Source organism: Pseudomonas sp. BCA17 (assembly GCF_004519405.1).
Classification (GTDB): domain Bacteria; phylum Pseudomonadota; class Gammaproteobacteria; order Pseudomonadales; family Pseudomonadaceae; genus Aquipseudomonas.
Map to the genome: position 1 here is coordinate 173,015 of NZ_SGWI01000009.1, position 56,690 is coordinate 229,704.

Sequence of the window (56,690 nt, forward strand, 5' to 3'; positions counted from 1 at the left end):
GCCGCTTTGCGGCCCAACGGGAGCAAGCTCCCTCGCCACACATACAGCGTTCACCCTTAACTGACTGGCATTAGTCATTTGGCTGGCTATTAGTACAAACAGAAATTTCCGACAAGTCTTTGAGGTTGTCCCTAGGAAGGTAGGACTCTAGTCTCCGTACACCGCTGCAAACACAGCGGTCGGGCGTCGCGGCCCGGATTTTCTAAGAGCAAAAGCGCTATCGTCTGCTTTCCGTTGACGCTGTTTTATCGTCTACTGTGCGGCGCAATGGTGGCTGTGCGCGGGATACCTTCGGGTATGCCGGGTTGCCTTGGGACCGGTCCGCGAACCTGCGTACAGCTGCCACCCCATCGCGTCGCGGCGAATCAGTGGCAGCTCCACTTTTCCAAGGAGCTTCACAATGATTAAACCCACCCCAAATCCCCCCGTCCGGCTATTCACCGTAGCCGATGGAATCAGCACCGAAGACCTGTTGGTCAACCTCAGCGAAACACTCGCCTCGGCCAATGCGCTGAGTTGTGACATTGCCTTCAACCTGGAGGGCGCACCACGTGAAGAATTGCTGGGCGTTGCGCAGTTGATAGAACTGGCGCAGTTGCTCGCTGGCAGGGTGCTCGATGGCTTCGGGCAGGCGACAGCAGCAGGCCGCTAGCAGCACAGTACAAGTGTGGGAGGGCGGTGCGACATTAAGTTGTTGTTGCTCCGCGAGTGTGTATTGCCTGTAGCAGCGATGACACTGCCGTGAATTCTCGATCCACTGCAGCCAACACCGGCCGCTTCAACACCAGCACCGGCATACCTCGCTCCCGCGCTACTTCCAGCTTCGGCTCCGTCGCTGCGCTACCGCTGTTCTTGCTGATCAACACATCAATCGCGCGCCGTTCAAACAACGCGCGTTCGTCTTCGATTAAAAACGGCCCACGCGCACCGATTACTTCACACCGCTCATTCCCCGGATACACATCCAGCGCCCGCAGCGTCCAGAACTGGTCAGCCGGGATTTCATCGAGGTGCTGCAACGGTTCGCGGCCCAATGTGAACAGGGGGCGTTTGAAGGGTTTCAGGGCTGCGATCAAGTCGGCCCAATCGCTGACCTCACGCCAATCATCCCCGGCCTGCGGCTGCCATGCCGGACGCCGCAGCGCCCAGCAAGGGATGCCACTCAACTGTGCAGCCTCGACGGCATTGCGGCTGATCTGTGCCGCGTAGGGGTGGGTCGCGTCGAGAACCAGGCCAATCCCTTCGTCCCGAATAAACGCCGCCAGACCCTCGGCCCCGCCGTAGCCGCCAACCCGCACCTGGCAAGTGAGATCGGCAGGCACACGGCCCACGCCCGCCAAACTGTAGATATGCTCCGGTCCCAGCGTACGGGCGATGGCCAGCGCCTCGGTTACGCCGCCCAGCAGCAAGATGCGTTTCATAGCGGCTTGACCACTTCCAACAAGGTAATCGGCAACGCCTGGCGCCAGGTATCGAATTCCCCGAGCGGTTGCGCCTGCGCCACATGGACGCGGGTCAGCTCGCCGCCATGTTGCGCACGCCAGTTCATCAAGGTCATTTCACTTTGCAGGGTCACGGCATTGGCCACCAGTCGCCCGCCGGGACGCAGGTGTTGCCAGCAGGTGTCGAGTACGCCGTCGCGGGTCACGCCGCCGCCGATGAAGATCGCATCCGGCGCTTCCAGGCCGTGCAGCGCTTCGGGGGCTTTGCCGCGGATCAATTGCAGGCCGGGCACGCCCAGGGCATCGCGGTTGTGTTCGATCAGGCCCTGGCGGCCTGCATCGGCTTCAATGGCCAGCGCGCGACAACTGGGGTGGGCACGCATCCACTCGATACCGATGGAGCCGCTGCCTGCGCCCACATCCCACAGCAGTTCGCCGGGCATCGGGGCGAGGCGGGCCAGGGTCATGGCGCGCACATCGCGCTTGGTCAGTTGCCCATCGTGTTTGAAGGCCGAGTCCGGCAGGCCGGCAAGGCGCGACAGGCGCGCAGTAGCGGCGTCGGCCAGGCAGTCGATAGCGACCAGGTTCAAATCGGCGACTGCGGCGTGTTGCCAATCAACAGCCAGCCCATCCAGACGTCGCTCAGCCGCGCCGCCCAGGTGTTCAAACACGCTCAATCGGCTGGAGCCAAACCCGGATTCAGCCAACAACGAGGCAATCAAAGCCGGGCTGCGGCCGTCATTGCTCAACACCAGCAACCGCACGCCACTGGCCAAGTGCGCATTCAGCGCGGCCAGCGGCCGGGCCACCACGGATAACGTCACCACGTCCTGCAACGGCCAGCCCAACCGCGCCGCCGCCAGGGACACCGACGACGGCGCCGGCACTATCAGCAACTCCTCAGCCGGCAGCTGTCGCGCCAAACTGGCGCCCACGCCATAGAACATCGGGTCGCCGCTGGCCAGCACGCACACCGGTTGACCCCGCTGCGCCAGCACCGCTTCCAGGGAAAACGGGCTTGGCCACACGTGGCGCTCACCCCGGATGCACACCGGCAACAGGTCCAACTGGCGCGGGCTGCCTATAATCCGCGTGGCGCGCAACAGGGCATGCCGGGCATTTCTGCCCAGCCCCTTGAAGCCGTCTTCACCGATGCCTACTACCGTCAGCCAGGGCGACATATAAATTCCTTGAACGACATCCGACGGGCAGGCTTTTCATGCCGCCGGACAAAGCAGGCATAATACCGCGCCTTTACCCGTCAACCGGTAGCCCCGTGAACCCAACGCCCGCTGTGAATACCTTGCGCCCCTCGGCTTGTCCGGGGTTGCTGCGTATTGTCCAGGCGTTGGATGGCGGCATTTGCCGGGTCAAATTGGCGGGGGGGGCGATAACGGCCGCCCAGGCCAGGGCCGTGGCGGACGCGGCCCTGGCCCATGCCGGTGGGGTGATCGAGGCGACCAACCGCGCCAACCTGCAGATTCGCGGGATCGGTGCCGAACAGGATGCCTTGATCGCGAAGCTGCTGGCTGCCGGCCTTGGCCCCAGTAACGCCAGTGGCGATGACGTGCGCAATTTGATGCTCAGCCCCAGCGCCGGTATCGACCCGCAGATGCTGTTCGACACTCGCCCGTTGGCCGATGAGATCCTCGCCACTTTGCAAACCCATCCGCGCTTCCATGAGCTGTCGGCCAAGTTCGCGCTGCAATTGGATGGTGGCGAAGCCCTGGCGATGCTCGAACATCACCACGACCTCTGGCTGTCGGCGTTCGTACGCGATGGCCAGACGCTCCTTGCGTTCGGCCTGGCCGGTTGCCCGGGGCTGGATGCGCCGTTGGCCGCCGTCCCGCTGGAGCAGGGGCATGCCCTGGTGGTGGCTGTCCTGGAAGCGTTCCTCGATCTGGCGAGCCCTGCGCAAACCCGTATGCGCCATCTGCCTGTGGATAACGTGCTGGGTCATCTCAACCTGCCGCTGCTGCCCATCGATGGTTTCAAACGTTCGCCCAGCGGTGCGTCGCTGCCTATCGGAACTTATCCACAGGCGCAAAAGAATCAGTTTTATGTCGCCGCCCTCGCACCTCTGGGACGCCTGGATGCGACGATGCTCGAGGGCGCCGCACAACTGGCCAGCGACCTGGGAGATGGCACCTTGCGTTTCACGCCCTGGCAAGGCGTGCTGCTGCCCAACGTCGAAAAACCTCACGCCGTGACCCAACGCCTGGCGCAATTGGGCTTTCTCTGTTCAGTCGACCAACCGTTGGCGCACATGATTGCCTGCACCGGCTCCAGCGGTTGCGGCAAAGCCCTGGCCGACACCAAGGCCGACGCCGTGCAACTGGCCGCGTTGTACCCCGGTCATGACGTGCATCTGTCCGGCTGCCCCCGTTCCTGCGCCGCCGCGCACACCGCGCCGGTCACCATGCTGGCCGTAAGCCCGGGCCGCTACGACGTCTATTTTCGTGACCCAGCCCAGCCCGGTTTCGGTCGACTGCACGCGCACAACCTTTCCATTGAAGCGACGGGCGCTTTGTTACGCGCCCGCCCACGGAGCAACACCGATGATTGATTACATCCGCGACGGTCAGGAGATCTATCGCAACTCCTTTGCCATTATTCGCGCGGAAGCCAGGTTGGACCGTATTCCGGCCGACCTGGAAAAACTCGCGGTGCGCGTGATTCATGCATGCGGCATGGTCGAGGCCATCGACGGCCTGCAGTATTCCGAAGGGGCGGGCAAGGCCGGGCGCGATGCGTTGGCCGCTGGCGCGCCGATTCTGTGCGATGCGCGGATGGTCTCCGAAGGCGTGACCCGAGCGCGCCTGCCGGCCAATAACGAAGTGATCTGCACCCTGCGTGACGACAGCGTGCCGGCGTTGGCGCAGGCATTGGGCAACACCCGTTCCGCCGCCGCCCTGGAGCTGTGGCGCCCGCACCTGGAAGGTAGCGTGGTGGTGATCGGCAATGCGCCGACCGCCTTGTTCTACTTGCTGGAAATGCTCGACGCCGGAGCACCGAAACCGGCATTGATCCTGGGTTTTCCGGTGGGGTTTGTGGGGGCCGCCGAATCCAAGGCCATGCTCGCTGCCGATAGCCGTGGCGTGCCCTTTGTGATCATGCAGGGCCGCCTGGGCGGCAGTGCGATGGCCGCCGCTGCGGTCAACGCCTTGGCCACGGAGATCGAATAATGCAGGCACGCGGACGTTTGATCGGCCTGGGCGTCGGCCCCGGCGACCCGGAACTCATTACCGTCAAGGCCCTGCGCCTGCTGCGCGAATCGCCGGTGGTGGCGTACTTCGTGGCCAAGGGCAAGAAGGGCAACGCCTTCGGCATCATCGAAGACCACCTGGTGCCGCAGCAGACCCTGATGCCGCTGGTGTACCCGGTGACCACCGAGGTGCTGCCGGCGCCGATGTCATACGAACAGGTCATCAGCGATTTCTACGACACGGCCAGTGTCGACGTCGCCGCGCACTTGGATGCCGGCCGCGATGTGGCGGTGATCTGCGAAGGCGACCCGTTCTTCTATGGCTCCTACATGTACCTGCACGACCGCCTGGCCGAACGCTATGAAGCCCAAGTCATTCCGGGTGTGTGTTCGATGCTCGGCGGTGCTTCGGTGCTCGGCGCGCCGTTGGTGTACCGCAACCAGAGCTTGTCGGTGCTTTCGGGCGTGTTGCCCCACGACGACCTCAAACGCCGCCTGGCGGATGCCGATGCGGCAGTGATCATGAAGCTGGGTCGCAACTTTCCCAAGGTGCGCCAGGTGCTGGAAGAGCTCGGCCTGGCCGGGCGTGCGTTATACGTGGAGCGCGCGACCATGGCCAACCAGAAGATCGTGCCGCTGGATCAGGTTGATCCTGCTTCGTCGCCGTACTTCTCGCTGATCATCGTACCCGGTGAACGGTGGCAAGGTTGATGAGCCCGGCGATTGTCATCCTCGGCCAGGGTAGCCTGGCCACTGCGCGCAGGATTCAGCAGGTTTACCCCGGCGCTGTGATCCATGGCCTGGCCGCTCGTGTCGAAGGGGCAGACCAGGTCTACAGTGAGTTCGGCGCGACCCTGCGCCAACTCTATCAACACGGCACGCCACTGATTGCGCTGTGCGCCGCTGGTATTGTGATCCGCACCCTGGCGCCGCTGCTGCTGGAAAAAGGCGAAGAGCCTGCCGTGCTGGCTGTTGCTGAAGACGGTAGCGCCGTGGTGCCGTTGCTCGGCGGGCTGGGCGGTGTGAATGTCATGGCGCGGGAAATCGCCGCGGCGCTGGGCGTGGCCGCTGCGATCACGACCAGCGGCGAGCTGCGTTTCGGCACCTGCCTGCTCAACCCGCCCAAGGGTTATGAGTTGGCTGATCTGGAACTGGGCAAGCGATTTGTTTCGGACCTGCTGGCCGGCGAAAGCGTACGTATCGAAGGTGCGGCGCCGTGGTTGGACCTGGCCAATCTGCCCCAGGACCCACAGGCCCGCCTGTCGATTCACGTGGGCAGTGCCGAGCGCAACCCGGCGCGCCATGAATTGCTGATTTATCCGAAGAACGTGAGCGTGACTTGCACCCCAGGCGTGCAATTGGCCGAGCGTGTGCGCACGACATTGCATGAAGCGGGCATTGCCGTGCAGTCCCTGGCGTGCCTGCTGGCCAGCGAGATGCACATGGCCGAAGCGTCGTTGCAGGAAGCGGCGTTGGAACTGGGCGTGCCGTTGCGTTTCGTCAGCGTCAGCCGGGATGCCGATATCGTCATTGATGTTGCCGAGCAACCGTTGGACCTGTCGCAAGTCGGCCGTGCCCGTGGCCGCCTTGCCGTGATCGGCCTGGGCCCGGGTGCAGCGGAGTTGATGGTGCCGGCGGTCAAGGCTGAGCTGGCACGTTGCACTGACGTGCTGGGCTACGAAACCTACGTGCGCATGGCTGGCCCGTTTCGTGACGATCAGGTGCAGCACTGCACCGATAACCGCGAAGAAATGCAGCGCGCGCGCCATGCCTTCGAATTGGCGGCTCAAGGTCGCTCGGTGGTGGTGGTTTCGTCCGGTGACCCTGGCGTGTTCGCCATGGCCGCCGCGGTGATCGAGGCCTTGCACGAGTCCAGCGACCCGGCGTGGCATCAGGTCGACCTGGAAATCCTGCCGGGCGTCTCGGCGTCGCTCGCCACTGCGGCCCAGGCGGGCGCGCCGTTGGGCCATGATTTCTGCGTGATGTCACTGTCGGACAACCTCAAGCCGTGGTCGATCATCGAGAAACGCCTGGACCTCGCGTCCCAGGCCGATCTGGCGTTGGCGTTCTACAATCCGATTTCCCGTTCGCGCCCTTGGCAGCTGGGACGCGCGCTTGAAATCGTTGCCATGCATCGCACGCCTGAAACGCCGGTGGTGCTGGGCCGCGATATCGGTCGCCCCGGGCAGACCCTGCGTGTCACCACGTTGGGGCAACTGACCCCGGAGCAGGTGGACATGCGCACCATGGTGTTGATCGGCTCGTCCACCACCTGCACATTCCCCCGTGCCGGTGGCGGTACATGGGTGTACACACCACGCTGGTACGGCGAAAAACCCGCCTCCTGAAAACGGCTCGCCGGTTGCCGGAAAGCTCCGAATGACCCAGGGATTTTCCTGGCGTCGTTCGGAGCTTTTTCTTTTTTTTGCGACGAAACACAGACGCTTGCCGGGCACGCGGCGTTATTGCTGGGCAGGGCGGTTCGACGTGCAGGGGCAAGGGATTTTTATCGTCTGGAAAGCCCATCGGCCAGTGCACTAGGGTGGACATAAGCCCCGAGTCGGGGTGTTTGTGGAGAATCAAAATGGAGCGACATCACAGAGGGATCAGCAGTACAAAAAGGCGCAAGTTGATTGCGGCCTACAAACTGCCGGGCGCACCGGGCAAGCAGGCGGCGTTACCGCCGGACACCGAGGACGACTTCAATGCGGCCGTGGTAAACAACGGTGTCATCTCGTTTGCCGAAGGCCTGTCCGGCTTGAACCGAGAGTACGTGCGTAAAAGCTATTTGCTGGCCAGCAGCTACGTCAGCGATGTGTTGAAAGTGCACCGCGGTACCGAGGCCTGGTACGACGAATTCATCAAGGTGATGGTCAGCCTGGGGTGGTTGCCGGTACGCAGCAGCTTCGAGCGGGTCTCTCGTTCGGGGAAGGGCCTGACCGTGCAATTGGCGGCGCTGAACATGATTGCCGCCATGCTGGCGTCGAGCTCCTTGTCCGGGCCGCTGCTCACAGCGCTGCCGAAACTGGCGGCCGATGCACTGGAAGCGTTGAAGCAGACGCCTGCGTCGTTCGAGTTGTTCAAACGCAACAGCTCTGTGCACCAGGGCGGTGATTTTGGCCTGGCATCCTGTGCCGAGACCGAGGGCGGATTGATGATGGTGCTGGTGACCTACAGCACCCACGGCGTGAGCAAACAGGTGGGGTTGCCATTCCTGGAGTGGGACAGCTCTTCGTTCGAGGCATTCAGCGGGCAGACATGCCTGGTACTGAACACTACGGTGGTCAACGAAAAGACCCTTCAGCTGATGCGCGAGAGTGCGGGAGACAAGGTGCAGCTGGCTATCGCCAAGTACCGGATCTAAGGCACCAGATAGCCACGTACACCAGTGAAGATGATTTGCGCGGCCAGCGCGCAGACGAACAACCCCATCAACCGGCTGACAATCTGTAAGCCCTGGTCGCCAAGAATGCGTTCGATACGGTTGGACAAATACAGCACCACGCCCACCGTGAGGCTGGCCAGGGCGATGCTGAGGATGGCCATGATCTTGTCATCCCAATGGGGCTGGCTCACGCCCATGACCAGCAGGGCGCCGATGGTGCCGGGGCCGACCGTGAGGGGAATGGTCAGCGGTACGATGGTCACGTCCTGCTGCACATTGTCGGCTTGCACTGCCGACTTGCCCTGGGCCATGCCCAGGGCGGAAATGAACAGCACGCTGCCGGCACCAATGCGGAAAGCATCCACAGTGATCCCGAACACACTGAAAATCACTCGGCCGAACAGGTAGAGCAGCACGCTGGATACCAGTGTCGCCAGGGCGACTTTCCACGCCAGGCGGCGGCGCTCCTTGCTGGAATAACCACGGGTAAGGCTGATAAAACAGGACAGCACGAAGAACGGGCTGTAGAGCACCAGCATTTTCAGGTAGACGCTGAATAACACGTGGAGCATGTACGTGGCTCGCGGTGAGGGGAAGTGCGTGCAGTCTATCAGGCGATACCTGCCAAATGTGGAAGGGGGCTTGCGCCCGATAACGCTGTGCCGGCCAACGTGTCTGTCGTTGAACCGCCGTCATCGGGGCCAGCCCCCTCTCCTATGTCGATGGTATTTCAAGTCAGGAAGGGGCGTGCTCCGGGCGCTGCTGCCGCTGCGCCACCCAATACTCCACCAGCTCACGCAACTGCGACAACTCCACCGGCTTGGCCATATGCCCATCCATCCCGGCCTGGCGCGCACGTTCTTTATGTTCCGACAGAATGTGCGCCGTCAGCGCCACTACCGGTGTGCGAATGCGCTGGTGGCTGACTTCCCACGCGCGCAGTTGCTGGGTCGCCGAAAACCCATCGAGGATCGGCATTTCACAGTCCATCAATACCAAGTCATAACGCTGGGCTTTCATTGCCTCCAGCGCTTCTTCGCCGTTGCTGGCGGTGTCCGGGTTGAGGTTGAGTTTGCCGAGCATGCCGCGGATCACTTTGGTGGAGATGCTGTTGTCTTCAGCCACCAGGATGCGGAAGTCCGCAGGTACGGTGATGGCTGCCGGGGCATTGAGCACAGGGCGTGGCGGAACGTTGCCTTTGCTGCGCTGTGTCAGTTCGTCGGCCAGGGTGGTCTTGAGCGTGTACCCGGCGACGGGCTTGGCGAGAATGCGCTTGATCCCGCTGTTGCGCGCGATGATCTTGCTCGGCGCATTGCTGATGCCGGTCAGCATGATCAACAGGATGTCGTGGTTCAGGCTCGGGTCTTCCTTGATCTTGGCCGCCAACTGCATACCGGTCATGCCAGGCATGTTCTGGTCCAGCAGCACCACATCGAAGTAATCGCGCAGGTGCGCCTTGGTGCGCAACAGGGCCAGGGCCTCTTTGCCGGAGGGCGCGGCACTCACGTTCAGGCCCCAGGCCGAGCATTGCTGCACCAGCACTTTGCGGCAGGTGTCGTTGTCGTCCACCACCAGCACCCGTGCGCCCTTGAGCGGGCCGTCGAGGTCGGAAGTCGGGTGTTCCAGGCGTTCCGGGTCCAGTGGCAGGGTCAACCACAGCGTACTGCCCTGTTGGCTGCTGCTCTTGATGCCGAACTCGCCGTTCATCAGCAGAATCAGTTGGCGTGCGATGACCAGGCCCAAATGGCCACTTAAACGGGTGGCCGAGAGGAAGTTCTTGCTGTGCAGTTCGCTGTGCAGCAGGGCGTCGCGTTCGACGGCTTCCATGGGCACGCCGCTGTCTTGCACGGCAATGCGCAGGCGTGGCTTGGGGCTGCGCTCGTCCAGGGCGACGACGATCAGCACTTCGCCTTCATCGGTTTTTTGCAGGGCGTTTTCCAGCAGGCTCAACAGCGCCTGGCGCAGGCGTGTCGGGTCGCCACTGATCACTCGTGGCACCTGGGGCTGGATAAAACTGATCAGTTCGACGTTTTGCTGCTCGGCCTTGGCACGGAAGATACTCAGGCAGTCTTCGATCAGTGCGTTGAGGTCGAATTGCACGTCATCCAGCTCGATCTGCCCGGACTCCAGTTTGGAGATATCGAGAATCTCGTTGATCAGCGTGAGCAGTTCATTGCCGGCGCTGTGGATGGTCTGCACGTAGTCCCGTTGCTTGACCGATAACGGCGTACCCAGCAGCAGTTCGGTCATGCCCAGCACACCGTTCATGGGCGTACGGATTTCATGGCTGATCTTCGCCAGGAACTCGGCCTTGGCCGCGATCTCGGCGTTGCTGGCGGCCAGGTCGCGGCTGAGGCTGAAGCGGGTTTCAACAATCGCGCGCTGACGTTCGCCCAGGGCCAGGCTCATCAATAGGCCACTAAGGCAGATAAAGCTCAACAGGGTGACGATCAAACCCTGGGGCGCCACCAGTGTCAGGCCGAGCAGGGCGGGCAGGATGATCAGCGTGCCCAGGTTGAACACCACCATGGCCGCTACGAACAAGCGTGCCGGACGATAGCCTTTCTGCCAGTGGTAGGCCGAGATGAACAGCATGCTCAAACCGGCCAGCGCGACCAGGGCATAGGTGATGATGTTCAGCGGCAAGGTGTTGACGAACAAAAGCAGCAGGCCGCACAACACGATGAACAGGATATCCGCCATCAGCAGCTTGTTCAGCGGATGCGGGCCCAGTGGCATGAAGAAACGGTAGGCAAACATCAATCCGCAGGGGGCGGTCAGCAACAGCGCGAGGTAGGCGCCCGGGGTCTGGATCGCATGCCAGTTCGGTAGCCAGGGCCCGACCAGATTGAGCAACAGCAGCAGGCTGAGCATCAACAGGAATTCGCAGGCGGCAAGCCATAGGCTGCTGCGCGAGCGGTGGTAGGCGAAGCGCGTGAGGTTGTGCAGGATCAGCATCAGGAGGACGCCGAACAGCAGCCCGTAGATCAGTGTCTGGTTCTGGTTGGCCGCCGCCAGCACGGCCGGCTCCAGGGTGATATACGGGCGCAGCTCATGTTCCGATACCAGGCGCAGGTAGACATCGAGGGGCTTCTGGCTCTGGGGCATCGGCAGCATGAAGTCGCTGCTGGGCAGTGGCCGTTCCACCTGGGGTTGGCGGGTGCCGGTGGTCTGTTGTTCCACCAGCGTGTCGCCGTCCAGCACATAGAGGCTCAGATGGGCCAGGTCCGGGGCGAATACCCGCAGCACTTGTTCGTGTTTGCCGGGTTGCAGCTTGAAGCGCACCCACAACGCGCCGTCCGGTTCCGCTGCGGTAATCCGGTCCAGTTCGATGGGGCTGAATTGATTGGTGTAGCGGGCAGAGCGGATGTCGCTCAGTTGCAGGTCGGCCTGTTCATCAAGCAATACTGCCCAACCACTGCCTTGCGCCGCGGCCTGGGCCGGGAACAAGCAGAGCAGTGTCAGCAGGCTGACTGTGAAACCTATGGCGATCCTGAGCCAGCGCACGGCGAAATCCCTTCGTAGGTTGATGCACGGGTTAACTATGCGCGGGGCGACATGGGTAGGGCAAGGGCCGAAGGCCCTTACCTAACCGAACGGATAGCTACTGGATTATAGCGGCTCAGTTGTTCTCGCCACGCTCACGGGCAATGGCGCGGTAGCCGATGTCCTTGCGGTAGAAACAGCCTTTCCAATCGATTTTCGCGGCCAGTTTGTACGCTTGTTGTTGCGCAGCGTCGACACTGGCACCCATTGCTGTGGCGCACAGCACACGGCCACCGGCTGTCACGACTTTGCCATCCTTGAGCGCGGTGCCCGCGTGGAATACTTTGCCTTCCAGCGTAGCCGCCGCGTCCAGGCCCTCAATCACATCGCCCTTGGCGTAGTCGGCAGGGTAGCCACCGGCCGCCAGCACAATGCCGACGCTCGGGCGTGGGTCCCACTGCGCTTCAATCTTGTCCAGCGCCTGCGCCAGGGCCGCTTCCACCAGCAGTACCAGGCTCGATTGCAGACGCAACATGACCGGCTGGGTTTCCGGGTCGCCAAAGCGGCAGTTGAATTCGATGACTTTCGGGTTGCCGGCTTTGTCGATCATCAGGCCGGCGTACAGGAAACCGGTGTACACGTTGCCTTCTTCGGCCATGCCGCGCACCGTCGGCCAGATTACCAGGTCCATGACGCGCTGGTGCACCTCGCTGGTGACCACCGGGGCAGGGGAGTAGGCACCCATGCCGCCGGTATTCGGGCCGGTATCGCCGTCGCCGACGCGCTTGTGATCCTGGCTGGTGGCCATTGGCAGTACGTTCTTGCCGTCGACCATCACAATGAAGCTGGCCTCTTCGCCGTCGAGGAATTCCTCGATGACTACGCGCGAGCCTGCCTCACCAAAGGCATTGCCGGCGAGCATGTCGCGCACGGCGTCTTCGGCTTCCTGCAGGGTCATCGCAACGATCACGCCTTTACCGGCGGCCAGGCCATCGGCCTTGATCACGATAGGCGCGCCTTTTTCACGCAGGTAAGCCAGTGCCGGCTCGATCTCGGTGAAGTTCTGGTAGTCGGCGGTCGGGATCTTGTGGCGTGCCAGGAAATCCTTGGTGAACGCTTTGGAGCCTTCCAGCTGGGCTGCACCGGCGGTTGGGCCGAAGCAATCCAGGCCACGACTGCGGAACAGGTCCACGACGCCGGCAACCAGCGGCACTTCCGGGCCGACGATGGTCAGGGCAACGTTCTTTTCGGCGAAGTCGGCCAGTTGCTCGAGGGCCAGCACGTCGATGGCGACGTTTTCGCACTTGGCTTCAATCGCGGTGCCGGCATTGCCGGGGGCCACGAATACTGTCTGGACGCGTGGGTCCTGGGCAACTTTCCAGGCCAGGGCGTGTTCACGGCCGCCGCTGCCAATGATAAGGACGTTCAAGTCAGACTCCTTCGGAGGAAGTTACAAGCCGCAAGCTGCAAGTTGGAAGCGATCTTCAGCGCTCCGAACTGCAGCATCCAGCTTTGAATTAGAGAGGCTGCAAACGAGAGCAAAAGGGACACGGTCCGGCTTTTACTTGCCGCTTGCAGCTTGAAACTGGCTGCTCCACGTTAGTGACGGAAGTGGCGCATGCCGGTGAAGACCATGGCGATGCCCGCTTCATCAGCGGCGGCGATCACTTCAGCATCACGCATCGAGCCACCTGGTTGGATCACGGCGGTCACGCCGGCTTTCGCGGCATTGTCCAGACCGTCACGGAACGGGAAGAACGCGTCGGAGGCCATCACTGAGCCTGCGACCTGCAAACCGGCGTGTTCAGCCTTGATCGCGGCGATACGCGCCGAGTTCACGCGGCTCATCTGACCGGCGCCGACACCGATGGTCTGGCGGTTCTTGGCGTAGACGATGGCGTTGGACTTGACGTATTTGGCCACTTTCCAGGCGAAGATCAGGTCGTTGATCTCGTGCTCGGTCGGGGCGCGTTGGGTCACCACTTTCAGGTCGGCGCTGCCGATCATGCCGATGTCGCGACTCTGTACCAGCAGGCCGCCGTTGACGCGCTTGTAGTCCCAGGCCGCGGCCCGCTCGGCCGACCATTCGCCGCAGGCCAGCAAGCGCACGTTGGCTTTGGCGGCGACGATGGCACGGGCCTCTTCGCTCACGCTTGGCGCGATGATCACTTCGACGAACTGACGATCGACGATTGCCTTGGCGGTCTCGGCATCCAGCTCACGGTTGAAGGCGATGATGCCGCCGAAGGCCGATTCGGTATCGGTCGCGTAGGCCAGCTCATAGGCCTGGCGAATGCCGCCTTCAGCGTCCGGGCTCACGGCCACGCCGCACGGGTTGGCGTGCTTGACGATCACGCAGGCCGGCTTGACGAAGCTCTTCACGCATTCCAGCGCGGCGTCGGTATCGGCCACGTTGTTGTAGGAAAGCTCTTTGCCTTGCAGTTGGGTCGCAGTGGCGATGCCCACTTCGGCCGGTTTGGCGTCCACGTAGAACGCCGCGCTCTGGTGCGGGTTCTCGCCGTAGCGCATTTCCTGGGCCTTGATGAACTGGCTGTTGAAGGTGCGCGGGAACTGGCTGCGGCCTTCTGTGCTCAGGGTTTCGGCTGCCTGGTTCACGGTGCCCATATAGTTGGCGATCATGCCGTCGTAGGCGGCGGTGTGTTCGAAGGCCTTGAGCATCAGGTCAAAGCGCTGGGCGTAGGTCAGGCCACCGGCTTTCAGGCTTTCCAGCACTTGGCCGTAGTCGCTGGCGTTGACCACGATGGCCACGTCTTTGTGGTTCTTGGCGGCGGAGCGCACCATGGTCGGGCCGCCGATATCGATGTTTTCGATGGCGGTCGGCAGGTCGCAGCCGGGCTTGTTGATGGTGGCTTCGAAGGGGTACAGGTTAACGGCAACCAGGTCGATCGGCTTGATACCGTGCTCGCTCATGATGGCGTCATCGATACCGCGACGGCCGAGAATGCCACCGTGGATTTTCGGGTGCAGGGTCTTGACCCGACCGTCCATCATTTCTGCGAAACCGGTGTAGTCCGCGACTTCTACTGCGGCCACGCCGTTGTCCTGCAGCAGTTTGAAGGTCCCGCCCGTGGAAAGGATTTCCACGCCCAGAGCTTCCAGCTCCCGGGCAAATTCGAGGATCCCGGTCTTGTCGGAGACACTGATCAAGGCACGGCGGATCGGAAGGCGGGTAGTCTGGTCGGTCATTTCAATTTCCATCAAAAGCAAAGGAAGTCAGCAAAAAAGGCGACCGGTTTTACGCGGGCGCCTTTCTGGTTTGATTGAATGCTTACAGCAAATCGTATTGCTTGAGCTTTTTGCGCAAGGTGCCCCGGTTGAGGCCCAGCAGCTCACTGGCTTTGGTCTGGTTGCCCTTGACGTAGTTCATCACGCTTTCGAGCAAGGGCGCCTCGACTTCCGAGAGCACCAGGTTGTACACGTCCGTGACGGAAGCGCCCTCAAGGTGGGCGAAATAATTGTGCAGCGCCTTCTCGACACTCCCGCGAAGGGTCTGGCCTTCTTCGCTCGGCGTGTTGAGGTGCTGTTTCAAATTGACGTTGTCGCTCACGGGTGTCGTTCCACTCACTAAAGTCTCGGTCATCATCGTCATGCGGCCACCCCTTCTCCGTCCCCTGTCCTCAGGCTCTTTTCACGCTCGCTGAAGTACTCTCGAACGGTGGCGACCTGTGCTTGCGTATCATCCAAACGATTGAAGTGGGCGCGAAACTCCCTGGCGCCCGGCAGGGTTGCGAGATACCAGCCGACATGCTTGCGAGCAATGCGTACTCCCATCACGTCTCCATAGAAGGCGTGCAGGGCGGCCAGATGCTCTAGCAGAATACGTTCCACCTCGATCAGCTCCGGTGCCGGCAAGACCTCGCCGGTACGCAGGAAATGATCGATCTCACGGAAAATCCACGGCCGCCCCTGGGCGGCCCGGCCAATCAACAAACCATCGGCACCGGTTGCGTGCAGCACGCGCCGGGCTTTCTCGGCTGAGTCGATATCGCCGTTGGCAAAGACCGGCATCGACACCGCCTGCTTGATCGCGGCAATGGTGTCGTACTCGGCTTCACCGGTATAAAGGTCGGCGCGGGTGCGGCCATGCACCGCCAGCGCTGTAATTCCTGCCTGTTCGGCGATCTTCGCCACCGTCAGGCCGTTCTTGTTGTCCCGGTCCCAACCGGTGCGAATCTTCAACGTGACCGGCACATCCACTGCGGCAACAACGGCCTGCAGGATCTCGGCAACCAACGCCTCATCTTTCAACAGTGCGGAACCGGCGGCCTTGTTGCAGACCTTCTTGGCCGGGCAGCCCATGTTGATGTCGATGATCTGCGCACCCAACTCCACATTGGCCCGGGCCGCATCCGCCAGCATCTGCGCATCACCACCGGCGATCTGTACCGAGCGGGGCTCGGGATCACCTTCGTGGATCATGCGCATCCGCGATTTGCGGGTGTTCCACAAGCTCATGTCACTGGTGACCATTTCCGAGACTACTAGACCCGCGCCCAAACGCTTGCACAACTGACGAAAGGGCTGGTCGGTGACGCCCGCCATTGGGGCGAGAATCAAGCCGTTCTGCAATGTGTATGGGCCGATGCGTACCGCCGACATAGGACTTCCCTGTTGTGGGGCCGGATCATTAGAGTTCGAAAAAGGGTTGGCATGATACCCGCTCTCGATGACTGGATAAAGGCTGAATTGGATAAAATCTGAACAGCTATTTCTTTATCGCCGTCGGTTTGGTCGGCGGCGATGCAGTCAATAATCCGTCGTCAAACCTTGGGCTGTGCAGCGCGTCACTCGGGCGAGTGAAAGCTCAGGCTGTAATTCACGGCTTTATTGCCTGGGTCAAGGATGTCCAGGGAGATATGGATCGGGGTCTGCGAGGGCATTTCGCTCACGCCGGCCAACTCGCCGTTCAGGTATTCGGCGGGCTTGAAGCGACGACTGGCGATCAGGTTGCCGTTCAAATCCGCGAAACGCAGCTCTAGTAGAGGAAACGGCTGGGAAAACGTCGCGCGGTTATAGATGATCGCATCCACCACCAGCGCTCCGGCGAATTCCGGATGGCTGCGTACCACCAGGTTGCTGCTCTTGATATGGGCAATGTCGACCCGTGATGGCACCGTGCATCCCAATTTCGGGCAAAACTGCTGGAACCAAGGGCGGTAGGCATCCTGGCGCGACAGGTCGTCGAATTGGTAGGCAATGTACTGGCCGGCGAGGCCGGCAGCGGCGATCAATACCAGCAGCAACCAGAGCAGTCGACGGCCCCAGCCTGACGGACGTTTCTGCGTATACAGGTGCAGCGGATCATCTTCCAGGTCCTGGAGTACGTCATCGTGAACGCTTGCCTGCGACTGTGCCCGCTTGCGGCGGGGCTGCGCTGGTTCTTCGGGGGCGAGCTCATCCGCTTCGTCGCTGACTGGCGTCACGGGTGGGTCGAAAACGTCATCTTCGGGGTGTGAGCTCAGCGGCGGCTCATCATCCAGGTCATCGATAGGGTGCGACATGGACGGTTCGGTGCGCTGCCTGGTCGCAGGGGGTGGTGCGTCGTCAGTTGCCTGGGCGCGTTCTTCCGGCGGTTCGCTGAACAGGCTGGCGGCCCATTTTTCTTCCTCGGCCTTGGCGGTGTCGCGGCTGGCGCTGAGGGAGTCTTCTTTTTGCCGACGGTCGGCGCCGGCCTGGCGGCGCTCCGCGCTGAACGGCTGAGCATGCTGAATCTCGCGGCGTTCCAGCTTGGCCAGTTCTTCGTCCAGGTCCAGGTTGTCCAAGTCCAGCGCTTCGGCGGTCCACTGCTTCTGGCTGATGGCCCTGGGCGGCGCAGGCGCTGTGTCGACGGCTGCCGGTTGTTCGGGTTGCGGCGCAGGTGCCTGGGCGCGCTGCTCCAGCAACTGGCGGGCCGCGTTGAACACTTGCAGGCACGAGCCGCAGCGAACCACGCCACGGGCCACGCTCAACTGGGCGTGGCTGACGCGAAAGCGGGCTTGGCAATGCGGGCACTGGGTGACGAAACTGTCGGTCATGCGGCCATCCGATTCAGGCAAGCGCTCATTCTAGCGCCGACGACCGCTGATGCGTACCCAGCCATCACGATTGGCGATCGGGTCCAGTTCGAAATCCTGAGCGTAAGCGGCAGCGACGTCCTCGCCTTGCTCGGCCAGGATGCCCGACAGCGCCAGGCGCCCGCCTGGCTTGACCAGGCTCGACAGTTGCGGCGCCAAGGCAACCAGCGGCCCGGCGAGGATGTTGGCCACCAGCACGTCGGCCTGCACCTGGGGCAATTGCTCCGGCAGGTAGAGTGGGAATCTGTCCTCGGCAATGTTGTTGCGCCCCGCGTTGTCGCGGGAGGCTTCCAGGGCTTGCACGTCAATGTCAGTGCCCACGGCTTCCTTGGCTCCCAGCAGCAGCGCGGCAATCGCCAGAATCCCCGAACCGCAGCCGAAGTCCAGCACGTTGCAGTCCTTGAGGTCCTGGCCGTCCAGCCATTCCAGGCACAGCGCCGTGGTGGGGTGGGTGCCGGTGCCGAACGCCAGGCCCGGGTCCAGCAGCAGGTTGACTGCACCCGGCTCCGGCGCAGCGTGCCAGCTCGGCACGATCCACAGGCGCTGGCCGAAACGCATCGGCTGGAAGTTGTCCATCCAGCTGCGTTCCCAATCCTGGTCTTCGATCACTTCGCTGTGATGCTCCGGCAGCGGGCCACCAGTGAGCAGTTCCATATGGGCCAGGACGCTGGCGGCATCGGTGCCGTCTTCGAACAGGGCCAGCAGGTGGGTGTGGGACCACAGCGGCGTGGTGTTGAGTTCGGGTTCGAAGATCGGTTGGTCTTCGGCGTCCATGAAGGTGACCGAAACGGCGCCCACTTCGAGGAAAGCGTCTTCATAGGTTTCGGCTTGTTCTGGGCTGATGGCGAGACGGACTTGCAGCCAAGGCATGGCGGGCACCTTTGAAAAAATGAGTGTACGACTACATGTGTCGCGAAAGCGCGCAAGTTTACGCGAGCGGCGGGCAGAAGACGACACCGCTGGTGATCTGCCGAAACCGGTCCACAAACAACAAAGCCGCCCTGAGGCGGCTTTGTTGGGTAGAGCACTTACTGGTTGGCCAGCTTGTGTTCCAGGTAGTGAATGTTCACACCACCTTCGCAGAAGCCTTCATCACGAACCAGGTCCCGGTGCAGGGGAACGTTGGTCTTGATGCCGTCAACCACGATTTCGTCCAGAGCGTTACGCATGCGGGCCATGGCCTCGTCGCGGGTCGCGCCCCAGGTGATCAGCTTGCCGATCAGCGAGTCGTAGTTGGACGGAACCTTGTAGCCGCTATACAGGTGCGAGTCGACGCGAACGCCGTTGCCGCCTGGAGCATGGAAATGCTTAACCAGGCCTGGGCTCGGCATAAAGGTTTTCGGGTCTTCGGCGTTGATCCGGCACTCCAGGGAGTGGCCGTGGATCTTCACGTCGTCCTGGGTGAAGGACAGCACGTTGCCAGCGGCGATGCTCAGCATCTCCTTGACGATGTCGACACCGGTGACCATCTCCGTAACCGGGTGCTCTACCTGCACACGAGTGTTCATCTCGATGAAGTAGAAGCGGCCGTTCTCGTAGAGGAACTCGAAGGTGCCGGCACCGCGGTAGTTGATGTCGATGCAGGCCTTGACGCAGCGAGCCAGGACTTCCTGGCGAGCCTTTTCGTCCAGGCCCGGTGCCGGAGCTTCTTCCAGCACCTTCTGGTGACGACGTTGCAGCGAGCAATCGCGGTCGCCCAAGTGCACGGCGTGGCCCTGGCCATCGGAGAGCACCTGCACTTCCACGTGACGTGGGTTGGTCAGGTACTTTTCCAGGTAGACCATCGGGTTGCCAAACCAGGCGCCGGCTTCAGCGCGGGTCTGCTTGGCCGCTTCGATCAGGTCTTCTTCCTTGTGCACCACGCGCATGCCACGACCACCGCCACCACCAGCGGCTTTGATGATCACCGGGTAACCGACTTCGCGACCGATGCGCAGGGCGGTTTGCTCGTCTTCAGGCAGCGGGCCATCAGAGCCAGGAACGGTTGGCACGCCGGTCGCAATCATCGCGTCCTTGGCTGACACCTTGTCGCCCATCAGGCGAATGGTATCGGCTTTGGGGCCAATGAAGGCGAAGCCGGATTTTTCCACCTGTTCGGCGAAGTCGGCGTTTTCCGCGAGGAAGCCGTAGCCCGGGTGGATGCCATCAGCGCCGGTCACTTCTGCCGCGGCGATGATGTTCGGGATGTTCAGGTAGGAGTTCGAGGCCAGTGGCGGGCCGATGCAAATGCTTTCATCGGCCAGTTTCACGTGCATCAATTCGGTATCGGCCGTCGAGTAAACAGCGACGGTCTTGATGCCCTCTTCCTTACAGGCGCGCAGGATACGCAGCGCGATCTCGCCGCGGTTGGCGATCAGGACTTTTTGCAGTTTCTTCGCAGGGGTCAACATCGAAGGCGCTCCGCGGTTCAAACGATGGTGAACAGCGGCTGGTCGTACTCAACCGGCTGACCGTTTTCTACCAGGATGGATTCGATGACGCCGGCTTTTTCAGCGGTGATGTGGTTCATCATCTTCATCGCTTCAACGATGCAGATGGTGTCGCCCACTTTCACGGTTTTGCCGACTTCCACGAAGGCTGGCGAACCCGGAGCCGGGGTGCGGTAGAAAGTACCGACCATTGGCGACTTGACCACGAAGCCGTTCAGCGCTGGTGCGGCCGGGGCTGCAGGTGCGGCGGCGGCAACGGGGGCGGCGGCCGGAGCAGCGGCTGCTGGCGCCGGTGCCTGCATTTGTGGTGCGTAGTACTGCTGGGCCGGGGTCTTGCTGTGACGGCTGATCCGTACGGACTCTTCGCCTTCCTTGATTTCCAGCTCGTCGATACCGGATTCTTCCAGCAGTTCGATCAGTTTCTTAACTTTACGGATATCCATGAATCATCAACTCCCAAGGGTCGGTCAGGGGCGCTTGGCCGGTTGTTCAAGTTGTTCCAGGGCGGCCTCCAGGGCCAGTCGGTAACCGCTGGCGCCAAGGCCGCAGATCACTCCTACCGCTACGTCGGAGAAATAAGAGTGATGGCGGAAAGCTTCGCGTTTGTGCACGTTGGACAAATGCACTTCGATGAATGGGATGCTCACCGCCAGCAGCGCGTCACGTAAAGCAACGCTTGTATGCGTAAAAGCGGCTGGATTGATCAAGATAAAGTCCACGCCTTCGCCGCGCGCGGCATGGATACGATCAATCAATTCGTACTCGGCATTGCTTTGCAGGTAGAGCAGATGGTGGCCGGCTTCACGAGCCCGTCGTTCAAGATCAAGGTTGATCTGATCCAGGGTCACTGCCCCGTAGACGCCCGGTTCGCGGGTGCCGAGCAGGTTCAGATTGGGTCCGTGAAGAACCAGTAAGGTCGCCATCGGCTGTTCCTTGTTATTGATTGGGTACGGCAGAACCCGGCGACTATGCCGCAAAGCCTTTGTGACTGTCCAGTTCTATGCAGTAGGCGGCACGATTACCGAGGATTGCGCGAAATTTGTGACTGAAGCTTTGGATCCAGTCATGGCTGATACAGTCAGGAAGCGCTGGAGATCCAATGTGGGGGGCAAGCCCTCTCCCACATTTGATTTCCATGATGGAGGGTCGTGTCAAACGCGGAAGGCTTGCACGGCCGTATTGAGTTGCCCGCCGAGCACCAACAGGTGCTCACCCTGACGGCGCCCTTGACCGATGCGCAGCAAGTTATCCTCACCCATTTGGTGAATCCGCTCACTGTTATCGCGAATCTCACTGACTGCGCCACTCTGCTGTGCAGTCACATCGGCGATGCGCACTGCCGTCTCGGAGATAGTCTGGATCGCTCCGACGATTTCATCCAGCGCGCCATCCGCCGCCTGTGCCTGCTGGGCCGTGGCTTCGGCATGTTCGACCTGGGCGCGCATGCCTTGCACCGATTGGTGTGCGGCGGTTTGCAGGCCGGCGATCAGGTCCTGGATTTGCGCCGTGGCGCCCGCCGTGCGTTGGGCCAGGGAGCGAACCTCATCGGCGACCACGGCAAACCCGCGCCCGGCCTCGCCGGCGCGAGCGGCTTCGATGGCGGCGTTGAGGGCGAGCAGGTTGGTCTGGTCGGCGATCGAGCGGATCACCGTCAGCACGCCGCCGATCGTGGCGGACTCCTCGGCCAGTTTTTCGATCATCTGCGCGTTTTGCTGAACTTCGCCCACCAGTGCATGCAGCCCGGTGAGGCTCAGGCCGATCACCCGCTGGCCTTGTTCCACCGCCTGGCCCGCGCTGCGGCTGGCGTCGGCGGCCTGGCTTGCATCACCTGCCACTTGTTGGATGGTGGCTTCCAGCTCGCCCAGGGAGTCACGAATCTGTGCCGTATCGCCGGCCTGACGCTCGGCGCCGTCATGCAGGCCGCTGCTCAGTTCGGCGAGGGTACGGCTGCTGCCGGCGACTTCCTCGGCGTTGCCGCGAATGGTGCCGACCAAGTCCACCAGGTAGGCGCGCAGGCGGTTCAGGGAGGCTTCGATGTCGTGCAGCTCGCGGTTGGTCTTGCCCAGGGCGATCGGCTGGCTGAAGTCGCCTTCGGCCCAGGTCAAAAGGGCCGGGGCGAGATTGGTCAGTACCCGTGCCAGGCGCCGCTGCAGCGTATCGATCAAAAGCGCGATCAGTAGGATCAGGCCGATCATCACGCCTTGCATCAGGCGCACCTCGCCCTGGATCTTGCCGTGCTGCGCGCGCACCACGGGTTCCAGGCCGGCAATGGCTTGCTGCACGGCGGCGATTTTCAAATGGGTGCTCGAGGCGAGGTTGGCGCGTTGCTGGATCTGCTCGCGCGTGCGCTTGAGTTCGGCAGGGTAGCGGGTCAGCAAACTGTTGAGCTCGCGCTTGAGGTCGACGCCAGTGTCTTGCGCTTCGGTCTTCTCGTTGTTTTCCAGGCCCATCATGGCGGAGAAGTCGTCGGCGCCGGATTCGGTACTGGCTTTGACGCCAAGCAAGGGCAGTTGCGCCAACAGGTCGGCCTGGGTGCGGATGCTGGCCAGTTCTCGCTCTACATCGTCGGCCAGTTCGGCGCGTCCGCTACTGACCAGCTTGTCGCGAGCCAGGGACAACTTGCCCAGATGCTGGGACGCGTCCAACAGGGGCGGCAGGTAGCGCGCCGCCTCAGGCGAGTTGACGCCTATGGCGTACTGGCTCAGTTGTTCCAGGTTCGCCCCCATTTCGCGTTCGGCTTGCAGCAACAGCGCCTGCGGGTCACCCGCCAGTTTGCCGGCTGCCAGCAGGTCGGTTTTGCTGAAGGTATCAAGGTCGACCAGGCTGGGGCGAAGGTTCTGCGCGAGGTCCGCCGGCAGTTCATCCAGATGTTGCAACAGGCCTTCCAGGCTCTGGTTGGCGCCGCTCAGCCGCAAGGCGTCGCCGCTGGCCAGGTAATCGTCGATATTGCGCGCGGCCTGGTTCTGAAAAGTCTGGGACAGCCCCAGGTAACGTTCCATCAGCAGGTAAGGTCGCTCCAGCGCCCGTTGCGACCACCACAGTGTCGCACCCAGTGCCAGGCACACGGCCACCAACAGAAGGGTATTGAGATTGGTCAGCAGCTTCAGGCGCATGCGTGGTTTCAACCGACAGCAAAAGATAAGTGCCTGAAGTTATTGCGTTTCTGTTACACAGTTATGACGGTATCGCTGGATTCCGGTGAAAAGATGGCATTTTGCCTTGGTGTGCGCGCAGCCAGTACGCGGTTGCGTCCTGCGCCTTTGGCACGGTACAGCGCCTCGTCGGCCTGGGCCGCCATCATCAGGCTGTCGGAGCCGTCGCACAGCTCAACCAGCCCGGCGCTGAACGTGCACCACAAATCCTCGGGTTGGGCCGGGTAATGAATTTCGGCAAAGCGCCCGCGGATTTCATCCAGCACCTTGCAGGCCGACTCCAGGTCGGTGTCGGGCATCACGATGGCAAATTCTTCACCGCCGTAGCGGCCGATATAGTCGGTCTTGCGCAAACGCTGCTTGAGAAACAGCGCCAGGCTCTTGATCACACGGTCGCCCATGGGGTGGCCGTGGCTGTCATTGACCCGTTTGAAGTGGTCGATATCGAGCATGGCGAAGCTCAACGGCTTGTTCTCGCGGCGCGCGCGGAAGCTGCAGTCTTCGAGCAATTGCAGGATATGGGTGTGGTTATACAGGCCGGTCAGGCTGTCGCGCACCATCCGCGCCTTCAAGTTGCGCGCACGGGCGGCGCGATTGCGCACGGTGGTGATCAGGTGACGCGGCTTGATTGGTTTGGTGAGGAAGTCGTCGCCGCCTTCGCTCATGGCGTCCAGTTGTTTGTCCAGGTCATCCTCGGCCGACAGGTAGATGATCGGCACGCTGACGTAGCGGTCGTTATGACGGATCACCTTGGCCAGTTCGGTGCCTGTGCAGGCGGGCATGTACATGTCGAGGATGATCAGGTCCGGCTGGAAATCCGCCAGTTCAGCCATGGCCTGGATCGGTTCGATCAGGGTGCGAGTGACGATGCCTGCACTGTTGAGCAGCCGCTCAGTGTGCAGCGCCTGGGCGCGCGAGTCGTCGATGATCAGTACTTTATAGGGCTCGTACTGGGCGACGCAGGTCAGCACTTCGATCTTTTCCAGCAGGCTTGAAGCTTCCAGCGTGCCGGTAAGGAACTCCTGGCCACCGGCGCGTACGGCGGCCAGGCGGGTCGGCGTGTCGGTTTCATGCAGGCTGAAAAACAGCAGCGGCAGCTTTTGCTCCAGGCCCTCCTGGGCTTCGGCGGCCAGTTTGAGCCCCTGGCCTTCGCCGCAGAAGTCCACGTCCATCACGATGGCGGACGGCAGGCGCTCGGCCATCGACGCACGAAAGGCCGCGATGCTGTCCAGGGATTGGGCGCTCATGCCGAAAAACTCCAACTGCTTGGCCAGGCGCTCGGCGCGGTCGTGATCGGCCAGCATCACGTAGATCGGCTTGCGCATCGGCGGCAGGAACGTTTGTTCCAACTGGTCGCCCTGGCGCAGGCCGGTGCGTGACAGGCGTTGCATCAGGCGGTTGAGTTCGGTGATCAGGTGGCTGCTCAAGCGCCCGCGATTTTCGTCCACAGCCTTCAGGGAATCGCCGATATGCCGCGCCAGTTGACTATGTTCCGGCTGTTCGAAGCGTTCGGCGAAGCGCAGCAGGCGCAGGTTGGCCTCGCTGAGTTCGGAAAAATCGGCGTTCGACCATTCGCTTCGTTGCAGGCGTTGCCAGATCTCAAGAATTTGACGTGCCTGATGAATTACCCGCTGGGCAAAATGGTGCTTGAGACGCTCACGGCTGGGGTCTTCTGGCTCGGTCATATCCTGACTACTAGTAAGGGTGCATGCTGAGGTCGACTGATGGCTCTATGCTAGCACCTCTTATCTCTTGCATGAGTGTCATACGTCAATTAAGTGCAAGTCTCGGCGATTCAGTTTTTGACTTCATGGTCGCGCAGCTAAAAAAGCGTTCATCCTTTATAGTCGAACACTCTCCGAACGCCACTTTCGTTTAAAAGGCCCGCACCGACGGGCACGATGGGGTAGGGTTGTGGTCGGAGTGTTTGAACGCACCCTGACAAGTGATGTGCATGAACTCAAGTGATTGAAAGGATATCGCCATGCTGGACTGGAAAAACCGTGAAGGCAGTGCCAAAGGCCCCGCCCCTGAGCCCAAGTCGGCCAACCGTGGCTACTTTCGCAACCTGCTGATGAGCAAAGCCTTGCTCAGCGTGTTGGGCTTGTACCTGTTGGTCACCGGTGCCCTGGGTTGGTACTGGAGCGAAGAGCCGGCGCTGTTCCCGGTCCAGCAAAATGCCCAGCTTGCCGCCGAGAAGGAAGGCAAGCAGATGGTGGTGGGCTACACCACCGTCGAAACCCTCAAGACCGTGGTCGGCACCCTGCTGAACAAGCCCGGCGGCTACATTTCCAACGACCGTTTCCCGCCTGGCCTGTGGATGGACAACATGCCGAGCTGGGAATACGGGGTGCTGGTGCAGGTACGTGACCTGACACGTGCCCTGCGTAAAGACTTTGCCCGCTCCCAGTCGCAGTCGGCTGAAGACGGCGACCTGGCCAAGGCCGAGCCTCGCTTCAACTTCGACAACAAAAGCTGGGTGCTGCCGTCCAGCGAGTCTGAATATCAGGAAGGTATCAATTCCCTGAGCCGCTATGAAGCGCGCCTGTCCGACCCGAACCAGAGGGGCGCGCTGTTCTACGCCCGAGCCGACAACCTGAACAACTGGCTGGGTGATGTCGCCACTCGCCTGGGCTCGCTGTCGCAACGTTTGTCGGCCAGTGTGGGCCGGGTGAAGCTGAACACCGCATTGAAAACCGAAGCCCTGGCGCCGGGTGAAGTGCCGCAGGTCGATGAGGAAGTGGTGGAAACGCCATGGATGCAGATCGACAACGTGTTCTACGAAGCCCGTGGCCAGGCGTGGGCGTTATCGCACCTGCTGCGCGCCATTGAAGTCGACTTTGCCGACGTCCTGGCCAAGAAGAACGCCACCGTCAGCGTGCGTCAGATCATCCGTGAGTTGGAAGCCTCGCAGGAAACCGTTTGGAGTCCTATGATTCTCAATGGCAGTGGTTTCGGCATTCTCGCCAACCACTCGTTGGTAATGGCCAACTATATTTCCCGGGCAAACGCTGCAGTGATCGATTTGCGTCAGCTCCTCAACCAGGGTTGATGATGGACGCTACTCAAAGGGAGGCCGCACACCGCGCGGCCTCCGACGCTGAACTGATCTGTTGGGTCGACGAGCAGGACAACCTGCTCGGGCACCTCGTCCGGTCGGACCTTCGCCAGCGCGGCCTGATCGGCCGCTGCACCTTTATCTTTTTGTTCAACTCCCGAGGGGAGCTGTGTGTGCATCGGCGCACCTTGAGCAAGGCGCTGTATCCCGGGTTCTGGGACACGGCGGCTGGCGGGATGGTGGAAAAGGATGAGAGCTACGCCGTTTCGGCTCGGCGCGAGCTTGCCGAGGAGCTGGGTGTAACGGGTGTGGAACTGGTCGAGCACGACCATTTCTACTTTGAGGATGGCGACAGCCGGCTCTGGTGCAGATCCTACTCCGCCGTGTGGGACGGCCCCCTGCGGTTGCAGCCCGAAGAGGTCATGGAAGCGCGCTTTTTACCCATTGAAGATGTCCTGCAGGAGGCTGAACAAAAGCCTTATTGCCCGGACGCTCAAGAGGGCTTGCGGCGCTATCTGGCCTCGCGTCGCTAAAGTTGTATAAATTGGCGCCATTTGGCTCTTAGCAAGTCGGCTTTTTGTGGTTACACTGCGCGACTTTTCACCCGAACCACCCTTTGCGGTTCGGTAGCGCTGCCCCTGCCTGAGTGGGGCTTCGCGGTCGGCGGCCTCTTCGCAGGTGCCGATCTGTCTTTGTCCTCCCAAGAGGATTGCCGGTGGCCAAAAAAGCCGCATCCTTCGCCGCCCTTGGTGGCCTGGTATTTTCCACCGATGCAGGTCGACACTGCCCGGACTGTAGTCAGCCCGTGGCCGCTTGCACCTGCAAACAGACCCTGATTCCTGAAGGCGACGGCATTGCCCGCGTACGACGCGAGAGCAAAGGCCGTGGCGGCAAGACGGTGACGACCATCACCGGCGTACCGCTGGCCGAAGATGCCCTGAAGGAGCTGGCCACTACGCTGAAGAAGCGCTGTGGTACCGGTGGGGCGTTGAAAGACGGCGTCATCGAGATCCAGGGCGATCACGTCGAGTTGCTGTTGGCCGAGTTGATAAAGCTCGGGTACAAGGCCAAGAAGTCCGGCGGCTGAAAGCCTCTTCCCGACCTGTGTCTAAACTCTGTCCTGCGAGCGGGGTCTACCTTTCTTGCAGGCAAATCGTCATTTTCATTCTTTAGACTGCGCCAGCCTCACATGGGGCGGCGCCTTCGACTTCATTTATAGGGGACTTCGATGTCCGTACGACGCACACGCAAAGACGATGGCAGCCAATGGACAGTTGCGGACAGCCGCAGCGTTTACGGGATTCGCCATTGGGGGGCCGGGTATTTCGCGATCAATGATGCCGGTCGCGTTGAAGTCCGTCCGAACGGCCCGAACAGCACACCCGTCGATTTGTACGAGCAAGTCGACGAGTTGCGCAAAAGCGGCTTGTCTTTGCCGCTGCTGGTGCGTTTTCCCGACATCCTGCAAGACCGCGTGCGCCAACTGACCGGTGCGTTCGATTCGAACATCGAGCGCCTGGAATACCAGAGCAAGTACACCGCGCTTTATCCGATCAAGGTGAACCAGCAGGAAGCGGTGATCGAAAACATCATCGCCACCCAGAACGTATCCATCGGCCTGGAAGCCGGTTCCAAGCCGGAGCTGCTGGCCGTACTGGCCCTGGCGCCGAAAGGCGGCACTATCGTCTGCAACGGTTACAAAGACCGTGAGTTCATCCGCCTTGCGCTGATGGGCCAGAAGCTCGGCCACAACGTGTTCATTGTGATCGAGAAAGAATCCGAAGTCGGCCTGGTGATCGAAGAGGCCGCGAGCCTCAAGGTCAAGCCACAGGTTGGCCTGCGCGTGCGTCTGTCGTCGCTGGCGTCGAGCAAGTGGGCGGACACCGGTGGCGAGAAATCCAAGTTCGGTTTGTCGGCCGCGCAGTTGCTGTCGGTGGTCGAGCGCTTCCGCGCTGCCGGCCTGGACCAGGGCATTCGTCTGCTGCACTTCCACATGGGTTCGCAGATCGCCAACCTGGCCGACTACCAGCATGGGTTCAAGGAAGCTATTCGTTACTACGGCGAACTGCGCAACCTCGGCCTGCCGGTGGATCACATTGACGTCGGCGGCGGCCTGGGCGTGGACTACGACGGTACGCACTCGCGTAACGCCAGCTCCATCAACTACGACATGGACGATTACGCCGGCGTAGTGGTGGGGATGCTCAAGGAATTCTGCGACGCGCAGAGTTTGCCGCACCCGCACATCTTCTCCGAAAGCGGCCGCTCCCTGACGGCGCATCACGCCATGCTGGTGGTGCAGGTCACCGACGTCGAGAAACACAACGACGACGTGCCGCAGATCGAGAACAAGGAAGCGCTGCCGGAGACCGTGCAGTGGCTGGTCGACCTGCTCGGCCCGACCGACATCGAAATGGTCACTGAGACCTACTGGCGCGCCACGCACTACATGAGCGATGTGGCCACCCAGTACGCCGACGGCAAACTGACCCTGGCCGAGAAAGCCCTGGCCGAACAATGCTACTTCGCCGTGTGCCGTCGCCTGCACAACTCGTTGAAGGCCCGCCAGCGCTCGCACCGCCAGGTGCTGGACGAACTCAACGACAAGCTGGCCGACAAGTACATCTGCAATTTCTCGGTGTTCCAGAGCCTGCCGGACACCTGGGCTATCGGCCAGGTGCTGCCGATCCTGCCGTTGCACCGCCTCGATGAAGAGCCGCTGCGCCGTGCGGTACTGCAGGACCTGACCTGCGACTCCGACGGCAAGATCAAGCAGTACGTCGACGAGCAGTCAATCGAGACCAGCCTGCCGGTGCACTCCTTGAACGAAGGGGAGGACTACCTGTTGGGTATCTTCCTGGTGGGCGCCTACCAGGAAATCCTGGGGGATATGCACAACCTGTTCGGCGATACCGACTCGGTGAACATCTACCAGCGTGAAGACGGTTCGGTGTACAGCGCCGGGATCGAGACCCATGACACCATCGAAGACATGTTGCGCTATGTGCACTTGTCGCCGGAGGAGTTGATGACTCACTACCGCGACAAGTGCGCCAGCGCGAAGATCAGTGCGAGTGAACGTACCCAGTTCCTTGACGCATTGCGCCTCGGGTTGACTCGCTCGTCTTACCTGTCGTCGTGAGGCGATAGCGGTTGAGCAAAAAACCACCTTCTCAGGTAATGCCAGTCAGTTAAACGATAGAGCGGACAACGAGTAACCTGTGGCGAGGGAGCTTGCTCCCGTTGGACTGCGGAGCAGGCCCAGTCTTTTCAAGCCTAAAGCTGGGGCCGCTTCGCGACCCAGCGGGAGCAAGCTCCCTCGCCACAGTGACTATGCTCCTCCTTAACTGACTGGCATTTACCTTCTCAGGTGGGTTTTTTATTTCATGGCTCGGCCAACCACCGGTTCTGAGTGTTCAGGCGCCAGCCGATGAATGCCAGGGTCAGGCTGCGCAGCGCCATAAAGAGCAGGAAGGCTATCCACAGGCCGTGGTTGCCCAGGCCCTGCAACGCCCAGGCGAATGGCAGTGCGAGCAAGACGGTCAGCAGCATGCCATTGCGCATTTCCCGTGCCCGCGTTGCGCCGATAAACAGACCGTCCAGCAGGTAGCTCCATACGGCAATCAGCGGCAGTACCGCCAGATAAGGCAGGTAACGGTCGGCGGTTTCGCGCACGCTGGCGATATCGGTTTGCATGGCGATAAACAGGTGGCCGCCGAAAGTGAACAGCAAGGCGAACCCCGTACTGGCGATCAATGACCACCCGCCGGCAACCACCAGTGAACGACGCAACGCCTGGCGATCATGGGCCCCAATGGCGTGACCGCACAGTGCCTCCACTGCGTGTGCCAGGCCGTCCAGCGCGTGAGCCGTCAGCAACAGGCCGTTGAGCAGCAGCGCATTGGCCGCCACGGTGGCGTCGCCCAGGCGTGCGCCTTGCACCGTGATCATGAAAAATACCGATTGCAGGGCGAGGCTGCGGATGAAAATGTCGCGGTTGACCGCCAGCAGTGGGCGCCAGCTTTGCCACCGTTTCAACACAGCCCAGGCGATATGCCCGGGGTAGGCTCGCAGGGCTTTCTGCGTCATCGCCAGGCCGAGCAGGGCGCCGGTCCACTCGGCCACGACGGACGCCCGCGCCGAACCGACGACGCCCCAATCCAGACCGAGCACGAACCACAGGTTCAAGGCGATGTTGACCAGATTGGTGGTCAGCAGGATCGCCAACGGCGCACGGGCGTTCTGTGTGCCGAGGAACCAGCCGACCAGCGCATAGCTGGACAGCGCGGCAGGCAGGCCGAACAAGCGCGTGTGGAAGAACTCGCGGGTCAGTTCAGTCAGTTCGGTGGACGGTTGCATCCACTCCAGCGCCAGATGGCTCAGGGGAATGCCTACCGTGCCCAGCAGTATCGCCAGGCCCAGCGCCAGCAACAGACCCTGCAGCAGGATTTGTCGCAACGCCGCGCCATCCCCGCGCCCGCTGGCTTGTGCGGCAAACCCGGTGGAGCCCATGCGCAAGAACCCCATGGCCCAGGCGAGAAAGGTGTACAGGCTGGCGCCGACAGCCACGGCACCCAGTTGATGGGCGTGGGGCAGGTGGCCGATGACCATGCTGTCTACCAGGGCCACCAGCGGCACCGAGATATTGGACAGGATCATCGGTGCAGCCAAGGCCCACACGCGGCGATGGGTGGGGCGGTGGCGCCAGTCGGTAAGTAAGGTTTTCAAGTATTAATGCACGACCCAGCTGAGCAGCCAGAGGCCCAGCATCAGCCAGATAATCCCGGCGATGATCGACGCCCGCATAAACGCGCGCACTGCCGAGTACAACAGCATCAGGCCGATGATCAGGGTAATGATGCTGATGATCGAGGTGTCCATGCCCAGCGTGCGCGACAGCCCATCGATGAAGTTGCCACCCGCGTGGGTCAAGGCGCCGAATAGCCCGCTGAGCCCGTCGACGATAAAGCGGATGATGGAACCGAGCGCCTGGCCCAACCATTCGAAAAAGCTTTCTACCTGCATGTGTGTGTCCTGATGAGAGGGTGGGCGTTGCTGTGCCTTTGGTTGCGATTGCGCCAGGCGAGTTCCCTATAAGCATAGAGGTTTGCCGTGGTGTAATCATGGGCTGTGTTTGGTGTCGATGGATTCACTTGCCTTGATGGCTCATCCGCCCGAAGCTATACGCCTTCAGGAGCCCGCGCATGAACCTCGAACACCTTACCGAACGCCTGCATCGCATCCGCGATACCAACGATTGGAAGCAGTTCCACAGCCCGAAAAACCTGGCCATGGCCGCCAGTGTGGAAATGGCCGAGCTGGTGGAGATTTTCCAATGGCTGACCGAAGACCAGTCGCGCCAGTTGCCGGCGGACAAACTCGCCCACGCCGGCCAGGAAGTCGGCGACATCGTACTGTACCTGTTGTTGCTGTGCAGTGAACTGGGGCTGGACATGAACGAGGTGGTGCGCGCCAAGCTGGCCGACAGCGAACGGCGGTTTGCCCATGAGTGATCGTCATTTCGACCAACTTGCCACGCGTTTCGCCGAGAAGATTTATGGCGGCGCCAAAGGCGCGATCCGCCTGGCAGTGCTACAGGCCGACCTGAGCGAAGCCCTGCCGGATCGCCCGTTGCGCGTGCTGGACATCGGTGCGGGCCTTGGGCACATGTCGCTATGGCTGGCCGAGCGCGGCCACCAGGTGACGTTGGCCGAACCTGCCGAGCCGATGCTCGAGGGTGCCCGTCAACGCTTCGCCGAGGCCGGGCAGACCGCGACTTTTATCCATGCGCCCTGGCAGGACTTGCTCGGTCAACTCACCGAACCCTACGACCTGGTGCTGTGCCATGCCGTGCTGGAGTGGCTGGCCGAACCCCATGCGATCCTGCCGGTGCTGCACCAGCTCACCGTGCCTGGCGGTTGGTTGTCGTTGGCGTTCTACAACCGCGATGCGCTGATTTATCGCAACCTGCTCAAAGGCCACTTCCGCAAGATGCGCAAGAACGTCATGGCCGGCGAAAAGCAGAGCCTCACGCCGCAACAGCCGCTTGATCCTCGTGAGTTGGCGGCGCAACTTGAGGGGCTGTGGCAAGTCGAAAGCCAAAGTGGCGTGCGGGTGTTCCACGACTATATGCCGGTGGAGTTCCAGGCCCGTGCCGACTTGCAGGATGTGTTGGAGATGGAACTTGCCCATCGTCGTCACCCAAGCTTTGCCGGACTTGGGCGTTATTTACACTGGATCTGCCGTCCGGTTTAAGCGGCCCAGTTTGCGGAGGTCGAAATGCGCCGTCTCTGTTTGATCCTGTTGTCTCTCGGTCTGGGGGCCTGCTCCAGCCCCAACCCTTATGTGCCGAGCTCGGCGCCGATGCCGCCGGCTCCGGCCCGGGCGGCCAATACCTTTGATGCCAGCGCCTACCCGGCGCCGGTGCGTGACTACGGTGCCTATCGCAGTTGGGCCTGGCTCAACGGCCAAATGCCGGCGGGCTCGGCCTGGGTCGACTCGGCGCAGATCGCCGAGGCGGTGGTGGGAGCCCTCGATCAGCGCGGTCTGCGCCCATTGCATGACAACCGTGCGCCAGACCTGCTGGTGAGTGCCGATGTGCGCCTGGAAAAGCGTCTGCGGCAGGTGCAGGACGATTATGGCTACGGCTACGGCGGCTATAACCGCTACGGCAATGGCTACGGCATGTACAACACGGTGCCTGTGGTGCGCACCTATGAAGTGACCGTAGCGGTGGCGCGGATCAGCCTGTTCGACGCGCGTACCCGCCAGCCGGTCTGGAGCACCAGCGCCGAAACCACCAGCCAGGGCAGCTTGAGTGAGCGAGCTGAGGCGTTACGCGAAGCGATGCAGAAGGCAATGACTGCCTATCCACCCAGTTAGCAGCTATTCTCATCTCAGGCTCGAACGTCTTTTGGAGAACATCCATGTTTCGTCGCATTGCTGCACTTGCCGTTGTTGTATTGCTGGGCGGCTGCCAGACCAGTCAGGTCAACCATGACTTCGACGCCAGCCGCGACTTTGGCGCCTACCGCAGTTGGGCCTGGAACGACCCGGCGCTGCAATACCGCCCGGATGATCCGCGTATCAAGAGTGACCTGACCGAACAGCGCATCCGCCAAGCCGTGGGCGAACAACTCGACCAACGCGGCCTGCGTCCTGCGGTGGCAGGCAGTCATGCCGACGTCAAGGTGCAGGCCTACCTGATAGTCGAGGACCGCCAGCAGCAAGTCACCACCAATTACGGTGGCGCCTGGGGTGGCCCGTGGAATGGTTATTGGGGGGCGCCGATGTACAACGAAACGCGCAACATCACCTATAAAGTGGCGACCATCCAGATCGACCTGCTCGACGGCAAGGACGGCAAACTGGTGTGGCGTGGCAGTGACGAACAGATCATGGCCAGCACGCCGAATCCTCAGGATCGCAGCAATGCGATCCGCTCGACCGTGGGCAGGATTCTTTCCAACTATCCACCCCACTGAAAATCCTCGCACCGCACCTCATACCGAGGATCTTCTGCACCCTCAGACCAGCGTTTGCGTCAGCCCTGTCTACACTCATCTACAGCACAGGAGAGTAAGCGCTCGGCGACCCGCCGGCACAGGAGTGCTCGATGTCTCCCCGATTTCCAGGTAAGCAGCGTGGCGCCATTGGTCTGATGGCGGTGGGTGTGTTGGCGTTGGCATTGGTTTGCACATTATTGGTGATCGACAGCGGTCGTTTGTATCTGACCAAGCGCCAGTTGCAAGGCGTGGCGGACACGGCGGCGCTGGAGACCGTCAGCCGTGGGGGGACGTGCCAGGCCGGTTTGAGCGCAGCGGCCTATGCTGCGCAGAGTGTGGCGCGTAATAGTTTTGTACTGGGTAACGGCAATACATTGGTAGCCCGCTGCGGTTCGGTGATTACCGGCGCTTCGGGCATGCGCACCTTCAGCGCAAACCCGGCGCTGTCGTCAGCCATTCAAGTGGTGGTCAGCGAGACCGTTCCAACCAGCGTCGCGGCAGGTGTCTGGGCACTGACCTCCGGTAGTCCGCTGAGCCTCAACACTGTATTGACCGCCACGGCAGTGGCGGCGATCCCCACGCCGCCCTTGGCCCAGCTCTCCATCAGCAGCACGCTGGCCAGCGTCAACACGAGCAGTGCCAGCCTGTTGAACCCGTTGTTTTCCGGGCTGCTCGGCGGCAACGTCAACCTGACGGTCGCGGGTTGGAATGGCCTGATCAATACCAATATCAACCTGCTCAGCTACCTCAACCAATTGGCGATCAACCTCAACGTGACCGCCGGCAATTACACACAGTTGCTCAACACCAACGTCACTGCGACACAGTTGATCCAGGCCGCGATCAACGTGCTGACCGCCAACGGCGCTACAGCGGATGTATTGACCGCCTTGGGCAACCTGCAATTGGCTGCAATCAATCAGGCACCGCTGGCGCTTGGGCAGATCCTGCAGTTGCAGACGGGCGTCACCGCGGCGGCGCTCAACGCCAACCTTCAGGTCTTCCAACTGGTCCAGGGCATCGTGCAACTGTCCAACAGCCAGAGCGCGGTGGCGGCGACCTTGCCGGTAAGCCTGCTCGGGCTGGCCAATATCACCACCCAGGTCAAGGTCACCGAGCCGCCGCAATTGTCGGCCATTGGTAATCCGGCACTGGCGGCAGCCAACCCGCAGGGACCGAATGCGATCTACGTGCGTACGGCTCAGGTACGTACCGAGGTGACCGTCAGCTTGCCGGTGTTGAACGGTCTGTCGGGGATCAATACGGCGGTGAGCAACCTGGTGGGGCCACTGACGCCGGTGATCAACGGCCTGCTGAGCTTGAACCTGGTGACCACCATCAATTCGGCCCTGTGTCTGCTGGGGGCTGGTTGCCAGCAGTTGGATTTGCAGGTGCTGCCGGGCAACCTGTCACTCAATATCGTGTTGGATGCCGGTGGCGCCAGCAGTTATGTCACCGCCTACAGTTGCCCAACCGGCGGCGCCGGCACCAAGAGCCTGACCGCCAGCACCACCACTTCGCTGGCGTCGTTGAACGTAGGCAATATCACCAACGCGTTCTCCACCACGCAGCCAATGACGGTGGCCCCCCTGGCGCTGATCGATATCGGCACCAAGACCTGCCATGAGATCCTCGGTATCGGTAGCTGCGATGCTCGTGTGCCGTTTGCCGGTGGCGGCATCGGGATCAAGGTGCAAAGCCTGATCGCCGGCAGTGCCCAAACCCAGGTGTTTTCCAGCACCGCGCCGTTCGCCACGCCGCCCAATGTGGGGCTCGCGCCGTCTTATCAGGCCGCCACACCGTCCACCAATGTGGTCAGCAGCCTTTCCTCCACCCTCAACGGCGTCGGTATCACGGCCTATCAGCCGGTGGGCAATAACCCGTTGGGCAGCCTGATAGCGAACACCGTGTCGCTGCTCAGTGGCGTCAGCACTATTGTCACGCCGGTGGTGGACGGCCTGTTGGGCCCGCTGCTGAACCCGATTCTCAACAATCTGTTGAACAGCCTGGGCATCAGCCTGGTGAACGTAAATGTCGGCGCCAACCTGACCTGTGGCCAGACCGGGGAAGCCTACCTGGTGATTTAAGCATCGACGGCCCTGGGCAGTTCCACGCAAAAGCGCGCGCCCTGTTCACCATTGCTGACGCTCAGGCGACCGCCCATGTTTTCCACGATACCGTAGCTCACCGACAAGCCCAGCCCGGTGCCCACGCCAATCGGCTTGGTGGTGAAAAACGGTTCGAAGATCCGCTCCAGCAGCCGTGGGTCGATGCCACCGCCGTTGTCTTCGACCCAGATGCGTACATGTTGGCTATCGTGTTCGGTACGTATGTCGATCCACGGGCGCAGCTCGGGATTTCTCTCGCGCTGGCTGAGCAGCGCATCGCGCGAGTTGACCATCAGGTTGATCAGCACTTGCTCAAGCTGATCGACGTGACCTTTGACCTGCACCGGTATATCCGCCTGGCTCAGGCGCACGTCTACGCCTTTGCTGCGCAAACCTTCACTGAGTAACGACAGGGTCCCTTCGACCGCCTGGGCCGGGTCGAAAGGTTGTTGCTCGACTTCCGAGCGGCGGCCGAACACGCGCATATGGTCCACAACCCGCGCCGCGCGCTGCACCTGGGCGTCGATGCGCTGGAGTTTTTCGGTGAGGTAATCCACCTCTGCGTTGCCGGTGCTCAGGCGTTTGAGCACGTTGACAATGGCCATGCGCATCACGTTCAGCGGCTGGTTGATCTCGTGGGCCAGGCCCGTGGCCATTTCGCCGAGGGTGGCCATTTTCGCGCTTTGCGTCAGTTGTTGCTGGGAGCGGCGTACTTCAGTGTTGTCGCGGCCCACGGCCTGTACTTCCAGCAACGCGCCTTGCTCATCAAACACTCCACGGTCCGACCACACCCACCAGGCGTGCTCGCGCCCCGGCAGCTGCAGGTTGATTTCCGCCGTGCTGACTGGAAATTCCGGGGTCAATTGGTGGACGCGTTGTACAAACGCCTGACGCTGTTCGTCCGACAACCAGTCGCCCAGGTTCAGCCCCGGCAGCTGGCGTGGCTGGCATTCCAGGTAATTGGCCAGCGGCGTGTTGCCAAAGGTCAGGGTCAGGTCCGGACGGTAGCGGCAGATCATCGCCGGGGAGTCCTCCACCAGAATGCGGTAGCGCTCCTCACTGTCCTTGACTTGTTGCGCCGCCAGGGTCGCCTCGGTGACGTCCAGCCACAAGCCAACCGCCTCCACCGGCAGGCCGAGGTCGTCGCGCAACAGCTTGGCTTCATCGAGCAGCCAGTGGTAAGCGCCCTGTTTGTCTTGCACCCGATAACGGCTGCGCACACTGCCTTCGCGCAGCAGCTGGCGTGTGCGTTGGAAGTACAGGTCGCGGTCGTCCGGGTGCACCCATTGCACCAGGCTGTCGTGGTTGCATTCGTCCAGTGTGCGACCCAGCAGCGGCAGCAGGCTGTCGCTGAAAAAAACCGGGTGCAGGGCGCCGTTCACATAGCGTTGTACGTAGATGATGGCGGGCGAGCTGGCGATCAGGTTTTCCAGGCGCGCATGGGCGACGTCGGCTTGTAACTGCTGGTTCTTGATGTCGCTGATGTCGAGCATAAAACCGATGCAACGGCGTTGCTCGCCGGTGCCCAGCACCTGGCCTTGGACGCGATACCAGGTGTTGTCGCTACGACTGAGGCGCACGCTGGCAAGCAGGGGCTTGCCAAGGTTTTGCAGATCCCGCAGACGGCTCTGCAGTTCAAGACGGTCGGCGGGGTGGATCAGGTTCAGCCAGGTATCCAGAGCTTGTCGGGTCGGCTCTTCTTCCTGGCCCAGGTTACGCATCAATTGCGGGGCGAGTTGGATCTCGCCGCTGCCGGGCAGCAGCTCCCACCATCCTGTGCCCAGCAAACCTTGCAGGGCTTCCAGGCGCTCCAGCTGTTGGTGGTGGCGCTGTTCGCGCAGGCGGCTGAGCAAGGGCGCAGCGAGGGCGGCGGCGAGGTCAAGCCAGTCGCGATCACTGGCGTAAGGCTGACCGTGGTAGGCCCCGCACAACAACCACGCGGCGACGCCCTGGCCGTCGCGATAGGGCACAAGGAACCCGTCGGCGTTGCCGAACACGCTGTGTAAACGCGGGTGCTCGCCACGCCCATACGGCGCTTTGAGGGCCTGTGGCGCAGTGCCGTTGAGGCTGTCCAGGCAGGTGCCGAGGCGTTGCCCGGTATGCCAGAGCTGCGGCGCATCATGGTTGGCGTACTGGCCGTAGACCCGCCAGCCTTGGTCTTCCTGGTCGAGCAACGCGAGGCCCACACAGGGAATGCGCCAGCGCTGCGCCACGCTGCACAACTGTTCGTTGAACACCTCGGGCAAACGGCTGAGGCTGCACACCCGCAGGTGCTCGCTGACCAGGCTGGTGAGGTGGTGATTCTGTTCGCGTTGCTCGGCCAGTTGCCGGCCGCCGAGTAAATCGCTGATGTCCACCGCATGCAGCAGCCAGCCGTTGTCATATGGCTCAAGCGTGCCACGGGTGTACAGGGTTTGCCCGGAGACACCCTGGAAATCCAGGTCGAGGCTGTGGCGTTGCCAGTCGGCCGGCACGCCTTCCAACGCCAGGGCGCTGTCGGCGCTGAGCAAGTCTTGCAACGGTAGCGTGACCGCGTGTGGGACGAGGTATTGACGTAAGGTGCCGCTGATTTCGAGCACGCGCCCTTGAGCGTCCAGGTGCAGGTGCAGCCCAGCATAAGCAGGCGCCGGCGCGTCGAGGGCCAACGCAGCACTGCGGCCGAGCAGGCGCCCGAAGAGTTTGTCCCCGGCGGTCAAAACTGCAGGCTCGATTGGGCCTGCAACGTCACCGGTAACTGCGGCACGGTGCCAATGCCAGGCAACACGATAAATGGCATCACGTTCTGGAGATTGGCCGTGGGGTAGCTGATTTTTACCGTTACCAGGCCGCTGACCAGCGTGGTGCTGACGTGTGTCGCTACATTGAAGTTGAAGGCGGGGGGGATCCACCCCAGGCGTGTGGCGACGGTGCTATTGGCCGTGTTGATCACTGCCGCGTCATAGCCTTGCATACTCGGGTCCAGGCCCACGACCAGGCGCACGGCTTCGGCGGTCGCCTGGTTGAACGACTGCTTTAGCAGCAGTGGCAGGCTATAGCTGACCATTGCGTAGAACACGGCGAAAAAAATCACGAACACGGCCACGAATTCGATCGCTGCCGTGCCTTTTTGCTGTTTGGGGAGGCTTGTTCTCATCACCGCGTCTACCCTGACGGCTACTACTTGATATCAGCATAGAATCAATCAGCCAAAAGGGATGTTTTTTACGTGATCCAGGGTGCCGTGGTGCTGGTGTGGTTGGGGCTGTGCGCGGTGCAGGACGCGCGGCAGCGCTTGCTCGCCAATCGCCTGACGCTGGGGGCGGCGCTGTTGGCATTGATCTATCTGCTGTGCACGGGCAACACATGGCTGGGCTCGCCCGCCGGGCAGGGCCTGTTGGCGTTTGCGCTGGCGCTGCTGCTGACCCTTCCGGGGTACGCCCTGGGCCGCCTGGGCGCGGGGGATGTGAAATTGCTCGCGGCGTTGGCGCTGGCTTCGAATGCCGAGTATTTACTGGGGGCTTTTATCGGGGCGACAGTCGCCAGCGTGCTCTGGTTGATGCTTGCGCCAACGGTGTGGCCGCTTATGGGGCAAGGGCTTAAAAACCAACTTCTCTACTTGGCGCCGCACGCGTCAAAAAAACTGCCGTTCGCCCCGTTTTTGCTGGTGGGGTTCGCGCTTGCCTGGTGTTGGATCCATTAGTCGTCGCGGGTATTAACGCTATGTACATAGTCGGAAAGTACGTCTACGTTTAAGTTGTGTAGGAGTATTCGTCGTAAAGGATGGGTCAAACTTTTGGCTTGCCAGGCATGGAGTCGCGCGTGAACAAGCTTACCTCTGCGGTAAAAGTGCTCGTAGTCGACGATCAACCGCTGATCGTGGAAGAACTCTGTGAGTTTCTCGAGAGCAGCGGCTTTCGCTGCGTCCCTTGTGAATCCAGCCAGCAAGCCTTGACGCGTTTCAGCCAGGATGTCGACATCGGCCTGGTGCTGTGCGATCTGCACATGCCGGACATGGACGGCATCGAGTTGGTCCAGGCGTTGCAAAAGATCGCCGGTAAGCAGCGGGCCTTCGAAGCGATCATGTTGACCGGTCGCGCCGACAAGCAGGACGTGATCAAGGCCCTGCGTGCCGGATTCGCCGACTACTACCAGAAGCCGATCAATCTGCATGAATTGCTCGAAGGCTTGCAGCGACAGGAAGCCGCGTTGGAGGAGCGCAGGAAAGACCTGCAACTGGGGCACTTGAATCAGAAGCTGCAATTTCTGTCCGAATCCATCAATGACCTGTATCAGGACCTCGACAAAGTACGTCGCAGCCCAACCGGACCGGAGGGCGATGAGGTATCGGCCGCGGACGCCGCACCATTGGAAGTCCCGGCAATCTTCAACCAGCTGTCACCGCGCCAATTGGATGTGGCGCGGCTGGTGGGCAAGGGCCAGACCAACTATCAGATTGCCTGCGAATTGGGCATTACGGAAAACACTGTGAAGTTGTACGTGTCCCAGGTGCTGCGCTTGACCCATATGCATAACCGTACGCAACTGGCACTGGCGCTGTCACCAGCCAGTGCGGCGCTGCACCAGCGTGTGACGGCCCACTGATTGTTCTTTGAAATGTGGGAGGGGCTTGCCGCACCTCCCGCAGTTGGAACTGCAGCAACTACTGATGATTGCCGCCGGTTTGCCCCCCCACCTTCTGTTCGAAGAACTCCGGAATCGGATGCTTGTAGCTGTCCAGCAATCGTTGGGCGGCTTGATCGCGTTCGGCGGCGGTGGCTTTCTGCGGCGTGCTGGACGCAAGCTTGCCGCTGGACTGCAGCGTCAGCCAACTCTCGGTAACGGCCTGTTGCGGGGATGATGGGCCGGGCTCCATGGCCATGATGTGCAGGGGCAATGTCAGCACTGCCAGGCTTGCGAGATAAGGTAGTTTCATCATCAATTCCTCGGGTTGCCGGCGGCGTCACTGGCCTCGGCGATCTGATCTTTGGCCTTGGCGACGGGCGTGTTGGAACCCTTGAGTTTCTCGGCCCTGGCCTGGGCTTCGGTGACTTGTTCGGGGCTCAGGCCCATCTGGCTGACCAACTGGGCGGCCTGCTTCCAGTTGTCCTGATAGATCAGCAAGGTCACCAGATTGATCGCCGCCAATGGGTCGCTCTGCTTGAGCTCCATGGCGGTCATGAATTCGAAGCGGGCGTCTTCCAGGCGCAGTTGGTTGAGGTACACCACGCCCAGGTCGTTGCGGATTTTTTCGTCGGTCGGCGCCAGCCTTGCCGCGCGCTGCAAGTGCGCCATGGCTTGCCCGTTGTCGCCCTTGGCCGAGGCGAGTTGGCCCAGGCCATGTTCACCTTCGGCGGCCATGCAGGTGCCGAGCAGGCTGCGGTACAACGGCTCGGCCTCGCTGCGGCCGAGCAACCGATAGGCCTTGGCCTGGCGCAGGCGCACCTGGGGCAAGTGCGTGGGCAAGTTCTGCAGGTTGGCCAGGCTGGCGTGCAGCTTGCCGTCGTTGGCCATTTCATCGGCCAGGTTCAGTGCCAATTCCTGGTCGGAACCGGGCTTGGGGCAACTGCCGCTGGCCGTGAGCGCGCTCCACGGGGTTTGGCCATTGCTGGCGCAACCGCCGAGCAACAACAGGCTCAAACCGGCTATCAATGCTTTCATGGAGCGCTCCTCATAAGTGACTCAACGCTTGGGATATGCCGATGAACGCCGGCCCCCCGAGTACGATCAGCAGGGCGGGAAACAGAAAAACCATCATCACCACCGACATTTTTGCCGACATTTTCGAGACGAATTCCTGGATGCGGGTCAGGCGGCGGTCGTCGAGCAACTGCTTGAGCGCCAGCAACGACTTCATCGCGCCGCCACCTTGCTGCACCAATTGCTGGAGGATGGTGCAGGTATCGGTAAATTCATGCACGGCCAGCAGCCGGGCGGTCTTGCCCAGTTCCTCGCTGAGTTCCAGGCCGGAGTCGACGCGGGTCAGGATCAGGTGCAACTCATGGGTCAAGGCCGGCAGCAGGCGCTGCGCTTCAATGCTTAACACGCGCAGCGCTTGTTCGACGGCCATGCCTGACTCGAACAGGATGCGCAGCAGAGGGATGAAGGTCGCCACCTCTTGGGCGATCTGCTGCTGCCGACCTTTCGCGACGCTGGACAGGATGCGCTTGGGCAGCAGGTAGCCAATGCCCAGTGCAATCAGGGGCGCAAGCCAAGGCGAGGCGATGTGGGGAAACAGCACGCTCTGGGCCACTACTACAAGGCCCAGCAGTACCAATGGGGTGCCGATCTGCAAAGCGGCGAACATCGAGCGCTGGCTGGTTTTACGCCAGCCGACCCGGTTGAGCAGGACCTGGGTTTCGTTGTCCAGGCTCACCGAGCGTTGCGCCAGCTGGCTGCTGCCCAGTTGCTGCAACAGGCTGCCGAATTTAGCTTCGCGGCCCATCCGGCCCTGCAAGCGTTGGGCAACCAGGCGCTGGCCGCGCCGGTGCCGGATCAGGTTGGCGAGCACCAGCGCCAGGGCGGCGAGGAACAGAACGGCGCTGATCAGCAGGGCAATTGCCATGTCATACGCTCCGCAACATGCGCCATAAGGTGAAGCAGCCCATGAGCTGCATGGCCAGGGCCACGAACAACAGCAGGCGACCCGTGCTGTCGTTCCACATGGTCATCAGGTACGCGGGGTTCACTGCCAGGAAGTAGCCCACCATGGAAATCGGCAGGGCGGTGAGCACGTAGGCGGTCACCCGGGTTTCGCCGGTCAGGGCGCGCAGCTGGCGGGCGGCCTGCTCGCGTTCGCGGATCATCTTGATCAGGTTTTCCAACAGTTCGCTGGCGTTGCCGCCATAGCGGTGGTTGACCTTCAAGCCCAACGCGAACAGGCGAAATTCGTCACGCTCGTAGAATTCGGCAAAGTCATGGATCGACTCCGGCAGGCTGACGCCCAATTGCACGTTGCGCTGGATACGCCCCATGGCCTGTTTCAGTGGGGCTTCGGTGATCTCGATGCCACCCAGCACCGCGTCGGCCAGGGTGCGCCCGGCCTTGAGACTGCGCACGGTGTGGTCGAGCAATGCCGGCAATTGTTCGATCATGCGCTTGATGCGCCGCTGATACCGCCAGGCGACGTACAAGCGCAGCAGCAGGGGTGGCACTACCAGCATCGCCAACAAGCCGGGCCAGCCGGCAACCATCAGCCCCAACAGGACGCCCAGCACCCACATCGCCAGCCACAGCCCCAGGCTGTCACTGGGTTTGCCCAGGCCCGCGCGCACGAACATGCGCTCCATGCCGCTCCACTGGCTGGCCACTTCGGCGGGCTTCGGCTGGCCTTCGGCAAGACGGTCCAGTACGCGTTCGGTCTGGGCGCGGCGCAGGCCATGTTGAAACGATCGAATCGACAGGCCGGCCAGGATCAGGCAGATAAGCAGCAGAATGGCCCCAGTCATGGTCGAGCCCCTTTCAAGGTCATGTCGGTTCGCGGCGCAGTTTTTCACCGGCCGGGTTGACCGCTTCACGCAGGAAGCCGAAGCCGGTTCGCCGATCGTGGCGGAACAGGGTGTTGGTCACGTACACGTCTTCGCGAATGCCCACCACCTCGACCACCTCGCTGACACAGCGGCGTCCGTCGGGCAGGCGGGTCAGTTGAATCACCACATCCAGTGCCGCACAGATCATTTGCCGCAGGGTTTTTTCCGCCACTACCCGGCCAGTCAAACCCACCAGGGTTTCCAGGCGCAGCAGGGCATCGGCAGCGTTGTTGGCGTGCAAGGTACTCATGGACCCGTCGTGGCCGGTGTTCATGGCAGTGAGTACATCGAGCACTTCCACGCCACGGATTTCACCCAGGATGATGCGGTCGGGGCGCATCCGCAGGGCGTTGCGGATCAGGTCGCTGGCCTTGACCTCGCCATGGCCCTCGGCATTCGGCGGACGGGTTTCCAGGCGCACCACGTGAGGGTGGCCCAGTTGCAGTTCGGCGACGTCTTCAATGGTCACCAGCCGCTCATGGGGGTTGATCAGTTGGCTGAGGATGTTCAGCAGCGTGGTTTTACCCGTGCCGGTGCCACCGCTGATGAGGATGTTGCAGCGTTTGCCTACGGCCTCCTGGAGGAAGTCAAAGATGTTCTGGTCGATGGTCTGCATGGCCACCAGGTCACTGCTCTTGAGCATGTCCTTGCGAAACTTGCGGATCGACAGGCACGGTCCGTCCAGGGCAATCGGCGGGATGATCGCATTGACCCGGCTGCCATCGGGCAGGCGCGCATCGACCATCGGCGACGACTCATCCAGGCGTCGGCCGAGGGGCGCGAGGATGCGTTGCATCACGCGTTCCACATGGTGGGAGTCGATAAACCGCAGGTCGCTCTGGTGCAGCAGGCCGTCGCGCTCTATAAACACCCGGTGTGGGCCGTTGACCAGGATCTCGGTGACGGACGGGTCGCGCAGTAGTACTTCCAGCGGGCCGAAGCCGGTCAGTTCGTCGACGATTTCCTCGGCCAGGCGCTCCATCTCATAACGGGAAATCGCCAGGTGCATGCGGTTGATGTATTCGGCCACTTTGTCGATGACAAACTGCGCCAATAATGGGCGTGAACCTTCCAGCAGGTTTTTCCCCGACTCTTCGATGGCATCGATGATGTAGCGATGGAACACCAGCTTGAGCCCGTCGTGCTCGGCGTTGCCGTTGAGGGCATGGGCGGGGGCACCGAAGAGTTTTTCACTGTTCATTTGCCGGCTCTCAGCAGGCGATCAAGCCAGTTGTGGGAGGGCTTTTCCAAGTTGGCCGAACGTTTTGCCAGGCGCTCTCCCAGGCTCTTCAGACCCTGGGTCAGGGGTTCTCGTGGCGCCAGGGCGAACAAGGTCTGGCCCTGGTTTTTTGCGTTCAGGCGCACGTCCGGGCTCAGGGGCAGCACGGCAATCACCTCCAGGCCAAAGCTTTTGCTCAGGGTTTCGGAGTCTGGTGCACAGCTCTTGATATAGCCATCGACCAACAGTCTGGTGTGCTCCAGCTTCATGCCTTTTTCGCGCCACAGGTTCAGTACAGCGAGGTTGCGCCTGCAGTCCAGCACGCTCTGGTCGGTGTACCACAACAGTTTGTCGCAATGGCTGACAAAGGTGCGCAGGGCTTCGCTGTCGGGTTGGCCGAGAAGGTTCACCACGATGTGCTGGAAGTGTTGGCGCAGCGCGCTGAGCAGCATGTACAGCTCGGCGGCGCTGGTGCGCTCCAGGGGCTCGTCGTTGGTTGCGTAGGCAAGGATGCGCAGGCCGTCTTCGGCGCTGGTGAATGCGCTGTTGATCAGGGTGGTGTCCAGCCGCCGCAGGTGGCGCAGGGCGTCGCCGAAATGAAACGAGCTTTCCAGCCCCAACAGCGCCAGGCTGTCACCTCGGGGCAGGCCCAGATCCAGCAGCAAAGTGTGCTGACCGCTCTTCTGTACGACCAGTGCCAGGTGGCTGGCCAGCAGTGCGCCGTCGGCATTGCTTTGGGTGCCGTACAGCACGGTCAGGCCACCCAGTTGGGTGTTGGTGGTGACCGGCGGCAGGCGTTTGCTCAGGCGCCGCACTAGCCCGGCCACTTCACTGGAACGCGAGCCGTAGGCGACAAAATCCCGTGCGCCGGCACGCATGGCGTTGAGCACCAACTGGTTGTCCATGCCGTCACCAAGGGCGACGATGGCGAGCATCGGCTTGGCTTCCAGGGCGCCTTCGATCAATGCGCTTTGGGCCACTACGTGTTCGCGGTCAAGGCCGATAAACACCAGGCTGGCGAAGGTCACATCGACCAGCGCGAGCAGTTCGTCCAGCGTACTGCCGGCGCTGACCACTTGGCCAAGCGGCGCCAGCGCACCCTGCAGCCATTCCAGGTCCGTGTTGTTGCGGGTGATTGCCAGAAACGTCTGGCTCAGGCTATCGCTCATTGGGACAACCCGTTGAGTCGGTCGAAGTTGCCGTTTTCCAGGAAGTACAGGCGATACCAGTTCGGGTCGTAGTTGCGCAGCTTCTCGCCCGGCAAAGACGGCAGTTGGGCATTGGCCGCCAATGGCTGCACCAGGTGCGGGGTGACGATCATCAGCAGCTCCTTGTCCTGGCGGTTGATAGTGGAGTCGCGAAAGAATGCGCCCAGGATCGGGATGTCACCCAGGCCGGGAAACTTGCTGATATTGGTGGTGTTGGTGCTGCTGATCAGCCCGCTGATTACGAAGCTCTCGCCGTCTGCCAGGGACACGCTGGTGTCAGTACGGCGGATGGTCAGGGCCGGGACCTTGATATTGTCGATGACGACGGCGTTGGTGTAGTCCAGCTCACTGACTTCCGGTGCGACTTTGAGGGAGATCCGGTTACGGTCGATCACGGTCGGGGTCAAGGTCAGGCGAATGCCGAATTCTTTGTATTCGATGGAAATGTTGTTGCTGGCGCTGCTCGGCACCGGGATCGGCACCTCGCCGCCGGCCAGGAACGTTGCACTCTGGCCACTCATCGCCACCAGGCTTGGACGCGCGAGGGTGTAGGCGAACCCGCTGCTTTCCAGGGCGTTGATCATCGCGGAGACCCGCCCCCCGCCAAACCCGATATTGAAGTTGTCGGGGCTCACCGGCAGTTTGAAGACGCCTTCGGAGGGGGATAACAGGCTGGGACTGCCCAGGAAAAAGTTTTTACCAGTGCCCAGAATCTTGGTACTGGCCTCCTTGAGCTTGGTGCGGCTGACCTCCACAAAACGAATGTCGGTCTGTACCTGGCTGGGCAGCAGGGGGTCTTCCGACGGTGACAATGACAGGCTGGTCAGGGCCGAGATGGCCTTGCCCTTGACGAATACCATGCTCTGGCGCGGCGTGTTCGAACAGGCGGTCCAGACCATCAGGCTGGTGGTGCCGGGGGCGATGCCGGTCAGCAGGAAACCACGGTCGCCGTTGAGGTGTACGTCGGCAATTTTCGGATCACCAATCGCCAGCCGGGTGATGGCCACCGGTGATTGCAGTGCCTGTTGCAAGCCTTCACCCACCGAAAGGGCAGCGGGTAGTTGACCCAGGCTGCCGCAATTGCCCGGGGCGGCCACGGCCAGGCCCACAGACAGGTTCGACAACAGCAGGGCACAGGCGATTTTCAGCGTGAACGCCGGTGCGAAACGTCGGCTCATGCGCAGCATCCTTGTTCAGTCGGGCGTTTGTTGGGTGACTTGATTGCCGCGGATTACCTCGACACCGGTGCGACGCGGACTGCCCTGGGCGACTTTTTTCGGGGCCTGGGCAAAGGCCAATTGCGTGAACTGGTAAAGGTCGCGGTTGGCGCTCTGCAATTTGCCCGGCACATCGCTTTCGCCCGCCCAGTAATGGCTCAGCAAACGTTCGTCGGCACTGCGTACCGCCAGGCGTAAAGTGCCGGCTTGAGTGGCGAGCATCAGGCGGCTCAGCAGGGCCTCGGGCACCGCCAGCACCACCGTGCGAGACGGGGCGTGACGTTGCGCTTTTTCCTCGGCGGTGAGCGCAGGCGGGGAGGCGGGGGTGCCGTCATTGCTCAAGCCCATTTGATCGCCGACGCTGAGCAAACGCATGGCGGGTACCACCACCTGGGCCGATTGTTCGAGGTTGGCGGCGTCCTGGCGCAGGTACAGCAGCACATCCACATAGTCGCCGGGGCTCAATTGGCCGGCGGCGCCAATCACTTCATCCACGGCAACGGCCAGGGCGCGTTCGTCAGGGCGAATCATTCGCGCCAGTGGGCCACCTGGGGTGAAGCTTTCTTCATTCAGCCAGGTGCCGGCGCGCAGGGCTCGCCAAGGGGTGCGGCCGACGGCCTGATCGACACTGGTCATGCTGCCGGCTGGTACGGTGCGCAGTTTTTCCACCGCGAGGTCGGCGGCATTCAGGGGAACAAAGGGCGGGACGTCGTGGGCCAATACCACGACCGGTTGGCGGGTCTGGTCTTCCACCACGGTTACGGCTTTTTCGACAGGTGCCGCCTGGGGGGGCGGTGCCGGTGCGGGCGTGCGGCTCAGGACCAATCCCCAATAGCCGGCAAACAGTGCACCAAGCAGAAGCACCCCGGCCAATACCATGCTGAGACGCGTGTTCATGACGGCGCTCCCCTTCCTGTTGCCCTGCACAACCGGCGTATCCGAGCAGGCTAAATTCGCAACTTGGTTGCTATGAACATGTGACTAACTATTTCGCTATTTGAAGGTAGTTCAGCTAGGACAAAATGCCATTACTGACAGCAAGATTTCTTGCGTATCGCTGGCGATGGCTTTGAAAACACGGATTTAAGGCGCCAATAAACGTAACCACTACTTTGTGATTAATCAGTTCTTACAGTTGTGAGGCTGGGGTTTGTTGACAATGCTCAGATGGCACATCGCAATTACCGTGCGGAGCAGTGTTTAGGGCGCCCGAGCGCCTGAGGAGAAGTACGATGATCCTTGAACTGTTGATAAAACTTCATATTCAGCTCCAGTTGCTTTTTCGGCGCCAAGACGGTGCTACAGCGATTGAATACCTCATTCTGGTGGCAATCGTAGCGCTGGTGATTCTGGCTGCGGGCACAACCCTGGGGCCGAAAATCACGACTTTCTTCGGTAAGATCAACACCGCCTTGACCTGAGTTCCAGACCGTATCCTGCGACTGAGGAGATGTACTATGGTCCTTGATCTGTTGATGAGAATGCGTGCTCAACTGCTTTTGCTTTGGTACCGAAAAGACGGCGCGACGGCGATTGAATACCTCATTCTGGTGGCAATCGTGGCGCTGGTCGTCCTGGCAGCCGGGGTGACGCTGGGGCCGCAGATCACCACCTTCATTGGTAAAATCACGACAGCCATAACGTGATCTCAGACAGCATCCTGTGAGTACTCACGTCATTGATTGGCAACACCAGGTAGTACCCATGAATGCTGCAACCGGACCTTTTCGCCAACAAATCCTGTTGGTGGATGACGAAGAAGATGCCCTCGTAGAACTGGCCGAGTCGCTGGAGAACGAGGGCTTCGTTTGTTTCACCGCCACCTCCGTCACCTACGCCTTGCAGGAGCTGACCCTGAACCCGGACATCGCACTGGTCATCACCGACCTGAGCATGCCCGAGGAAAGTGGTATCTCGTTGATCAAGCGCCTGCGCGAACATACTGACCGGCAACACTTGCCGGTGATCGTGATGTCGGGGCATGCCCAGATGGATGACGTCAGCGATATGTTGCGCCTGCAGGTGCTGGATCTGTTTCGCAAGCCCATCTACCTGGTGCGCTTGATCGATACCCTCAACAACCTTTTCCCCCTGGTCAAACACCGATTGTAGTGAGCGGGCTCACTGTGCCGAGGGCGCTTGCTCACCGCTGCCTGCAGCGGGGTGCCTCGCACCCCGGCGCAGGAATGCTTGCTCACTAGAGCTGATAGCTGAAACTCAGCGTATAGCGCGGACGCCGATTCAGGCTGTCCAGGGCGATATCCGACATTGGCTTGGAGGCTTCCAATGCAATGTTGTAGTACTTGTTATCGCCAAAGCGCAGACCCACGGCTGCCGACGACATGTTATTGCCCTTGACCGGCAGTTCGTTGAACCAGGTCTTGGCACGGTCGAGCACGACGTAGGGCTGCAGCACCTTCACCCAGTCACCGGCGCGGTTGAAGCTGTAGTTGATCTCGTACGCCACACCCCAACCCTTGTCCCCGGAAGCCTGGTCGTCGGGATAGCCGCGGCCGAAGTTCTGCCCGCCGAACGTGGCGCGCTCACTGTCGGGCAGGGTGGCGTCGCTCCAGTAGAGTGCGCCCGACAGCACCCCTTGCCAGTTGTCGAAAAACTTGTCGCTCTGCACGCCGGAGAGGCGCAGGCGGAAGAAGTCGAGGTCCGGCGTCGTACCCGCCAGATCACTGTGCGTCCTGGCGCCCATGCCGTTGATGCCTTGGTACAGACCGGCACTGACGATGCGCAATTGGCGAGCGTCGGATTTGCGCCAGTCACCCTCGAATGCCAGTGCGCGCAGGTTGGTTTCGATGTCGAAGCGGTTGGGGTAGCCGACCAGTTGATAGCGTGTGGTCTGGTCCACCGCATACAGGCGCGTGCCCAGGGTCAAGGATTCGGTGGGCGAGGCGATCAGCGGATGGCTGAGGCCGATGGTGTAGCGATCGATCGACTGATGCGGCTTGAGCTCGAAGCCGCCATCGAGCTGGATGTTGTTGCTGGGGTCGGCGCGATAACGTTCGGCCCCCAGTACAAGCTGGCTGCCCTCGGCATTGATGAACTGGCTGTAGCCCACGCGGTAATAGTGCTTTTTATCGTCGCCAGGCGGGAACAGGCCACTGACGTTGAGCTGTTCGCCCATGGATGTCTGGGCGTTGCTGGTGGCGGTGAGCAACGCTTGCGTGCCGCTGCGGTTGTCTTCCACCAGGCTCATGCTGGTGGTAAAGGGTTTGCGGCTGGCCTGGATCACCATGTGCGCGGCACCGTCCGTGGTACCCGGCGGCGGTACTTGCGCTTGCAGCGTCACGCCCGGGATACGGCCCATGAGCGTGGTATAGCGCTCGAACGTCTTGCGTGTGAGTGGACGTTCGGCCAGGAGTTTATTCGCCAGCTTGTCGACATAGGCCGACACCGCGCCGATGTCGCCGCTTTGTTGGTAGTCCTTGATATAGCCCTCCACCAGCACCACGCGCACCAGGCCGTTTTCAAAGTTCTGTTGCGGCAGGAAGGCATAGGACAGCAGATAACCGTCCTCCTGATAACGACGGGTGATGCTGCGTGTGGCTTCGATCAGTTGTGCAAGGTTGGTCTCATGGCCGATCAGAGCGGAGTAGGCTTTGGCGGTTTCGCTGAGCGGGTAGATCGTACCGCCCTCGATCTGCAACTTGCGGATGGTGATCCTGGTGTCCATCAACAGGGGCTGGCCCTGGGGCGCGGGAGCCTCCGGCACTTGGGTCTTTGGCGTGACCGGTCTGTAGGCGTCTGCGGGCAGGTTGGGTACGGGCAGGTTGCGGATGGTGTCGTTGCTGTTGAGGAAGTTGGGAAGGGTCTCGGCCTGGGCGTAGGCACTGAGGGTAAGTACTAACAACGGTGTCAACACGCGCATAGGACACTCCATGGTCAACTGCAGCAGCGTCTTGGGCCCGCCGGGGTCTGGGACTCGGTCCGGGAAGGCCAGGCTTCGTTCGATAAGACCGGCCCATAAAAAAGACGAGAGACTTATTCAGGGTCTCTCGTCTCAACCAAGCGTAGGCGCTGTAGGAGAGGCCGTCTAATCGGCCAGGTGCAATTCTAGTTTTTGCCGGTCAGGCCGTTCAACAAACCTCCCAGAGCGCCGGTTGTACCGGTGCTGGCACTGCCGTTGGCCGAGGCACCGGCACTGGCGCCGACGTTCAAGCCACCGAGCAGGCCACCGCCACTGGTGCTGGTTCCGCCGGTGACCAGGCCTCCCACCGACCCGACGGTGTTGCCGACCGCCGTTACAGTAGTGCCCACCGCGTTCGTCAGCGGGTTGGCGTTGGCTGTGGTCAGGTTGGTGCCCAGGCTGCTGACGGCACCGCCGACTTGCGTAACCAGGCCGTTGACCGGAGCACCGATGCCGCTCGTGGTACCGACGTTTTGCGTCAGGCTGGTGACGCCGCTCGTTACAGGGTTCAGCGCCGTGCCGACGTTGGTTGCCAAACCTGCCACTGGCGTCGTGGCGGCGGTGTTGGCAACGCCTGTGCCACCGATGACGGTGCCCAGCGAGGCCACGGTATTGCCCAGTGCGCCGGTGGTGACACCTGCAGCATTGACGGTACCGTTGGTATTGCCGGCATTCAGCCCGCTACCCACGTTGGCGACCACACCGCCAACCAGTTCAGGCAGGCCGGGAGCAGCGGCGCCCCCGACGGGCGCAACATAACCACCTGATTTATCGAGCACGCCACCAACGCCGGTCAGCGCACCGCCAACAAGCGCGGTAACAGGGTTGCCTGCGCCGCCGGCGCTGGCAACCTGGCCACCCGCTCCGGTGGCGGTGGAGCCGACTCTATTCAGCACGCCGTTGAGCGGAGTGCCCAGGCCGGTAGCGTTACCCAAGTTGCCAGTGGTGTTTTCCACCAGTGAAACCACCGGTACCAGTACACTCTTGCCGAGTGTGTTGGTCGCGCTGCCCAGTGGCCCGGTGGTGCTGGCGGTACTCAGGGTATCGCCGAGCATGGTCACGGCTTGGCCGACATTATCTACCAGGCCGCCCGCTGCGGCGCCGACGCCACCGGTCAAGCCACCGACTACTGGAACGCCACTCAACGTTGTGCGCAGGGTCCTGCCGGTGCTCGACACGCCGGTGCCGAGGTCGGCAACGCCATCACCGACGCCGGCGATGGTGGTGCCCAATGCATTACTGTTGGTGCCCAGAGTGCCCAGGCCATTCGTCACGCCGCTGCCGATGCTGGTGACGGCGTTGCCGGTTGCAGTGACCAGGCCGCCAGCCGTCACACCGACGACTGGAACGCCATTGAGTGTCGAACCAAGATCACCGACGGCCGCGCCGACGTTACCGACTGTAGTGCCCAGCGTGCCTGCAATCTGGCCTGTGACCAGTGGGGTGGTGGTGGAACCGGTGCCGCCACCCGTGCCGCCAGTACCGCCACCCGTGCCGCCAGTGCCACCGCCCGTGCCGCCAGTGCCACCGCCCGTGCCGCCAGTGCCGCCACCCGTGCCGCCAGTGCCACCACCCGTGCCGCCAGTGCCGCCGCCCGTGCCGCCAGTGCCACCGCCCGTGCCGCCAGTACCGCCACCCGTGCCACCAGTGCCTCCACCGGTGCCGCCAGTACCACCACCGGTACCACCGCCCGTGCCCGAGCCGCTGCCCGCACCGGAATCGGGAGAAGACGCCGCGACGCTGGTGTGATGGCCGCCGCCACCGCTGCTGCAACCACCGAGGCTCATCGCCATGATCAGGGCCAGCGCGGTACTTGCTTTCCATAGCACTGCTTGAGTTTGAGTTTTCATGATTGAGTTCCCTTGCACCTGTACAACCTTGGTTGTTTCAAACGTTGGCAATTTCTAGGGATTGCCATACGTTTGTCCGTGGGGTTATCACAGACCCGAGTACTCTTTCTCGCAACGCTCAACTTGGTATTAACGATTTATATAAACAGGCTTCTTAGTTGGCTTATTGACTAATACCAAGGGTGTAGGTGGAGGGCTGATTAAGAAATATATTTAATGTTAATCAATGGCTTGAATAAAAAAGCGGACGCCGGGGCATCCGCTACAACTAAGGGTGTATATATACAATTAACGGCTGTAACTTACGCAATAGGCCGCCACTTGCCGAACATATGTTGAATGTCGCCAGCACCGTTCAACTGCAACTCGCCGCTGGAACCCGCGGCGGTGCTGAGCAGTACTACTTCACTGGGCAGGCGCACGGGCTTTTTGAACTCGACGTCTATCTCTACATTGGCGGCGGGTAAATGCTCATGCAACGCGGCCAGTGTTCGGGCGGTATTCCACAGCCCGTGAGCGATAGCCTGGGGAAAACCGAAGAGCTTGGCCGTCAAGGCGCTCAGGTGGATCGGATTGTAATCACCGGATACCCGAGCGTACTGGCGGCCAATATCGGCGGGCGCTTTCCAGCGGGCCGATTCGCTGACGTTGCCGGATACCGACAAGTGTTCTTCCTGAGCTTCGCCCACCAGCTTTACGCCGCGACAAAGCATACGGCTATCGGCTTCCCACAACAGCCCCAGTGAGTCCTCGACCGTGGTCACGATATCAAAGGTTGCACCCTTGGCATGGGGCTGCAGGTTGTGTGCGTACACCCCAACCAGCACGTTGCTCACGCCTCCCAATGGGCGATGGATACGGATTCGGTTGTTCAGGTGAACGAGCCCCAGCAGTGGAAAGGGAAAATGCCTGTCGGTGAGTAATTGCATCTGTAAACCGAACGCCAGGATATGGGGATAAGTACCTGGCAGTATCGAGCTGTCCGCAAACCCACAGACCTTGCGATAGGCCGCGACGTGCGCGGGATTGACGCGAATGTGGCAGCGCAGGCCTTTATCGGGCAATTCATTGCCGGTGATCTTGCGCTTGAGTGCCGCGCGCCAGTACAGCGGCGGCAGAAACGGGGTGCTGCCGAGTGTCTGCCATTCCATGCTCAGGCTCCCAGCAGGCTTTGCCCGCACACGCGCAGTGCCTGGCCGCTGACCGCACCAGAGCCCGATTGGCTGAGCCATGCCACGGCCTCAGCCACGTCCTGAGGCAGCCCGCCCTGGCCCAGCGAACTCATGCGGCGCCCGGCTTCACGCAGGGCGAAGGGGATGTGCGCGGTCATCTGGGTTTCAATAAAGCCGGGCGCCACTGCGTTGATGCTGATACCGCGTTCCTTCAACAACGGCGCCCACGCCTGGGCCAGGCCGATCAAGCCGGCCTTGCTTGCGGCATAGTTGGTTTGCCCACGGTTGCCGGCAATGCCACTGATGGATGCCAATAGCACCACTCGCGCGTTGTCATGCAGGGTACCGCTGTCGAGCAGAGCCTTGGTCAGCACTTGGGGGGCCTTGAGGTTGACCGCCAGTACCGCGTCCCAATATTCCGGGGTCATGTTCGCCAGGGTTTTGTCGCGGGTGATACCGGCATTGTGTACCAGGATATCGAGGCCGTCGGGCACCTGTTCGATCAGTTGCGTGGCGGCGTCTTCAGCGCAGATATCCAGCACCACGGTACGTGCCCCGAGGCGTGCGGCGAGGGCTTCGAGATCCGCCTTGGCCTGGGGTACGTCCAGCAGTATCACCTCTGCACCGTCACGGGCGAGGGTTTCAGCGATGGACGCGCCAATGCCTCGGGCGGCACCCGTGACGAGGGCCTTGCGCCCGGCCAGGGGGCGAGTCCAATCCTCGACCGCAGTGGCGCAGGCTTGCAGGCGGATCACCTGACCGGAGATATAGGCGCTCTTAGGGGAGAGGAAAAACCGCAGCGCACCTTCCAACTGGTCCTCGGCACCGTCGCCGACATACAGCAGTTGCAACACGCCGCCGTTGCGCAGTTCCTTGGCCAAGGAGCGGCTGAAACCTTCCAGGGCGCGTTGTGCGCTGGCGGCGAATGGGTCGCTGAGGCTCTCCGGCGCGCGGCCGAGGATCATCAGATGCGCGCTGTTATCCAGGCTTTTCAACAACGGTTGGAAGAACTCGCGCAATTGCTGGAGCTGGTCGGTGTGTTGCAAGGCACTGGCGTCGAACACCACAGCCTTGAGCTTGGGGCCGTGGCCAGGAATCCACGTCGCCGTCTCGGTGCTGTAGCTGTAAATGGCATCGGTGAGTTTGTGGGCGAATACCTGCACCTTGGCCGCCAGCGGGCCGCCGCCGAGCAGCAGGGCACCTTCCACCGGCCGCAGGCGTCCGGCCGGCCAGCGTTCCAGGCGTACCGGCGACGGCAGGCCAATGGCGGCGACCAGGCGATGGCCGAGGCTTGAGTTGGCGAAGTCGATATAACGGTCAGACATGGAACGCTCTCCGAGTGCTGGGGTTCAAACGGTGGACCATCAATGGGTAACGGTCGTTCGATTGAGCCTAGGCTAGGCTTGATGATTCCACCCACAACCATCAGGGAGCTTTCCATGACTCAATTGCGCCGTGTAGCGATCATTGGCGGTAATCGCATTCCCTTCGCCCGCTCCAATGGCCCGTATGCCACGGCGAGCAATCAGGCCATGCTGACCGCTGCCCTCGAGGGCCTGATCGAACGCTACGACCTGCACGGCCTGCGTATTGGTGAGGTGGTGGCCGGTGCGGTGCTCAAACATTCCCGCGATTTCAACCTCACCCGCGAGTGCGTGCTGGGCTCGCGCCTGTCGCCGCAAACCCCGGCTTACGATATTCAACAGGCCTGCGGTACAGGGCTTGAGGCGGCGCTGCTGGTGGCCAACAAGATTGCCCTGGGTCAGATCGAGTGCGGGATTGCCGGCGGTGTGGACACCACTTCTGACGCGCCGATCGGCGTGAATGAAGGGCTGCGCACGCTTTTGCTGCAAGCCAACCGCAGCCAGTCCATGGCGGATAAATTGAAACTCTTGTTACAACTTCGTCCCCATCACCTCAAGCCCGAGTTGCCGCGCAATGGTGAACCGCGCACCGGTTTGTCCATGGGGCAGCACTGTGAACTGATGGCGCAAACCTGGCAGATTCCCCGTGCCGAGCAGGACCAGCTTGCTCTGGAGAGCCATCAGAAAATGGCCGCGTCCTACGCTGAGGGCTGGCACAACGATCTACTGACACCATTTTTGGGCCTGACCCGCGACAACAACCTGCGCCCGGACCTGACCCTGGAAAAACTCGCCAGCCTCAAGCCGGTGTTCGAGCGCAGCGACAAAGGCACGCTTACCGCCGGTAACTCCACGCCGCTCACGGACGGCGCGTCGTTGGTATTGCTGGGAAGCGAGGCCTGGGCCAAGGAGCGTGGCTTGCCGATTTTGGCGTACTTGCGCGATGGTGAAGCAGCGGCGGTGGATTTCGTCAACGGGGCTGAAGGCCTGCTGATGGCTCCGGTGTATGCGGTGCCGCGTCTGTTGGCGAGAAATGGCCTGACCCTGCAAGACTTCGATTACTACGAAATCCACGAAGCCTTTGCTGCCCAGGTGTTGTGCACGCTCAAAGCCTGGGAAGATGCGGACTACTGCAAGACACGCCTGGGGCTGGATGCGCCGTTGGGTTCCATCGACCGCAGCCGGCTCAACGTCAAAGGCAGTTCGCTGGCCGCCGGGCACCCGTTCGCTGCCACGGGCGGGCGTATCGTCGCCAACCTGGCCAAATTGCTGAGTGCGGCGGGCAAGGGGCGTGGCCTGATTTCCATCTGTGCAGCAGGTGGGCAGGGGGTTACAGCGATCATTGAACGTTGAAACTGGCATATTGGATGCATTCTTAAGTGATCAACGGTC

General features: G+C 61.7%; 52 protein-coding genes. 21 read left to right on the forward strand and 31 right to left on the reverse strand.

Annotated elements, in window-relative coordinates; all coding sequences use genetic code 11:
- The first annotated feature begins 400 nt into the window (after positions 1-400).
- The gene (locus EXW71_RS26855; protein WP_134660964.1) at positions 401-652 is read left to right on the forward strand and encodes a DUF6124 family protein; all 252 of its coding nucleotides are present in this window, start codon (positions 401-403) and stop codon (positions 650-652) included.
- Between the two features lie 34 nt (positions 653-686).
- Here the strand turns inward: EXW71_RS26855 and EXW71_RS26860 are convergent, their stop codons facing one another.
- Positions 687-1,421: a cobalt-precorrin-6A reductase gene (locus tag EXW71_RS26860; protein ID WP_134660963.1), complete on the reverse strand. Its 735-nt coding sequence runs from the start codon at positions 1,419-1,421 to the stop codon at positions 687-689.
- A complete protein-coding gene (gene cbiE / locus EXW71_RS26865) occupies positions 1,418-2,623 on the reverse strand; it encodes a precorrin-6y C5,15-methyltransferase (decarboxylating) subunit CbiE (protein ID WP_134660962.1) in 1,206 nt (401 codons plus the stop codon). The genes EXW71_RS26860 and cbiE overlap by 4 nt, the downstream gene beginning before the upstream one ends.
- A gap of 38 nt (positions 2,624-2,661) precedes the next feature.
- Between cbiE and cobG the strand changes: the two genes are divergently transcribed.
- The 5 genes from cobG (at position 2,662) to EXW71_RS26890 (ending at position 8,011) form a co-directional block, all read left to right on the forward strand.
- Positions 2,662-4,008 carry a precorrin-3B synthase gene (cobG, locus tag EXW71_RS26870; RefSeq protein WP_134660961.1) on the forward strand — a complete coding sequence of 449 codons (1,347 nt, stop codon included), beginning with the start codon at positions 2,662-2,664 and terminating at the stop codon, positions 4,006-4,008.
- Positions 4,001-4,627, forward strand: coding sequence for a precorrin-8X methylmutase (locus tag EXW71_RS26875; protein WP_123716057.1), 627 nt, complete (start codon positions 4,001-4,003; stop codon positions 4,625-4,627). Before cobG ends, EXW71_RS26875 begins: the two co-directional genes overlap by 8 nt.
- Positions 4,627-5,358 (forward strand): precorrin-2 C(20)-methyltransferase, encoded by a 732-nt coding sequence (locus EXW71_RS26880; protein WP_123716056.1) that lies wholly within the window; start codon positions 4,627-4,629, stop codon positions 5,356-5,358. The genes EXW71_RS26875 and EXW71_RS26880 overlap by 1 nt, the downstream gene beginning before the upstream one ends.
- Complete coding sequence (gene cobJ / locus EXW71_RS26885) at positions 5,358-6,995, forward strand: precorrin-3B C(17)-methyltransferase (RefSeq protein WP_134660960.1); 1,638 nt, start codon at positions 5,358-5,360, stop codon at positions 6,993-6,995. The genes EXW71_RS26880 and cobJ overlap by 1 nt, the downstream gene beginning before the upstream one ends.
- 236 nt (positions 6,996-7,231) lie before the next feature.
- Complete coding sequence (locus tag EXW71_RS26890; protein ID WP_134660959.1) at positions 7,232-8,011, forward strand: hypothetical protein; 780 nt, start codon at positions 7,232-7,234, stop codon at positions 8,009-8,011.
- Here the strand turns inward: EXW71_RS26890 and EXW71_RS26895 are convergent.
- The 13 genes from EXW71_RS26895 to EXW71_RS26960 all read right to left on the reverse strand — a co-directional run bounded on the left by EXW71_RS26895 (position 8,008) and on the right by EXW71_RS26960 (position 24,858).
- Positions 8,008-8,604: a MarC family protein gene (locus tag EXW71_RS26895; protein ID WP_060755028.1), complete on the reverse strand. Its 597-nt coding sequence runs from the start codon at positions 8,602-8,604 to the stop codon at positions 8,008-8,010. The genes EXW71_RS26890 and EXW71_RS26895 overlap by 4 nt on opposite strands.
- A gap of 163 nt (positions 8,605-8,767) precedes the next feature.
- Positions 8,768-11,539, reverse strand: a complete 2,772-nt coding sequence (locus EXW71_RS26900; protein ID WP_134660958.1) for a hybrid sensor histidine kinase/response regulator — start codon at positions 11,537-11,539, stop codon at positions 8,768-8,770.
- Positions 11,540-11,654: 115 nt separating this feature from the next.
- On the reverse strand, positions 11,655-12,947 hold the full coding sequence (purD, locus tag EXW71_RS26905; protein WP_134660957.1) for a phosphoribosylamine--glycine ligase: 1,293 nt from the start codon (positions 12,945-12,947) through the stop codon (positions 11,655-11,657).
- A 170-nt stretch (positions 12,948-13,117) separates the two neighbouring features.
- Complete coding sequence (gene purH / locus EXW71_RS26910) at positions 13,118-14,725, reverse strand: bifunctional phosphoribosylaminoimidazolecarboxamide formyltransferase/IMP cyclohydrolase (protein WP_134660956.1); 1,608 nt, start codon at positions 14,723-14,725, stop codon at positions 13,118-13,120.
- An 82-nt stretch (positions 14,726-14,807) separates the two neighbouring features.
- Complete coding sequence (fis, locus tag EXW71_RS26915; protein ID WP_002555375.1) at positions 14,808-15,128, reverse strand: DNA-binding transcriptional regulator Fis; 321 nt, start codon at positions 15,126-15,128, stop codon at positions 14,808-14,810.
- Positions 15,125-16,138 carry a tRNA dihydrouridine synthase DusB gene (dusB, locus tag EXW71_RS26920; RefSeq protein ID WP_123716051.1) on the reverse strand — a complete coding sequence of 338 codons (1,014 nt, stop codon included), beginning with the start codon at positions 16,136-16,138 and terminating at the stop codon, positions 15,125-15,127. The genes fis and dusB overlap by 4 nt, the downstream gene beginning before the upstream one ends.
- 185 nt (positions 16,139-16,323) lie before the next feature.
- The gene (locus EXW71_RS26930) at positions 16,324-17,553 is read right to left on the reverse strand and encodes a DUF3426 domain-containing protein (RefSeq protein WP_134660955.1); all 1,230 of its coding nucleotides are present in this window, start codon (positions 17,551-17,553) and stop codon (positions 16,324-16,326) included.
- Positions 17,554-17,583: 30 nt separating this feature from the next.
- Complete coding sequence (gene prmA / locus EXW71_RS26935; protein WP_134660954.1) at positions 17,584-18,462, reverse strand: 50S ribosomal protein L11 methyltransferase; 879 nt, start codon at positions 18,460-18,462, stop codon at positions 17,584-17,586.
- Between the two features lie 158 nt (positions 18,463-18,620).
- The gene (accC, locus tag EXW71_RS26940; RefSeq protein WP_134660953.1) at positions 18,621-19,982 is read right to left on the reverse strand and encodes an acetyl-CoA carboxylase biotin carboxylase subunit; all 1,362 of its coding nucleotides are present in this window, start codon (positions 19,980-19,982) and stop codon (positions 18,621-18,623) included.
- A 17-nt stretch (positions 19,983-19,999) separates the two neighbouring features.
- The gene (accB, locus tag EXW71_RS26945; RefSeq protein ID WP_134660952.1) at positions 20,000-20,464 is read right to left on the reverse strand and encodes an acetyl-CoA carboxylase biotin carboxyl carrier protein; all 465 of its coding nucleotides are present in this window, start codon (positions 20,462-20,464) and stop codon (positions 20,000-20,002) included.
- A gap of 24 nt (positions 20,465-20,488) precedes the next feature.
- The gene (gene aroQ / locus EXW71_RS26950; protein WP_010213488.1) at positions 20,489-20,944 is read right to left on the reverse strand and encodes a type II 3-dehydroquinate dehydratase; all 456 of its coding nucleotides are present in this window, start codon (positions 20,942-20,944) and stop codon (positions 20,489-20,491) included.
- A 228-nt stretch (positions 20,945-21,172) separates the two neighbouring features.
- Complete coding sequence (locus EXW71_RS26955) at positions 21,173-23,134, reverse strand: methyl-accepting chemotaxis protein (RefSeq protein WP_123716046.1); 1,962 nt, start codon at positions 23,132-23,134, stop codon at positions 21,173-21,175.
- Positions 23,135-23,187: 53 nt separating this feature from the next.
- Positions 23,188-24,858 carry a PleD family two-component system response regulator gene (locus tag EXW71_RS26960; RefSeq protein ID WP_134660951.1) on the reverse strand — a complete coding sequence of 557 codons (1,671 nt, stop codon included), beginning with the start codon at positions 24,856-24,858 and terminating at the stop codon, positions 23,188-23,190.
- 389 nt (positions 24,859-25,247) lie between these two features.
- On the opposite strand from EXW71_RS26960, the gene EXW71_RS26965 reads away from it, so the two are divergent.
- The 4 genes from EXW71_RS26965 (at position 25,248) to speA (ending at position 29,373) form a co-directional block, all read left to right on the forward strand.
- Complete coding sequence (locus tag EXW71_RS26965; RefSeq protein ID WP_372241347.1) at positions 25,248-26,225, forward strand: DUF2333 family protein; 978 nt, start codon at positions 25,248-25,250, stop codon at positions 26,223-26,225.
- Positions 26,226-26,227: 2 nt separating this feature from the next.
- Positions 26,228-26,764 (forward strand): NUDIX hydrolase, encoded by a 537-nt coding sequence (locus tag EXW71_RS26970; protein WP_134660949.1) that lies wholly within the window; start codon positions 26,228-26,230, stop codon positions 26,762-26,764.
- A 182-nt stretch (positions 26,765-26,946) separates the two neighbouring features.
- Positions 26,947-27,318 (forward strand): translation initiation factor Sui1, encoded by a 372-nt coding sequence (locus EXW71_RS26975; RefSeq protein ID WP_123716043.1) that lies wholly within the window; start codon positions 26,947-26,949, stop codon positions 27,316-27,318.
- Positions 27,319-27,459: 141 nt separating this feature from the next.
- Complete coding sequence (gene speA / locus EXW71_RS26980; protein WP_123716042.1) at positions 27,460-29,373, forward strand: arginine decarboxylase; 1,914 nt, start codon at positions 27,460-27,462, stop codon at positions 29,371-29,373.
- A 242-nt stretch (positions 29,374-29,615) separates the two neighbouring features.
- Here the strand turns inward: speA and EXW71_RS26985 are convergent, their stop codons facing one another.
- On the reverse strand, positions 29,616-30,959 hold the full coding sequence (locus tag EXW71_RS26985; RefSeq protein WP_134660948.1) for an MATE family efflux transporter: 1,344 nt from the start codon (positions 30,957-30,959) through the stop codon (positions 29,616-29,618).
- Between the two features lie 3 nt (positions 30,960-30,962).
- Entirely contained in the window at positions 30,963-31,256 is a 294-nt protein-coding gene (locus EXW71_RS26990) for a hypothetical protein (RefSeq protein ID WP_123716040.1), read from the reverse strand.
- A 179-nt stretch (positions 31,257-31,435) separates the two neighbouring features.
- Between EXW71_RS26990 and EXW71_RS26995 the strand changes: the two genes are divergently transcribed.
- The 5 genes from EXW71_RS26995 to EXW71_RS27015 all read left to right on the forward strand — a co-directional run bounded on the left by EXW71_RS26995 (position 31,436) and on the right by EXW71_RS27015 (position 35,823).
- A complete protein-coding gene (locus EXW71_RS26995) occupies positions 31,436-31,744 on the forward strand; it encodes a MazG-like family protein (protein ID WP_003188211.1) in 309 nt (102 codons plus the stop codon).
- Positions 31,737-32,486, forward strand: coding sequence for a methyltransferase (locus EXW71_RS27000; RefSeq protein WP_123716039.1), 750 nt, complete (start codon positions 31,737-31,739; stop codon positions 32,484-32,486). Before EXW71_RS26995 ends, EXW71_RS27000 begins: the two co-directional genes overlap by 8 nt.
- Before the next feature lie 24 nt (positions 32,487-32,510).
- Positions 32,511-33,113: a DUF4136 domain-containing protein gene (locus EXW71_RS27005; RefSeq protein ID WP_134660947.1), complete on the forward strand. Its 603-nt coding sequence runs from the start codon at positions 32,511-32,513 to the stop codon at positions 33,111-33,113.
- A 44-nt stretch (positions 33,114-33,157) separates the two neighbouring features.
- A complete protein-coding gene (locus tag EXW71_RS27010) occupies positions 33,158-33,715 on the forward strand; it encodes a DUF4136 domain-containing protein (protein WP_134660946.1) in 558 nt (185 codons plus the stop codon).
- A gap of 131 nt (positions 33,716-33,846) precedes the next feature.
- On the forward strand, positions 33,847-35,823 hold the full coding sequence (locus EXW71_RS27015) for a pilus assembly protein TadG-related protein (protein WP_134660945.1): 1,977 nt from the start codon (positions 33,847-33,849) through the stop codon (positions 35,821-35,823).
- Here EXW71_RS27015 and EXW71_RS27020 read toward each other — a convergent pair.
- Together EXW71_RS27020 and EXW71_RS27025 are read right to left on the reverse strand one after the other, a co-directional pair.
- Positions 35,820-38,540 (reverse strand): ATP-binding protein, encoded by a 2,721-nt coding sequence (locus EXW71_RS27020; RefSeq protein ID WP_134660944.1) that lies wholly within the window; start codon positions 38,538-38,540, stop codon positions 35,820-35,822. The two genes, EXW71_RS27015 and EXW71_RS27020, sit on opposite strands and share 4 nt — an antisense overlap.
- Positions 38,537-38,977: a TadE/TadG family type IV pilus assembly protein gene (locus tag EXW71_RS27025; protein WP_134660943.1), complete on the reverse strand. Its 441-nt coding sequence runs from the start codon at positions 38,975-38,977 to the stop codon at positions 38,537-38,539. Before EXW71_RS27025 ends, EXW71_RS27020 begins: the two co-directional genes overlap by 4 nt.
- A 72-nt stretch (positions 38,978-39,049) precedes the next feature.
- Here EXW71_RS27025 and EXW71_RS27030 point away from each other — a divergent pair, with 72 nt between their 5' ends.
- Complete coding sequence (locus EXW71_RS27030) at positions 39,050-39,523, forward strand: prepilin peptidase (protein WP_134660942.1); 474 nt, start codon at positions 39,050-39,052, stop codon at positions 39,521-39,523.
- Between the two features lie 119 nt (positions 39,524-39,642).
- Positions 39,643-40,425: a response regulator transcription factor gene (locus EXW71_RS27035; RefSeq protein WP_134660941.1), complete on the forward strand. Its 783-nt coding sequence runs from the start codon at positions 39,643-39,645 to the stop codon at positions 40,423-40,425.
- Between the two features lie 58 nt (positions 40,426-40,483).
- On the opposite strand, the gene EXW71_RS27040 is transcribed toward EXW71_RS27035, so the two are convergent.
- Genes EXW71_RS27040 through cpaB form a run of 8 tightly spaced genes read right to left on the reverse strand, consistent with a single transcriptional unit; the run spans position 40,484 to position 47,890 of the window.
- Complete coding sequence (locus tag EXW71_RS27040; protein WP_123716033.1) at positions 40,484-40,756, reverse strand: DUF3613 domain-containing protein; 273 nt, start codon at positions 40,754-40,756, stop codon at positions 40,484-40,486.
- Positions 40,757-40,758: 2 nt separating this feature from the next.
- Positions 40,759-41,481 carry a tetratricopeptide repeat protein gene (locus tag EXW71_RS27045; protein WP_134660940.1) on the reverse strand — a complete coding sequence of 241 codons (723 nt, stop codon included), beginning with the start codon at positions 41,479-41,481 and terminating at the stop codon, positions 40,759-40,761.
- A gap of 10 nt (positions 41,482-41,491) precedes the next feature.
- Positions 41,492-42,385: a type II secretion system F family protein gene (locus EXW71_RS27050; protein WP_134660939.1), complete on the reverse strand. Its 894-nt coding sequence runs from the start codon at positions 42,383-42,385 to the stop codon at positions 41,492-41,494.
- A 1-nt stretch (position 42,386) separates the two neighbouring features.
- Entirely contained in the window at positions 42,387-43,268 is an 882-nt protein-coding gene (locus EXW71_RS27055) for a type II secretion system F family protein (protein WP_134660938.1), read from the reverse strand.
- Positions 43,269-43,287: 19 nt separating this feature from the next.
- Entirely contained in the window at positions 43,288-44,550 is a 1,263-nt protein-coding gene (locus EXW71_RS27060) for a CpaF family protein (RefSeq protein ID WP_134660937.1), read from the reverse strand.
- Entirely contained in the window at positions 44,547-45,737 is a 1,191-nt protein-coding gene (locus tag EXW71_RS27065; RefSeq protein WP_134660936.1) for a pilus assembly protein, read from the reverse strand. The genes EXW71_RS27060 and EXW71_RS27065 overlap by 4 nt, the downstream gene beginning before the upstream one ends.
- Complete coding sequence (locus EXW71_RS27070; RefSeq protein WP_134660935.1) at positions 45,734-46,954, reverse strand: type II and III secretion system protein family protein; 1,221 nt, start codon at positions 46,952-46,954, stop codon at positions 45,734-45,736. The genes EXW71_RS27065 and EXW71_RS27070 overlap by 4 nt, the downstream gene beginning before the upstream one ends.
- Before the next feature lie 15 nt (positions 46,955-46,969).
- Positions 46,970-47,890 carry a Flp pilus assembly protein CpaB gene (cpaB, locus tag EXW71_RS27075; protein WP_134660934.1) on the reverse strand — a complete coding sequence of 307 codons (921 nt, stop codon included), beginning with the start codon at positions 47,888-47,890 and terminating at the stop codon, positions 46,970-46,972.
- A gap of 335 nt (positions 47,891-48,225) precedes the next feature.
- On the opposite strand from cpaB, the gene EXW71_RS27080 reads away from it, so the two are divergent.
- Genes EXW71_RS27080 through EXW71_RS27090 form a run of 3 tightly spaced genes read left to right on the forward strand, consistent with a single transcriptional unit; the run spans position 48,226 to position 49,105 of the window.
- Positions 48,226-48,414, forward strand: coding sequence for a Flp family type IVb pilin (locus EXW71_RS27080; protein WP_134660933.1), 189 nt, complete (start codon positions 48,226-48,228; stop codon positions 48,412-48,414).
- Between the two features lie 36 nt (positions 48,415-48,450).
- On the forward strand, positions 48,451-48,639 hold the full coding sequence (locus EXW71_RS27085) for a Flp family type IVb pilin (RefSeq protein WP_123716025.1): 189 nt from the start codon (positions 48,451-48,453) through the stop codon (positions 48,637-48,639).
- Positions 48,640-48,697: 58 nt separating this feature from the next.
- Positions 48,698-49,105, forward strand: coding sequence for a response regulator (locus EXW71_RS27090; RefSeq protein WP_123716024.1), 408 nt, complete (start codon positions 48,698-48,700; stop codon positions 49,103-49,105).
- An 85-nt stretch (positions 49,106-49,190) separates the two neighbouring features.
- Here EXW71_RS27090 and EXW71_RS27095 read toward each other — a convergent pair whose 3' ends face one another.
- The 4 genes from EXW71_RS27095 to EXW71_RS27115 form a co-directional block, all read right to left on the reverse strand.
- Positions 49,191-50,873 carry a ShlB/FhaC/HecB family hemolysin secretion/activation protein gene (locus EXW71_RS27095; protein WP_134660932.1) on the reverse strand — a complete coding sequence of 561 codons (1,683 nt, stop codon included), beginning with the start codon at positions 50,871-50,873 and terminating at the stop codon, positions 49,191-49,193.
- Positions 50,874-51,058: 185 nt separating this feature from the next.
- Positions 51,059-52,762, reverse strand: a complete 1,704-nt coding sequence (locus EXW71_RS27100) for a collagen-like triple helix repeat-containing protein (RefSeq protein WP_256657147.1) — start codon at positions 52,760-52,762, stop codon at positions 51,059-51,061.
- A gap of 302 nt (positions 52,763-53,064) precedes the next feature.
- A complete protein-coding gene (locus EXW71_RS27110; protein WP_134660931.1) occupies positions 53,065-53,913 on the reverse strand; it encodes a MaoC family dehydratase in 849 nt (282 codons plus the stop codon).
- A gap of 2 nt (positions 53,914-53,915) precedes the next feature.
- The gene (locus EXW71_RS27115) at positions 53,916-55,259 is read right to left on the reverse strand and encodes a 3-oxoacyl-ACP reductase (RefSeq protein ID WP_134660930.1); all 1,344 of its coding nucleotides are present in this window, start codon (positions 55,257-55,259) and stop codon (positions 53,916-53,918) included.
- Between the two features lie 114 nt (positions 55,260-55,373).
- Between EXW71_RS27115 and EXW71_RS27120 the strand changes: the two genes are divergently transcribed.
- Positions 55,374-56,651, forward strand: a complete 1,278-nt coding sequence (locus EXW71_RS27120; protein ID WP_134660929.1) for an acetyl-CoA C-acetyltransferase — start codon at positions 55,374-55,376, stop codon at positions 56,649-56,651.
- Positions 56,652-56,690 lie beyond the last annotated feature (39 nt).

Coding starts and splice junctions, on each gene's coding strand:
- EXW71_RS27045 (WP_134660940.1), bottom strand. CDS start 41,481: ATGAAAGCATTGATAGCCGGTTTGAGCCTGTTGTTGCTCGGCGGTTGC.
- EXW71_RS26965 (WP_372241347.1), top strand. CDS start 25,248: ATGAGCAAAGCCTTGCTCAGCGTGTTGGGCTTGTACCTGTTGGTCACC.
- EXW71_RS27010 (WP_134660946.1), top strand. CDS start 33,158: ATGTTTCGTCGCATTGCTGCACTTGCCGTTGTTGTATTGCTGGGCGGC.
- EXW71_RS27055 (WP_134660938.1), bottom strand. CDS start 43,268: ATGACTGGGGCCATTCTGCTGCTTATCTGCCTGATCCTGGCCGGCCTG.
- EXW71_RS26880 (WP_123716056.1), top strand. CDS start 4,627: ATGCAGGCACGCGGACGTTTGATCGGCCTGGGCGTCGGCCCCGGCGAC.
- dusB (WP_123716051.1), bottom strand. CDS start 16,138: ATGTCGGCGGTACGCATCGGCCCATACACATTGCAGAACGGCTTGATT.
- prmA (WP_134660954.1), bottom strand. CDS start 18,462: ATGCCTTGGCTGCAAGTCCGTCTCGCCATCAGCCCAGAACAAGCCGAA.
- EXW71_RS27040 (WP_123716033.1), bottom strand. CDS start 40,756: ATGAAACTACCTTATCTCGCAAGCCTGGCAGTGCTGACATTGCCCCTG.
- accC (WP_134660953.1), bottom strand. CDS start 19,982: ATGTTGACCCCTGCGAAGAAACTGCAAAAAGTCCTGATCGCCAACCGC.
- EXW71_RS26875 (WP_123716057.1), top strand. CDS start 4,001: ATGATTGATTACATCCGCGACGGTCAGGAGATCTATCGCAACTCCTTT.
- EXW71_RS26930 (WP_134660955.1), bottom strand. CDS start 17,553: ATGACCGACAGTTTCGTCACCCAGTGCCCGCATTGCCAAGCCCGCTTT.
- EXW71_RS27120 (WP_134660929.1), top strand. CDS start 55,374: ATGACTCAATTGCGCCGTGTAGCGATCATTGGCGGTAATCGCATTCCC.
- EXW71_RS27060 (WP_134660937.1), bottom strand. CDS start 44,550: ATGAACAGTGAAAAACTCTTCGGTGCCCCCGCCCATGCCCTCAACGGC.
- EXW71_RS26855 (WP_134660964.1), top strand. CDS start 401: ATGATTAAACCCACCCCAAATCCCCCCGTCCGGCTATTCACCGTAGCC.
- EXW71_RS26955 (WP_123716046.1), bottom strand. CDS start 23,134: ATGCGCCTGAAGCTGCTGACCAATCTCAATACCCTTCTGTTGGTGGCC.
- cpaB (WP_134660934.1), bottom strand. CDS start 47,890: ATGAACACGCGTCTCAGCATGGTATTGGCCGGGGTGCTTCTGCTTGGT.
- EXW71_RS27000 (WP_123716039.1), top strand. CDS start 31,737: ATGAGTGATCGTCATTTCGACCAACTTGCCACGCGTTTCGCCGAGAAG.
- EXW71_RS26960 (WP_134660951.1), bottom strand. CDS start 24,858: ATGACCGAGCCAGAAGACCCCAGCCGTGAGCGTCTCAAGCACCATTTT.
- accB (WP_134660952.1), bottom strand. CDS start 20,464: ATGGATATCCGTAAAGTTAAGAAACTGATCGAACTGCTGGAAGAATCC.
- EXW71_RS26890 (WP_134660959.1), top strand. CDS start 7,232: ATGGAGCGACATCACAGAGGGATCAGCAGTACAAAAAGGCGCAAGTTG.
- EXW71_RS26990 (WP_123716040.1), bottom strand. CDS start 31,256: ATGCAGGTAGAAAGCTTTTTCGAATGGTTGGGCCAGGCGCTCGGTTCC.
- EXW71_RS26860 (WP_134660963.1), bottom strand. CDS start 1,421: ATGAAACGCATCTTGCTGCTGGGCGGCGTAACCGAGGCGCTGGCCATC.
- EXW71_RS27090 (WP_123716024.1), top strand. CDS start 48,698: ATGAATGCTGCAACCGGACCTTTTCGCCAACAAATCCTGTTGGTGGAT.
- purH (WP_134660956.1), bottom strand. CDS start 14,725: ATGACCGACCAGACTACCCGCCTTCCGATCCGCCGTGCCTTGATCAGT.
- EXW71_RS27085 (WP_123716025.1), top strand. CDS start 48,451: ATGGTCCTTGATCTGTTGATGAGAATGCGTGCTCAACTGCTTTTGCTT.
- EXW71_RS26895 (WP_060755028.1), bottom strand. CDS start 8,604: ATGCTCCACGTGTTATTCAGCGTCTACCTGAAAATGCTGGTGCTCTAC.
- EXW71_RS27110 (WP_134660931.1), bottom strand. CDS start 53,913: ATGGAATGGCAGACACTCGGCAGCACCCCGTTTCTGCCGCCGCTGTAC.
- EXW71_RS26970 (WP_134660949.1), top strand. CDS start 26,228: ATGGACGCTACTCAAAGGGAGGCCGCACACCGCGCGGCCTCCGACGCT.
- cobG (WP_134660961.1), top strand. CDS start 2,662: ATGCCGCCGGACAAAGCAGGCATAATACCGCGCCTTTACCCGTCAACC.
- EXW71_RS27065 (WP_134660936.1), bottom strand. CDS start 45,737: ATGAGCGATAGCCTGAGCCAGACGTTTCTGGCAATCACCCGCAACAAC.
- cbiE (WP_134660962.1), bottom strand. CDS start 2,623: ATGTCGCCCTGGCTGACGGTAGTAGGCATCGGTGAAGACGGCTTCAAG.
- cobJ (WP_134660960.1), top strand. CDS start 5,358: ATGAGCCCGGCGATTGTCATCCTCGGCCAGGGTAGCCTGGCCACTGCG.
- aroQ (WP_010213488.1), bottom strand. CDS start 20,944: ATGGCGACCTTACTGGTTCTTCACGGACCCAATCTGAACCTGCTCGGC.
- EXW71_RS27015 (WP_134660945.1), top strand. CDS start 33,847: ATGTCTCCCCGATTTCCAGGTAAGCAGCGTGGCGCCATTGGTCTGATG.
- EXW71_RS27100 (WP_256657147.1), bottom strand. CDS start 52,762: ATGAAAACTCAAACTCAAGCAGTGCTATGGAAAGCAAGTACCGCGCTG.
- EXW71_RS27115 (WP_134660930.1), bottom strand. CDS start 55,259: ATGTCTGACCGTTATATCGACTTCGCCAACTCAAGCCTCGGCCATCGC.
- fis (WP_002555375.1), bottom strand. CDS start 15,128: ATGACGATGATGACCGAGACTTTAGTGAGTGGAACGACACCCGTGAGC.
- EXW71_RS27025 (WP_134660943.1), bottom strand. CDS start 38,977: ATGAGAACAAGCCTCCCCAAACAGCAAAAAGGCACGGCAGCGATCGAA.
- EXW71_RS26995 (WP_003188211.1), top strand. CDS start 31,436: ATGAACCTCGAACACCTTACCGAACGCCTGCATCGCATCCGCGATACC.
- EXW71_RS27070 (WP_134660935.1), bottom strand. CDS start 46,954: ATGAGCCGACGTTTCGCACCGGCGTTCACGCTGAAAATCGCCTGTGCC.
- EXW71_RS27050 (WP_134660939.1), bottom strand. CDS start 42,385: ATGGCAATTGCCCTGCTGATCAGCGCCGTTCTGTTCCTCGCCGCCCTG.
- EXW71_RS27095 (WP_134660932.1), bottom strand. CDS start 50,873: ATGCGCGTGTTGACACCGTTGTTAGTACTTACCCTCAGTGCCTACGCC.
- EXW71_RS27080 (WP_134660933.1), top strand. CDS start 48,226: ATGATCCTTGAACTGTTGATAAAACTTCATATTCAGCTCCAGTTGCTT.
- speA (WP_123716042.1), top strand. CDS start 27,460: ATGTCCGTACGACGCACACGCAAAGACGATGGCAGCCAATGGACAGTT.
- EXW71_RS27005 (WP_134660947.1), top strand. CDS start 32,511: ATGCGCCGTCTCTGTTTGATCCTGTTGTCTCTCGGTCTGGGGGCCTGC.